The following is a 57,671-nucleotide window of genomic DNA, read 5'->3' as shown; positions in this document are numbered from 1 at the left end:
CACGGTGACGCCGTCGGCCGCACCGCCCGTCAGGACGTACACGTACAACATCTGCGGCAGCGGCGGCACGACGGGATGCCTGGTCACCGCCGCGGAGAACAAGGCCCGCGTCGACACGATCGTGGCGGAGACGGGGGGCGCCTGGAACGCCGACTACATCTTCCTCGTCGAGGTCTGCCGCTATCAGTACGACGACCTGAACGCCGCTCTCAAGCCCCGTGGCTACACGGGCCGGTACGTCCAGACCGTCGCCCAGAGCGCCCTCAAGGGCTCGAACGGCCGGCAGCTGTGCGTCGACACCGGCGGCAGCACCACGCCCAGCTACGGCATGGCCCTGTTCGTCCGGGGGTACCACGTCGAAGGGGCCGACCTCACCCTGGACACGAAGGCCGCCATCCAGGACACCGTCGACGCCGTGGCGATCGGACCCGTCGGAGCCGAGGACATCAAGGCCCCCTGCATCAAGGCCTGGGTCCAGAACCGGCTGACGTGGTCCTGCTCCGTGCACCTGTGGTGGGGCACGCCGAACGCCCCCGTCCGCCCCACGCCCCCCGCCCCGCCGGCCACCCCCGAGCAGACCGCGAAGTACAACGCCGATCTCGCGACGTACAAGGACCGGGCGGCGCGCCACCAGGTCATGGTCCGGGAGGCCAAGGTCCTCACCGACAAGGCACGGGAGTGGGAGGACGCCGGCATCCCCGTGATCCTCGGCGGTGACTTCAACTCCTCGCCGTGGGGAGACGTGCTGAACGGCTTCTACGCGGCGCCCACCGGCGACGGCGCGCACGGCGGGTTCATCGAGGCCGACGAGACCGACATCAGCCGCACCGCCGGCTTCGGCAACTGCCAGACCCCGGGGATCACGCGCTGCCGCATGGGCGCGCTCACCATGTTCGACGCGGCCCATCAGAACCGGGTGCAGAAGCTCGACTACACCTTCTTCGGTTCCCGCTTCTTCCGCGGCGCGGTCGGCGACGTGCCCGCCGAGCCCACGACCCCGACCGGTCAGTGGATCTCCGACCACCTGCCCCTGCGGGCCGCCGCCTACTGGTCGGACTGCGGCCCCTACGGTGACACCCCCGGTGCCGTCCACCGGCGGGACGCGGCCGGCGGTCTGTACCGCTACGAGGGCCGGGCGAACGGCGACAGCGCCGCTCTGGCCAAGCCCTGCAAGGTCGGCTCAGGCTGGACGGGCATGAAGCACGTCGCCCGGCACGGCACCACCCTCGCCGCCGTCGACGCCGCCGGAAACCTCTGGCACTACCCGGCCGCCGCGGTGGACGGCTCGTACTCCGGCGGCACCCGCCGCCTGGCCGGTACGGGCTTCCAGGACGACACCCTGCTCCTCGCCCCGGGCGACTTCGACGGCGACGGAACCGCCGACCTGATCACCCGGGACACCACGGGCGGCCTCTGGCTCCACCACGGCACCGGCCCGGACGGCTACGCCCCGCGTACGCCGCTCGCCGCCACCAGCGGCGACTGGGTCATGTACCCGTCGGTGATCGCCGGGGACTTCGCCCATTCCGAGGGCACGGACCCGGGCACCCCCGACCTCATCGCCATCGACGAAGTCGGCTCCCTCTGGCTCCAGGAGGGCACGGGCGACGGCACCCTCACCGAGCGCCGGCAGATCGGCCACGGCTGGGGCGTCTACGACACCCTCGCCGCCCCGGGCGACCTGAACGGCGACGGCAAGCCCGACATGGCCGCCCGCGAGGCCGGCGGCGACCTCTACTACTACAAGGGCGACGGCGCCGGCGGCTACGCGCCCCGCGTGAAGATCGGCTCCAGCTTCCCCGCTGGAGAGCTGCTCTTCTGACGCGAGCCTGAGGGAAACCCGCACGGAGAAGGCCCGGGGGAGACGCACGGATCCCCCGGGCCGTCCCCGCGCCCCCGCCGGAAGCCATCCGCGCCCCGCCCTTGGGCCGTCCCGTGACCGCCCCAGGCCACCGCCCCGCGTCTGCGACACTGGTAGAACCATGCCCAAGCCCGGAGAACTCACTTTCGTCGCCCCCCGCGGAGCCAAGCAGCCCCCGCGGCACCTCGCCGACCTCACGCCCGCCGAGCGCAAGGAAGCCGTCGCCGCGATCGGCGAGAAGCCGTTCCGCGCCAAGCAGCTATCCACGCACTACTTCGCGCGGTACGCCCACGACCCCGCCGAGTGGACCGACATCCCCGCCGGCTCCCGCGAGAAGCTGCAGGGCGAGCTGCTGCCCGACCTGATGTCCGTCGTCCGGCACATCTCCTGCGACGACGACACCACCCGTAAGACCCTGTGGCGGCTGCACGACGGCACGCTCGTCGAGTCCGTGCTCATGCGCTACCCCGACCGGGTCACCATGTGCATCTCCTCACAGGCCGGCTGCGGGATGAACTGCCCGTTCTGCGCCACCGGCCAGGCCGGTCTCGACCGGAACCTGTCGACCGCCGAGATCGTGCACCAGATCGTCGACGGCATGCGCGCCCTGCGCGACGGCGAGGTCCCCGGGGGCCCGGCGCGGCTGTCCAACATCGTCTTCATGGGCATGGGCGAGCCGCTCGCGAACTACAAGCGGGTCGTCGGTGCGATCCGCCGGCTGACCGACCCCGAGCCGGACGGTCTCGGGCTCTCCCAGCGCGGGATCACCGTCTCCACCGTCGGCCTCGTGCCCGCGATGCTGCGCTTCGCCGACGAGGGCTTCAAGTGCCGGCTCGCCGTCTCCCTGCACGCCCCTGACGACGAGCTCCGCGACACCCTCGTGCCCGTCAACACGCGCTGGAAGGTCCGCGAGGTCCTCGACGCCGCCTGGGAGTACGCGGAGAAGTCCGGCCGCCGGATCTCCATCGAGTACGCCCTCATCCGGGACATCAACGACCAGGCCTGGCGGGGCGACCTGCTCGGACGCCTCCTCAAGGGCAAGCGCGTCCACGTCAACCTGATCCCGCTCAACCCCACGCCCGGCTCCAAGTGGACCGCCTCGCGGCCCGAGGACGAGAAGGCGTTCGTCGAGGCCATCGCCGCCCACGGCGTGCCGGTCACCGTCCGTGACACCCGCGGCCAGGAGATCGACGGCGCCTGTGGACAGCTCGCGGCCACGGAGCGCTGACCTTGTAGTCTGAGCTCGAACACATCTCCATATTCCGACAGGGGAGCGCCACAGCGCTGAGAGTGCGGTCATCGGACCGCAGACCCTCTGAACCTCGCCCAGGTCATTCTGGGTAGGAAGTTCGGGCGTTACTCGAGCTGTTGCGCCCTGCCCACCCCCCGCGGGGTGGGCAGGGCCGCGTCTCTTCCTGGTCATACCCAGGAGGAATCCAGTGAGCACCAAGAAGATGGGCGCCGCCGCGCTCGTCGCCGCGCTGGGCGTCACCGCCCTCACCGCGTGCGGCACCGACGACGTCAGGGACGCGGCGGGCAAGAGCGGCGAGCCCGCGCCGAAGACCGTGACCCTCGTGAGCCACGACTCCTTCAACGCCTCCAAGGAGGTCCTGGCCCAGTTCACGAAGCAGACCGGCTTCACCGTCAAGGTCCTCAAGAGCGGCGACGCCGGCGTCGCCGTCAACAAGGAGATCCTGACCAAGGGCTCCCCGCAGGGCGACGTCTTCTTCGGCGTCGACAACACCCTCCTCTCCCGCGCGCTCGACAACGGCATCTTCGTGCCGTACGAGGCGAAGGGCCTGGACGCGGTCGCCGACGGCGCGAAGGTCGACAAGGAGCACCGGGTCACCCCGATCGACACCGGCGACATCTGCGTCAACTACGACAAGAAGTACTTCGCCGACAAGAAGCTCAGCCCCCCGCAGACCTTCGACGACCTGGCCAAGCCGGCGTACAAGGACCTGCTCGTGGTCGAGAACCCCGAGAAGTCCTCCCCGGGCCTCGGCTTCCTGCTCGGCACCGCCGCGCGGTACGGCGACGACGGCTGGCAGGACTACTGGAAGAAGCTCAAGGCGAACGGCGTGAAGACCGTCGACAGCTGGGAGCTCGCCTACAACCAGGAGTTCTCCGGCTCCGCCGGTGGCAAGAAGGCCAAGGGCGACCGGCCGCTGGTCGTCTCGTACGCCTCCAGCCCGCCCGTCGAGGTCCTCTACTCCGAGCCGCAGCCGAAGGACGCCCCCACCGGCGTCGCCACCGGCACCTGCTTCCGGCAGATCGAGTTCGCCGGACTGCTGAACGGCGCGAAGAACCCCGAGGGTGGCAAGGCGCTGATCGACTTCCTGATCTCCCAGCGCTTCCAGGAGGACATGCCGCTGCAGATGTTCGTCAACCCGGTCACCGACGGCGCCCGGCTGCCCGAGCTGTTCACGAAGCACGGGGTCGTGATCGACAAGCCGCTGACCATGGCGCCCGAGAAGATCGCCGACAAGCGCGAGCAGTGGATCCAGTCGTGGTCCTCGACCGTCCTGAGGTAGACCGCGAGCACCGCCACGGCGGTGCCGGCGGCGTACGGGGCGCAGACCCCATACGCCGCCGGCGGGACGTGCGGGGAAGCGCGGCGCGGCTCGGCCTGATGGCCGTGCCCGTCGCCTTCTTCGCGCTCTTCTTCGCCTGGCCCGTCGCCTCGATCGTCGAGCGCGGGCTGCGGGTGGACGGCGCCTGGCACCTCGGCCGCTTCGCCGAGACGCTGAGCCGGCCGGAGATCCTCGACGTCCTCTGGTTCACGCTGTGGCAGGCCCTCGCCTCCACCGCGCTGACCCTGCTGGTCGCGCTGCCCGGCGCGTACGTCTTCGCCCGCTTCGACTTCCCCGGCAAGGCGCTGCTGCGTGCCGTCGTCACCGTCCCCTTCGTGCTGCCCACCGTCATGGTCGGCACGGCCTTCCTCGCGCTCGTCGGCCGCGGCGGGCTCCTCGACGAACTGTGGGGCGTCCGCCTGGACACCACCGTCTGGGCGATCCTCCTCGCGCACGTCTTCTTCAACTACGCCGTCGTCGTGCGGACCGTCGGCGGCCTGTGGGCCCAGCTCGACCCGCGCCAGGAGGAAGCGGCCCGCGTCCTCGGCGCCTCCCGCTGGACCGCCTGGCGGACCGTGACCCTGCCCGCCCTCGGCCCGGCCGTCGCCGCCGCCGCGCTGATGGTGTTCCTCTTCACCGCCGGCTCCTTCGCGCTCGTCCAGATCCTCGGCGGACCGACGTACTCCACGCTGGAGACGGAGATCTACCGCCAGACGGTCAACCGCTTCGACCTCACGACCGCCGCCGTCCTCACGCTCACGCAGTTCGTCGCCGTCGGCGCCGTCCTCGCCGTCCACGCCCGGACCGTGCGGCGACGGGAGACGGCCCTGCGGCTCGTCGCGCCCGAGCGGACCGCGCACCGGCCCAAGGGACCCGGCCAGTGGGCGCTCCTCGGCGGGGTGCTCCTCTCGGTCGGACTGCTCCTCGTGCTGCCCCTCGCGGTCCTCGTCGAACGCTCCTTCGACACACCGCGGGGGTACGGGCTCGACTACTACCGGGCCCTGTGGACCGTGGACGCCTCCGGCACCTTCCTCGTCCCGATGGCCGACACCATCGGGAACTCCCTGCGGTACGCCCTCGTCGCCACCGCCATCGCCCTCGTCGTCGGGGGGCTCGCCGCGGCGGCGCTCACCCGGCGCGCCGGGCGGTTCGTCCGCGGCTTCGACGCCCTGCTGATGCTGCCGCTGGGCGTCTCCGCCGTCACCGTCGGCTTCGGCTTCCTCATCACCCTGGACGAACCACCACTCGACCTGCGGGCGAGCTGGATCCTCGTCCCCCTCGCGCAGGCGCTGGTCGGCGTGCCCTTCGTCGTCCGGACGATGCTGCCCGTGCTCCGGGCGGTCGACGAACGGCTCCGGGAGGCGGCCGCCGTCCTCGGCGCCTCGCCGCTGCGGGCCTGGCGCGAGGTCGACCTGCCGCTCGTGTGGCGGGCGCTGCTCATCGCCGCCGGGTTCGCCTTCGCCGTCTCGCTCGGCGAGTTCGGCGCGACCGTCTTCATCGCCCGGCCCGACAACCCGACGCTGCCGGTCGCCGTGGCGCGCCTGCTTTCCCGGCCCGGCGAGCTGAACTACGGCCAGGCCATGGCCCTTTCGACGATTCTGATGGTGGTGTGCGCGGCGGCTCTGCTGCTGCTCGAACGGCTGCGCACCGACCGGACCTCCGGGGAGTTCTGATGCTGACGCTCGAGGACGCGACCGTACGGTTCGGGGAGCGCGCCGTGCTCGACTCGGTGGACCTGGAGGTCACCGAGCACGAGATCGTCTGCGTCCTCGGTCCCAGCGGCAGCGGCAAGTCGACCCTGCTGCGGGCCGTCGCCGGGCTGCAGGCCCTGGACGGCGGGCGGGTGCTGCTCGGCGGCGCCGACCAAGCCGGGGTGCCGGTCCACCGGCGCGGGGTCGGCCTGATGTTCCAGGACCACCAGCTCTTCCCGCAGCGGGACGTGGCCGGGAACGTCGCCTTCGGGCTGCGGATGCACGGCGTCGGCCGCGCCGAACAGGCCGCCCGTGCCACGGAGCTGCTGGAGCTGGTCGGACTGCCCGGCGCGGGCCGGCGGGCCGTCGCCTCGCTCTCCGGCGGCGAGCAGCAGCGGGTCGCGCTCGCCCGGGCGCTCGCCCCGCGGCCCCGGCTGCTGATGCTGGACGAACCCCTCGGGCAGCTCGACCGGGGGTTGCGGGAGCGGCTCGTGGTCGAGCTGCGGCAGCTCTTCGGACGGCTGGGTACGACGGTCCTCGCCGTCACCCACGACCAGGGCGAGGCGTTCGCGCTGGCCGACCGGGTCGTCGTCATGCGGGACGGCCGGATCGCCCAGTCCGGCACACCGCTGGAGGTCTGGCAGCGGCCGGCCTCGGAGTTCGTGGCGCGCTTCCTCGGCTTCGACAACGTGGTGGCCGCGACGGTGAGCGGCGCCGCCGCCGACACCGCGTGGGGGAAGGTCCCCGTCCCGTACGGGACCCCGCAGGGCGCGGCGCGCCTCCTCGTCCGCCCGGCCGGCGTGCGCCTCGGCGCCCCGGCGGACGGCCTGCCCTGCGTCGTCGAGGCCCGCACCTTCCGCGGCAGCCACGTCGCCGTCCTCCTGCGCCCCGCCGACGGCCCGCCCCTGGAAGCCGAGTGCCCCCTCCGCGACGCCCCGGCCGAGGGCGCGACGGTGGGCGTGACGTTCACCCCGTCGGACGTGGTGGCGCTGGCGGGGGAGGAGCGGGGCTGACGGGGGGCGCCGATCGTTCCGGCCGCCCCGCGGTCCGGGCGGGCGCTCCGGGCGCCCCTACGGCAGGCCGGCCGGCTCCGGCTTCTCCTCGCGTACGGGAGTCTCCCGCGCGGGATCGGCGGCCGGGTCGCCCTCCGGGGCGCCGAACCAGGCCACCGCCACCGCGCCCGCGACCGCGAGGAGGAAGCCGGTGACCGCGAGCCAGCCGAAGCCGGGACGGGAGGCGTCGCCGAGCCACCAGACGCCGATCATGCCCGGGAGGACGGTCTCGCCGACCACCAGCGCCGCCGTCGCGCCGTTCACCGAGCCGATCTGGAGCGCGACCGTGTGCAGGTACATGCCGCCGACCCCGGCCACCAGGATCGCGTAGAGCGCCGGGTCCCCGAGCAGCGCGGCCGGGTCGAAGGGGTCGATGCCGTTCAAAATCCGGACGCCGACGCCGAGCGCGCCGAAGCCGAGGCCGGACAGCAGGCCCGCCAGGATCGCGGCGCGCGCGCCGAGGAGCCGTACGACGACCGTGCCGCCCACCATCAGCAGCAGCGAGATCGCGAGCAGCCACCAGTGCGTGGCGATCGGGGTGTGGCCGCTGCCCTCCGGGCCCGCCGCGCTCGCCAGCAGCACCAGCGCCGAGCAGACCACGCCGATCGACGTCCACTCCGCGCGGGTCAGCCGGATGCCGAGCAGCCGCACGCTCAGGACGGCCGTGACGACGAGATTGGCGCTGATCACCGTCTGCGACAGGAACAGCGGAAGCAGCCGCGCGGCCAGCGCGCCGAGCCCGAAGCCGACGAAGTCCAGGATCGTGCCGACCACGAACTCCCACGTCATCGCCGCCTTCGCGGTCGACGACAGGCTCGGGCCGCCCCGCTCCGTCACCATCCCGGCCGCCGCCTCGCGGCGCGCGGACTTACGGGACCCGACGGCCTGGAGCACCGAGCCCGTGCCGTAACAGATCGAGGCGACGACGGCGGTCAGCAGTCCTATGAGCACCGGGAGGCTCCGTTCGGGTTCCTGGGGATTCGTTCCGTCTGCCAGACGAGGATTCGACCGCCGAAGTTGCCTCTCCCACCCCGCGACGTTGATCAACTGCCCTACGCTGGCGCGGGTGAGCGGAATAGACGTGGGCAACGGCGTGGTCGGCGCCATCCTGGGCGTGGTGTTCGCCACCCTGTTCCAGCAGTGGACGCAGGACGTGTGGTTCCGGATCCGGCGTCGCTCGGCGGGCGTGGTCCGCAGCCTCACCTTCCGGGCGCAGGACGGCCCGGCCTGTTCCACCTTCTCCCTCGGGCCCCTGCACACCTCCGCGCTCATCGTCGAGGGCGACGGCGACCGCGCCATCGCCGCCGAGTCGATCCACGTCCAGGTCCTCGACGGCGAGGTCGCGCTGCCGGACGACATGGCGGATTGGCATGCGGAGATCGAGGCCGAGGAGGCCCGTGCCCGGGAAGAGGGCGACCGGGCGCCGGTGTGGAACGGCCCCCGCTACGCGGTGGAGAGCCTGGAGGTGTCGCGGACCGCCCTCGACGAACAGTCGGAGGTCCATCTGCGGCTGCGGCCGACCGACTACTACACCTTCCTCGCCGCCCAGCAGCTGGACCGGCGCCTCCCGGACGGCTCCACCCCGCGGACCCGCTACCTCGACCCCGAACAGCCCCTCGCCGCGCCCGCGTTCCTCCAGTGCAGCTTCGCCGTCAACGTCGCCGTCGTGACCGCCGACCACCTGCTCGTCGTGAGCCGGCGCAGCAACCGGGTCCGCATGGCGCCGGGCGTGTGGAACTCCTCCGTCAACGAGGGGCTTTCCCGGCACATCGACTCCTCCGGCCGCAACGCCCCCGACCTGCACGCGGTCGCCCGGCGGGGCATGCGGGAGGAGATGGCCCTGGAGCCGAACGAGTACACGCTCTCCCTGCTGGCCTTCGTCCTCGACGTCCACAAGCGCCACTGGAGCGCCCACTTCTACGCCCGGCTCACCGACATGACGGGCGACCGGCTGCGGGACCGGATGGGCAGAGGCGTCGCCGACCGCTGGGAGCACGACAGCATCGAGTACGTCCCCTTCCGCTCGGCCGACGTCTCCCGGTACCTCCTGCGGCCGGACCGGATCCACCGCTGGGCGCCGCTCGCGCCCGCCCTCTTCCACCTGGCGCTCGTGCACGTCCACGGCAGGGCCTCCGTGGAACGGGCGGAGGCGCAGGCCGTCCGCAGGCTGTAGCGGCCGCTCAGGGCGCGGAGGTCGCCGAACCGGGGCCGGCAGGGACCCGTGCGACTACCGCGCGGCCGTCAGGCGACGCAGCGCCTCCGGGGCCTCGTCGATGGAGTCGACCAGGGCGATCCGGGCCGCCATCGGCCGGTCCGCCGCCAGGGCGCACAGCAGCGGCCAGGCGGGCAGCCGCTCCGTCCAGTGGGCGCGGTCGACCAGCACCATCGGGGTCGGCTCGCCCCGGGACTCGTAGTAGTTCGGCGTCGCGTCGTCGAAGATCTCCTGGACCGTGCCGGCCGCGCCCGGCAGGAAGACCACCCCGCCGCCGCACCGCGCGAGCAGCCCGTCCTCGCGGGTGGCGTTCGCGAAGTACTTCGCGATGTGACCGGCGAAGGCGTTCGGCGGCTCGTGGCCGTAGAACCAGGTGGGGATGCCGACCGAGTCGCCGCCCCGCGGCCACCGGGCCCGCACCTCGAACGCGGCCCGCGCCCACTCCGTGACCGACGGCGTGAACGACGGTGCCTTCGCGAGGAGTTCGAGCGCCTCGTCGAGGACGGGGTCGGCGAGCGGCGCGGTGTACGCGCCCAGGTTCGCGGCCTCCATCGCGCCGGGGCCGCCGCCGGTCGCCACGGTGAGGCCGGTGCGGGCCAGCGCCCGCCCGAGCCGGGCGGCCCCGGCGTACGCGTCCGTGCCCCGGGCCATCGCGTGGCCGCCCATCACCCCGACGACCCGGGCGCCGGCGAGGAGCTCGTCCAGCGCGTCGGAGATCGCGTCGTCGTGGATCGCGCGCAGCATCGACGCGAAGACGTCGCCGTCCGCCTTCGTCCGCTGGAACCACGCGTACGCGAGGGCGTCGGGGGTCGCCTCGTACCCCTCCTCCTCGACGCCGGCGAAGAGACCGTCGGGGGAGTAGAGCCGCGCGCGGTACGGGTCGAACGGGAGGTCCGGTACGGGCGGGAAGACCAGGGCCCCTTCCGCGCGGACCTTGGCGGCGGCGTCGGGCCGCATCGGGCAGCCGAGGAAGACCGCGCCCGTGGCCGGGACGGACAGCAGTGCGGCCGTCTCCCCGGTCAGGTCGAGCGACTGGATCCGGTGGCCGACCAGGGAGCCGCGCGCGACGGCGTCGGCGAACTCCCGCTGGTCGTGGATCTCGAGCGAGTGGGGACGGGCCATGGCCCCACGATAGGCGGACCCACCCGGCGCTCTCCCCGGGGCCCCCGCCGCACCCGTACGGACCCCGAAACCCGCCCGTACGGGGAAACCCCGGGACCGCGCCCGTACGGGACCCCGCGCCGCGCCCCCCGGCAGGAACGATTACTCGGGTTCCCCGGACGCCGGGCGCGCCGCCGGGGTCACCGCAGCGGGACCGCCGCCAGTTCGGCGATCAGCCAGGTCAGGGGGAGGAACACCGCGAGCAGGACGCCCGCGCGGAGCAGTGCCGCCGTGCGGAGCACCGTCGGCGGGGCGCCGAGGCGCAGCAGGGCCGCGGTCGTGTGGGCGCGGCACTGCTTGGACTCGAGGGCCGCCGTCAGCAGCGTCGCCGTCGTGCAGGCGATCACGAGGCCGGCGCCCAGGCCCGTGAGCAGTCCGAAGTCGCCCGTGCCCGCGTCGTACAGCGTGGCCGCCGCGAGGCCGCCGGAGCCCACCGCGCAGACCACGCCCAGCGGTCGTCCGATCCGGCGCGACTCGTCCATCAGGACCCGGCCGGCCAGCAGCCGGACCGCGCCCGGGCGGACGGACTGGAGGAGCCGGCCGCACCAGTGGGTGATGCCCGGTCCCGCCATCGCCAGGCCGACCGCGGTGATGATCCAGCCGGCGAGCACGCCCCCGGGGCTGCCCTCGAAGCGTCCGGGCAGGGGGAACGCCCGGTCCCCGTCGCCCTGCCCGGCGTACGTCTCGACCGCGAGGCCCACGGCGAGCAGCGCCACGCCCCAGGGCAGGCCGGACGGCGCGGTCTTCGGCGCGCCCTCCGTGACGACCTCCTTCCTCGGCCGCAGGGCCAGCGCGGCCGCCGTCGAGGCGGTCACCGGCAGGATCGCGAGGAGGGTGAGCGCGGCGGCCACCGGGAGCGGCTGCCCGGCGGCCAGCAGGTCGGCGGCCGCCCCGTCGAAGGGCAGCCCGGTGATGTCGCCGCGCAGGTGCAGGAAGAACAGCAGCGCGACCGCCGAGCCGAGGGTGCAGGCGACCGCTGTCGACGCGGCGGCCACGGCCGTCAGCCGGGCGGGGCCGAGCCCGATCGCGGAGAGTCCGGGCCGGGGCCGGGTGCTGGGGTCCGTACGGGCCACCGCCACCGCGAAGTACACGGTCGCCGCCAGGGGGATCACGCACCACAGCAGGCGCAGGGTGGAGGCGGCCGAGTCGGCGGGGTGGCCGAGGGCGTACCCCAGCGTGCACAGCAGCAGGAAGCCGACGCCCGCGGACGCGGCGGCGACCAGGAGCCGCCGCAGCAGGACGACGGGGTGCGTTCCGCGGACTAGACGGAGAGCGAGCACGTGGTGACGCCCTCCGCCCCGGTCGTGGGCTCCGCGCCGTTCACCCGGCGCCCGTCGAGGAGGGCGACCGAGCGGTCGGCGAGGGCGGCCACCTCGGTGTCGTGGGTGGCGAGCAGCACGGTGATGTCGTGCGAGCGGGCCGCCGCCGTCAGGGTGCGCAGCACCTGCGACCCGTCGGCCTGGTGCAGGGCGGCGGTCGGCTCGTCGGCGAAGAGCACCGAGGGGATGGTGACCAGGGCCCGGGTGATGGCGATCCGCTGGCGCTGCGACTGGGTGAGGGCGTGCGGGCGCTTGCGCGCGCACATGCCGATGTCGAGCCGCTCCAGCCACTCCAGGGCGGTGGTCCTGGCCGTCCGGTGCGAGACGCCGCGCAGCAGCAGGGGCAGGGCGGCGTTCTCCCAGGCGGTGAGCTCGGGGACCAGGCCGGGCTCGGGTCCGATCCAGCCGAAGCGTTCCCGCCGCAGCCGCTCGCGCTGGGCCTGGTTGAGGGTGTGCACGGGGCTGCTGTTGAACCAGACCTCGCCCTGCTGGGCGACGGCCTGGCCGGAGAGGCAGTGCATGAGGGCCGTCTTGCCGCTGCCGCGCGGGCCGACCAGGGCGAGGATCTCGCCCTCGCGGACCCCGAGGGAGACGCCGCTGAGCGCGGTGGAGCCTTCCAGGGAGTAGTGCAGGGAACGCGCCCAGAGCACGTCGTTGTCCGGTGGGGCCATCGCGTACACCTCGAGGTCGATCGAAGTCGGATCTGATGTCTGGTCCCCCGTGTTCCCCCGTACGGGGGAACGAAAGGACGGCCTTCGGGTCACTGGGCACCGTAAGGATTCAGATCCGTTTGTACGGACAGCACGCGGCCCGGGCCGCCGCCATCCACTCGGATGGCGGCACGCCCGGGCCGGAGGTCACGCCGTGAGGGCGGCGTGAGGTCCCGCGGGGAGGCTCAGAGCTTGGTCCAGGCCTCGGTGAGCACCGCGCGCAGGATGCCCTCGATCTCGTCGAAGGTGCCCTGGTCGGCGATGAGCGGCGGGGCCAGCTGGATGACCGGGTCGCCGCGGTCGTCGGCCCGGCAGTACAGGCCGTTCTCGTAGAGCGCCTTGGAGAGGAAGCCGTAGAGCACGCGCTCGGTCTCCTCGTCCGTGAAGGACTCCTTGGTGGCCTTGTCCTTCACGAGCTCGATGCCGTAGAAGAAGCCGTTGCCGCGGACGTCGCCGACGATGGGCAGGTCGTGCAGCTTCTTCAGGGTGTCGAAGAAGTTGCCCTCCTGGTCCAGCACGTGCTGGTTCAGGCCTTCCTTGTCGAAGATGTCGAGGTTGGCGATCGCGACCGCCGACGACACCGGGTGGCCACCGAAGGTGTAGCCGTGCAGGAAGGTGTTGTCGCCCTTGTAGAACGGCTCCGCGAGGCGGTCCGAGACGATGCAGGCGCCGATCGGGGAGTAGCCCGAGGTCATGCCCTTGGCGCAGGTGATCATGTCCGGGACGTAGCCGAACTTGTCACAGGCGAACATCGTGCCGAGGCGGCCGAAGGCGCAGATCGTCTCGTCGGAGACGAGGAGCACGTCGTACTGGTCGCAGATCTCGCGGACCCGCTGGAAGTACCCGGGCGGCGGCGGGAAGCAGCCGCCGGCGTTCTGCACCGGCTCCAGGAAGACGGCCGCGACGGTCTCGGGGCCCTCGAAGAGGATCTGCTGCTCGATCTGGTCGGCGGCCCAGCGGCCGAAGGCCTCGGGGTCGTCGCCGTGGATCGGGGCGCGGTAGATGTTGGTGTTCGGCACCTTGTGCGCGCCGGGGACCAGCGGCTCGAAGGGGGCCTTCAGGGCCGGCAGGCCGGTGATGGACAGGGCGCCCTGCGGGGTGCCGTGGTAGGCCACCGCGCGCGAGATGACCTTGTACTTGGTGTGCTTGCCCTGCAGCTTGAAGTACTGCTTGGCGAGCTTCCAGGCGGTCTCGACGGCCTCGCCGCCACCGGTGGTGAAGAAGACCTTGTTCAGGTCGCCCGGGGCGTAGTGCGCCAGCCGCTCGGCGAGCTCGACGGCCTTGGGGTGCGCGTACGACCACACGGGGAAGAACGCGAGCTCCTGGGCCTGCTTGTACGCGACCTCGGCCAGCTCCTGGCGGCCGTGTCCGGCGTTGACCACGAAGAGGCCCGCGAGACCGTCGAGGTAGCGCTTGCCCTTGTCGTCGAAGATGTAGGTGCCCTCACCACGCACGATGGTGGGGACGGGCGAGTTCTCGTACGACGACATGCGGGTGAAGTGCATCCACAGGTGGTCGTACGCGGTCTTGGAGAGGTCCTTGCTCACGGCTATCGGGTTCCCCACATATAGGTCTGCTTCTTGAGCTTGAGGTAGACGAAGCTCTCGGTGGAGCGCACGCCGGGGAGGGTGCGGATGCGCTTGTTGATCACATCCAGCAGGTGGTCGTCGTCCTCACAGACGACCTCCACCATCAGGTCGAAGGAGCCCGCGGTCATCACCACGTACTCGCATTCGGCCATGGCAGTCAGCGCGTCGGCGACCGGATCGAGGTCGCCCTCGACGTTGATGCCGACCATCGCCTGCCGCCGGAACCCCACGGTGAGCGGGTCGGTGACGGCGACGATCTGCATGACGCCCTGGTCGAGCAGCTTCTGGACGCGCTGCCGGACGGCCGCCTCGGAGAGGCCCACGGCCTTGCCTATGGCGGCGTACGGACGGCGACCGTCCTCCTGGAGCTGCTCGATGATCGCCAGGGATACGGCATCGATCGTCGGGGACGAACCGGATGCGGTCCTGGAGTTCGTGCTTTGACTGGCCACAACCTCACTGTGCACCGAGACTCGTCTGTCTGGCAAGCCGTGAGCGATGTAATTCGTTGTTTCGACTTGCGCAAGGCACTGAATCCGAAGTTGCGAGCGGGTGGGCCTGTCGAAAGCGTCCGCCGAGCGACTACTGTGGTGGTGTCTCATCCATCGGGACAGATCGAACTCTGAACGACAGGAGGGGTGGCAAGTGACCACCGAGCTGCGCCGGCTGCGTAACTACATCAACGGGGAGTTCCGGGACGCCGCCGACGGGCGGACCATCGAGGTGGTCAACCCGGCCACGGGCGAGGCCTACGCCACGTCCCCGCTCTCCGGTCAGGCGGACGTCGACGCCGCCATGGAGGCCGCCGCGGCCGCGTTCCCGGCCTGGCGCGACACCACGCCCGCCGAGCGCCAGAAGGTCCTCCTCAAGATCGCGGACGCCTTCGAGGAGCGCGCCGAGGACCTGATCGCCGCCGAGGTCGAGAACACCGGCAAGCCGGTCGCCCTCACCGCGAGCGAGGAGATCCCGCCCATGGTGGACCAGATCCGCTTCTTCGCGGGCGCCGCCCGGCTGCTCGAAGGCCGCTCGGCCGGCGAGTACATGGAGGGTCTGACCTCCATCGTCCGCCGCGAGCCCGTGGGCGTCTGCGCCCAGGTCGCGCCGTGGAACTACCCCATGATGATGGCCGTCTGGAAGTTCGCCCCGGCGCTCGCCGCGGGCAACACGGTCGTCCTCAAGCCGTCGGACACGACCCCCGCGTCGACCGTCGTCATCGCCGAGATCATCGGCAAGATCGTCCCCAAGGGCGTCTTCAACGTCGTCTGCGGCGACCGCGAGACCGGCCGCGCGATGGTCGAGCACCCGACCCCGGCGATGGCCTCCATCACCGGTTCGGTACGCGCCGGCATGCAGGTCGCCGAGTCGGCGGCCAAGGACGTCAAGCGGGTCCACCTGGAGCTGGGCGGCAAGGCCCCGGTCGTCGTCTTCGAGGACACCGACATCGCCAAGGCCGTCGAGGACATCTCCGTGGCGGGCTTCTTCAACGCCGGCCAGGACTGTACGGCCGCGACCCGCGTCCTCGTCCACGAGTCGATCCACGACGAGTTCGTCCAGCAGCTCGCCAAGGCCGCCGCCGACACCAAGACGGGGCAGCCGGACGACGAGGACGTGCTGTACGGCCCGCTGAACAACGCCAACCAGCTGAAGCAGGTCTCCGGCTTCATCGACCGCCTCCCGGCCCACGCCAAGGTCGAGGCCGGCGGCCACCAGGTCGGCGACAAGGGCTACTTCTACGCCCCGACCGTCGTCTCCGGCCTCAAGCAGGACGACGAGATCATCCAGAACGAGGTCTTCGGCCCGGTCATCACGGTGCAGTCGTTCCGTGACGAGGAGCAGGCCCTGGAGTACGCCAACGGCGTCGAGTTCGCCCTGGCCTCCTCGGTCTGGACGAAGGACCACGCGCGCGCCATGCGCATGTCCCGCTCGCTGGACTTCGGCTGCGTCTGGATCAACACCCACATCCCGCTCGTCGCGGAGATGCCGCACGGCGGCTTCAAGAAGTCCGGCTACGGCAAGGACCTCTCGGCGTACGGCTTCGAGGACTACACGCGCGTCAAGCACGTGATGACGTCCCTGGGCTGATCGTCACGATCCCGGCCCGCGGCCCCGGCACCCCGATCGACAGGGTGTCGGGGCCGCGGTCGTTGTGTCGACGGACCGTCCATTGTTCCGCCGGGGCCCGCCCGCGATGCTGCTCGGATGAGAGCGACAGCGAGGAAGAACGTGTCCCGCCGGTCCGTGCTGCGCGGGATGGGCGGCGTCGGAGCCGGGGCCCTGCTCGCCGGCTGCGGGGTGCCGTCCGCCTACGTCGAGCCGGGGGAGCGGGCCGGCCGGGACCTGTCCGCGCGCGACCGCTCCCTGGACTTCGCCAACTGGCCGCTCTACATCGACACCGACGAGGGCACCCAGCGGCGGCCCACCCTCGACGCCTTCTCCGCGCGGACCGGGATAGCCGTCCGGTACACCGAGGAGATCAACGACAACGACGAGTTCTTCGGCAAGATCGGCCCGGCCCTGATGAACCATCAGGAGACCGGCCGGGACCTGATCGTCGTCAGCGACTGGATGGCCGCCCGCTTCGTCCGCCTCGGCTGGGCGCAGCGGATGGACCGGGCGAAGCAGCCGAACGTCTCCGCGCACCTGGACCCGCAGCTGCGTTCCCCCGCGTTCGACGAGGGCCGGCTGCACACCGTGCCCTGGCAGTCCGGGATCACCGGCATCGCGTACGACCGCAGGAGGCTCGGCCGGGAGATCCGGTCCACGAAGGACCTGTGGGCCGACGACCTGCGGGGCAAGGTCACGCTCCTCTCCGGGCTCGACGAGTCCTTCGCGCTGCTGATGCAGGGGAACGGCGTCGACGTGACCCGCTGGACCGGCGACGACTTCCACGCGCTCTGCGAACAGGTCGAGGGGCTGCTGCGCAGGAAGCACATCCGGCGCTTCACCGGCAACGACTACATCAAGGACCTCTCCAGCGGGGACGTCCTGGCCTGCCAGGCGTACTCCGGCGACGTCGTCCAGCTCCAGGCCGACAACCCCGACATCGAGTTCGTCGTCCCCGAGGAGGGTGCCGAGCTGTGGGCGGAGTCCCTGCTGGTCCCCAACCTCGCCGCGCACAAGGCCAACGCCGAGGCGCTGATCGACCACTACTACCGGCCCGAGGTCGCCGCCGAACTCGCCGCCTGGGTCAACTACGTCTGCCCGGTCCCGGCGGCCCGTGACCTCCTCGCCGACTCCGGCGACGAGGAACGGGCGGCCCTCGCCGAGGACCCGCTGATCTTCCCCGACGACGCGATGCGGGCGCGGCTCGCGATCCCCCGGGACGTCACCTCCGAGGAGCGGTCGGAGTTCGCGAAGCGGTGGAACGCGATCGTCGGCCTCTGACGGGCCGCCGTCGCGCCGGGGCGACCGGCCACCCCGTTTTTGAACGCGTTCATGGCGGGCGTAGGGTGTTGTCATGAACGAGGCCAAGGGGCCGAGAGCCCTTCTCAGGCGTATCCGTGTGTGGCTGGTCGTCTTCATCGTCTGCCTGGTGCTCAGCGGGCTCACCGCCTTCCCGCTCGTCACCGAACTCCGCCTGGCCGAGGAGGCGCTGACCTCCTGGGCGGCCCCGGTCGCGGAGCTCTTCCCCGGGCTCCTGGAGTGGATCCAGCGCGTCCGGGACGGGCTCGACGCCGCCGACGCGGCGTACCCGTTCCTGCTGTACGGCACCGACTGGCTGGCCTTCGCACACCTCGTCATCGCCGTCGCGTTCTACGGCCCCTACCGCGATCCCGTACGGAACATCTGGGTGATCGAGTTCGGGATGATCGCCTGCGCGGGGATCATCCCGCTCGCCCTGATCTGCGGCCCCGTCCGGGGCATCCCCTTCTGGTGGTCGGTCATCGACATGGCCTTCGGGGTGTTCGGTGTGATCCCGCTGCTCGCCGTACGAAGGATGATCAAGCGCCTCGAAGCGGCGCAGGCGGCGCAGGCGGGGGCGGCCGGGGCCGAAGCGCCTCAGGCCGTCGGCGCTCCGTAGGCCGCCACCAGCAGGGCCGAGGCGCTCCCCGTCCCCCCGCCCCCCTACGGCTTGCGGCCCACCGCGCCGAACTGGGCCACCTCGCTCGCCGGGGCGAAGCGCCAGCTCGCGCACGAGACGATGCCGGGCTCCAGGATCTCCAGGCCGTCGAGGAAGGAGGCGAACTCGGTGCGGGTGCGGGCGGTGATCGGCGGGGTGGCGTTCTCGTTCCAGAACTCCATCGCCGCCGCGTTGCCCTCGCCGCCCAGCTCCGGCTCCAGGGTCGGGTGGGTCAGCACGAGATGGCTGCCCGACGGCATCGCGTCCATCAGCGTCCGGACGACGCTCCGCGCCTCGTCGGTGTCCAGGACGAAGTTGAGGATGCCGAGCATCATCACCGCGACCGGCTCACCGAGGTCCAGCGTCCTCGCCGCCGCCTCCAGGATCCGCTCCGGCTGCCGGGCGTCCGCGTCGACGTACTCGGTGGCGCCCTCAGGGGAGCTGGTCAGCAGCGCCCGGGCGTGCGTGAGCACGATCGGGTCGTTGTCGACGTACACCACCCGGGCGTCCGGCGTCAGCCGCTGGGCGACCTCGTGGGTGTTGTCGGCGGTCGGCAGTCCCGTACCGATGTCGAGGAACTGGCGCACCCCCGCGTCGGTGGCCAGATGGGTCACGACCCGGCCGAGGAACGCCCGGTCGGCGCGCGCCACTTCGCCGATGCCGGGATAGAAGCCGGTGACCTGGTCGCCGACCGCGCGGTCCACCGGGTAGTTGTCCTTGCCGCCCAACCAGTAGTTCCACACCCGGGCGTTGTGGGCGATGTCCGTACGGATTCTCTCGATGCCGGTCACCTGGGGGCATCCCTTCGCAGTTCGGCGGCGAGCGCGTCCACACGGTTCGTGGTGATCGAGTCCACGCCGTGGGCGATCAGCTTACGCATGCTGCGCCGGGTGTCCGCGGTCCAGGCGGAGACGAGGTGGCCGTTCCGGTGCACCGCGTCCACCAGCTCCCGACTCACCAGGCCGAAGCGGAAGTTGAGCCAGCGCGGCGTGACCGCTTCGAGCAGGGCGGGGCGCGGCGGGGCGAGCGAGTTCCAGGTCAGCGCGATCTCGGCGGACGGGTCGGCGGCCCGCACCTGGAGCATGGCGACCCCGCCCGCGCAGTAGTAGACGCGCTCGGCGGCGCCGCACTCGCGGACCGTGCCGACGATCGTGCGGACCGAGGCCTCGTTCCCGCCGGGCAGATCGAGCATCAGCCGGTGCGGCCCGGCCGCGATCAGCGCCTCGCGCAGGGTCGGGACCCCGTCGGCGGTCAGCTCGCGCAGCTCGGCGTGGGAGAGCGCGGAGAGCGGCCGGTCGTGCCCCCACAGCCGCTTGAGGGTGTCGTCGTGCAGGAGGACGGGGACACCGTCGCCGGTGAGCCGTACATCGATCTCGACGGCGTCCGCACCGGCCTCGATCGCCGAGACGATCGAGGGCACGGTGTTCTCGCGGACGCGGTACGGGTCGCCCCGGTGGCCTACGACAGTGACGTGATCCATGGGCCCATTGTGGCGGCTGTCAGCGCCCCAGCCAGGTGGCGGTGTACGTGTCGATCTCGGCGCTGATCCGGGCCTTGCCGGCCGCGTCGAGGAAGGACGCCTCCACCGCGTTCTTGGCGAGGGCGGCCACCCCGCGCTCGTCGAGTTCGAGGAGCCGGGCGGCGACGGCGTACTCGTTGTTCAGGTCGGTGCCGAACATCGGCGGGTCGTCGCTGTTGATCGTGACGAGGACGCCGGCGGCCACCATCTCCTTGAGGGGGTGCTCGTCCAGGTGCGCGACGGCGCGGGTCGCGATGTTGGAGGTCGGGCAGACCTCCAGGGCGATCCGGTGCTCGGCCAGGTGCGCGAGCAGCGCCGGGTCCTTCACCGCGCTGGTGCCGTGGCCGATGCGCTCGGCGCGCAGGTCGTTCAGGGCGTCCCAGATCGTCTGCGGTCCGGTCGTCTCGCCCGCGTGCGGGGCGGAGTGCAGACCGGCCGCGATGGCGCGGTCGAAGTACGGCTTGAACTGCGGGCGCGGCACGCCGATCTCCGGGCCGCCGAGACCGAAGGAGACCAGGCCCTCCGGGTGCAGGTCGACGGCGAGCCGGGCGGTCTCCTCGGCGGCGGCGAGGCCGGCCTCGCCGGGGATGTCGAAGCACCAGCGCAGGACGACGCCGAGCTCGGCCTCGGCGGCCTTGCGGGCGTCCTCGATCGCGGCCATGAAGGCCTTCTCGTCGATCCCGCGGCGGGTGGAGCTGTACGGCGTGATCGTCAGCTCGGCGTACCGGATGTTCTGCCGGGCCATGTCGCGGGCGATCTCGAAGGTCAGCAGCCGGACGTCCTCGGGGGTGCGGACGAGGTCCACGACCGAGAGGTAGACCTCGACGAAGTGCGCGAAGTCGGTGAAGGTGAAGTAGTCGACGAGCGCCTCGGGGTCGGTGGGGACCTTGGAGTCGGGGTGGCGGGCGGCCAGCTCGGAGACGATCCGCGGGGAGGCGGAGCCCACGTGGTGGACGTGCAGCTCGGCCTTGGGGAGCCCGGCGATGAAAGGATGCAGGTCGGTCATCGGATCATCGTAGGCGGGCCGTTCCGCCGTGGACGCGAGGTCGTAGCATGGCGGCACCACGATGGGGGAGGCCCATGTCTGACAACAGCGACCAGCCGCAGGGCGGGTACGACCCGGCGGACCCGTGGGCTCCGCCGAACCGCGACGGTGTGGAGCTGGGCAAGCCGGCCACCCCGCCGGTGCACGACCGTCCGCCGGTCCACGACCAGCCGACGATGACGGCGATGCCGACGGGGGAGGACGGCGCCGGACAGGTGCCGCCGCCCCCGGTCGCGCCCGGCGGTCCCGCGGCCGCGCCCGGGACGTACGGCTACCCCACGGCGCCCACCCCGCCGACGGCCCCCGGCGGCACGGCCGCGTACGGCTACCCGGCCTACCCGGCGTACGGCTCCACCGGCTACGGCCAGACCGCCTACGGTCAGGCCCCGTACGGCGCTGGGCCCTACGGCGCGACCGGCTGGCAGCAGGCCCCCTCCAACGGCATGGGCACGGCGGCGCTGGTGCTCGGCATCATCTCGGTCGTCGGGATCTGTCTGTACGGCATCCAGGGCATCCTCGGCATCCTCGCGCTGATCTTCGGGATCATCGGCGTGAAGAAGGCGGGCCGGGGCGAGGCGACCAACCGGGGAATGGCGATCGCGGGCATCGTGCTCGGCTCGATCGGGATCCTGATCGCCGCGGCCTTCCTGGTCTTCTTCGTCTGGGCGATCCAGCAGGACCCCTCGACCTTCGAGGAGGACCCGTCGGACCCGTTCGCGACCAGCCTGGTGACCGACGGGCGGTAGACGCGGGGCGGGCCCGGTACGGGAGCGGCACAGGGGCGGCTCCCACCGGGGGCCGCCCCCGCCGCGTTCCCGGCCCCGTCCCCTCCCGCACCGCGGCTTCCCCCGCCCGCGGCGCGCCCCGGCCCCCTCCCGCGCCTGCCTCGGCGCGTCGGGCCCCTCAGGCCAGCCGGTCGCGCGCCTCCATCAGGGCGAAGCCCAGCAGGTTCAGCCCGCGCCAGCGGGACGGGTCCTGGGCGCGGGAGTCGTCGGCGGCCAGACCGATGCCCCAGATCCGGTCCAGCGGGCTCGCCTCGACCAGCACCCGCCCCCGCGTGCCCAGCAGGAACCACCGCAGCCGGTCGTCGGAGGAGAACTTGTGCACGCTGCCCTCCACGACGATCCCGAAGCGCTCCCGCTCCCACACCGCGTCGTCGAAGCCGCGCACCAGGCGCCCCGCCTTCTTCGCCTCGGCGGGCGTGGCGGCGGCCAGCGCGGCCCGCTCGGCGTCCGCGTCCCCGAAGAGCCTCGCCTTGGCGGCCATCATCCAGTGCTCGGCGGTGGCGTACCGCACCCCGTCGACCTCGAAGGGTGACGGCCACCACTGACTCAGACAGCTCGCCGAGAGCTCCCCGTCCGGCCTCGGCCGGTGCCCCCAGAAGTGCAGCCACTTCACCCGGTCACCACTGCTGACCTGCTGTGTCAATTCCTCGATGGTCCCCATGCATGCGAGTCTGGCAGTCGCCACGGACATTCCGTACGGGTATTCCCCGGGTCCCTCGACACATGGTCGACCGATTCCGTCGCGTAACCAAAAGGCAACAACGGAATCCCTTGTTGGCTACGTAGTCCTCTGTCAGGATCGGCACTCAATTCGAGCTGGAACAACGGAGAGCGTCATGGGCAACCGCTTCCAGGTGACGGACCGCTTCGCGGCCGGCGCACAGTACATCGGCGGGCGACTGCGGCCCGGAACCTCGGGCGAGGAGCACAGCGTCGTCGACCCGGCCACCGGCGAGAGCGTGTACACCTACGCCCTCGCCTCCACCGCGGACGTCGACGCCGCCGTCGCCGCAGCCAAGGACGCCTTCCCCGGCTGGGCGGGGGCCACCCCCGGCGAGCGCTCCGACGCGCTGCACCGCTTCGCGGGCGTCCTCGCCGAGCGGGCCGAGGAGATCGCCCACGCCGAGTCCCTCCAGTGCGGCAAGCCGATCAAGCTCTCCACCGAGTTCGACGTCCCCGGCACGATCGACAACACCGCCTTCTTCGCCGGGGCGGCCCGCCACCTCCAGGGCCAGTCCGCCGGCGAGTACAGCGGCGACCACACCTCGTACGTACGGCGCGAGCCCATCGGCGTCGTCGGCTCCATCGCCCCCTGGAACTACCCCCTCCAGATGGCCGCCTGGAAGGTCCTGCCGGCCATCGCCGCCGGCAACACGATCGTCCTCAAGCCGGCCGAACTCACCCCGCTCACCTCGCTGATGTTCGCCCAGGCGGCGAGCGAGGCCGGCATCCCCGACGGAGTCGTCAACATCGTCACCGGCGCCGGACGGACAGCGGGCGAACACCTCGTCGGCCACCCGGACGTGGCCATGACCTCCTTCACCGGCTCCACCCCGGTCGGCAAGCGGGTCGCCGAGATCGCCACCTCCACCGTGAAGCGGCTCCACCTCGAACTCGGCGGCAAGGCCCCCTTCGTCGTCTTCGACGACGCCGACCTGGAGGCCGCCGCCCACGGCGCCGTCGCCGCCTCGCTCATCAACACCGGCCAGGACTGCACCGCGGCCACCCGCGCCTACGTCCAGCGCCCCCTCTTCGACGCCTTCGTCGCCCGGGTCGCCGCCCTCATGGAGAGCGTCCGCCTCGGCGACCCCTTCGACCCCGCCACCGACCTCGGCCCGCTGATCAGCCACGCCCAGCGCGACCGGGTCGCCGGCTTCGTCGACCGCGCCCGCGGCTACGCCACCGTCGTCACCGGCGGCGAAGCCCCGGGAGGCGGGCTGAAGAACGGGGCGTACTACCGTCCGACCCTGATCACCGGCGCCGCGCAGGACAGCGAGATCGTGCAGTCGGAGATCTTCGGACCGGTCCTCGTGGTCCTGCCCTTCGACAGCGACGACGAGGGCATCCGGCTGGCCAACGACACCCCCTACGGCCTCGCCGCCTCCGCCTGGAGCCGCGACGTCTACCGGACCGGCCGCGCCACCCGCGAGATCAAGGCGGGCTGCGTCTGGGTCAACGACCACATCCCGATCCTCAGCGAGATGCCGCACGGCGGCTACAAGGCGTCCGGCTTCGGAAAGGACATGTCGGCCTACTCCTTCGAGGAGTACACGCAGGTCAAGCACGTGATGTACGACAACACCGCGGTGGCGGCGAAGGACTGGCACCGCACGATCTTCGGGGACCGATAGCAGCCTGCCGTCCGACCGGCGGCGAAACCATCCCGAAAGGGCACAGCGCATGGAGCAGTACGAGCCCGACCGCCTCTCCGCCGCCCAGGTCGCGGCGGCGCGGCGCAGCCTGACGAGCGGCCGGGGCGCCCTCAGCCGACGTTCGATGCTGCGCGCCGGAGGCGTCGGCGCGCTCACGGTCGGCGGCCTCGCCTCCCTGAGCGCCTGCGGCATCCCGCCGGCCAAGCGGGAGGGCCAGGGCCCCGCGTCCCTCGACGTCTCGGCCAAGGAGAAGCAGCTCAGCTTCTCCAACTGGACCGAGTACATGGACGTCAGCGAGGACGAGAAGTCCCGCCCCACCCTCACGGCGTTCACCGGGCGCACCGGGATCAAGGTCAAGTACACCGAGGACATCAACGACAACGTCGAGTTCTTCGGCAAGATCAAGCCGCAGCTCGCGGCCGGCCAGGACACCGGCCGCGACCTGATCTGCGTCACCGACTGGCTCGCCGCCCGGATCATCCGCCTCGGCTGGGCGCAGAAGCTCGACCCGTCGAACCTCCCGCACGCCTTCGCGAACCTCTCCGCGCAGTTCCGCACCCCCGACTGGGACCCGGGCCGCGCCTACTCCTATCCGTGGACCGGCATCTCCACCGTCATCGCCTACAACTCCAAGGCGACCGGCGGGAAGAAGGTCGACTCCGTGACCCAGCTCCTGGACGACCCCACCCTCAAGGGCCGGGTCGGCTTCCTCACCGAGATGCGCGACTCGGTCGGCATGACCCTGCTCGACATGGGCAAGGACCCGGGCGCGTTCACCGACGCCGACTACGACCAGGCCATCGGCCGGCTGCAGAAGGGCGTCGACAAGAAGCAGATCCGGCGCTTCACCGGCAACGACTACACCTCCGACCTGGACAAGGGCGACCTCGCGGCCTGCCTCGCCTGGGCCGGTGACGTCATCCAGCTGCAGGCCGACAACCCGGACATCAAGTTCGCCATCCCCTCGGCCGGTTACATCACCTCCAGCGACAACCTCCTGGTCCCGGCCGGCGCCCGGCACAAGACCAACGCCGAGAAGCTCATCGACTACTACTACGAGCTTCCGAACGCCGCCCAGCTCGCCGCGTACATCAACTACGTCTGCCCGGTCGACGGGGTGAAGGACGAGCTCGCCAAGATCGACCCGGAGCTCGCGAACAACACGCTGATCCTCCCCGACAAGGCCATGGCCGCGAAGTCGCGCGCCTTCCGCTCGCTGACGAGCCAGGAAGAGACGGCGTACGAGGAGAAGTTCGCCAAGCTCATCGGTGCGTGAGCAACCGTCGTCCACCTCTTACGAACACCGGGACCGCAACCCATGACTGACACCCACTCCGGCGGCGACGTCCGTCTCACCGGCATCAGCAAGACGTACGGCTCCTTCACCGCCGTCCAGCCGCTCGACCTGACCGTCCCCCAGGGCTCCTTCTTCGCCCTCCTCGGCGCCTCCGGCTGCGGGAAGACCACCACCCTGCGCATGATCGCCGGTCTCGAGGACCCCACCACCGGCACCGTCTTCCTCGGCGACAAGGACGTCACCGACCTCCCGCCGTACAAGCGGCCGGTCAACACCGTCTTCCAGTCCTACGCGCTCTTCCCGCACCTGGACATATTCGAGAACATCGCCTTCGGCCTGCGGCGGCGCGGCGTCAAGTCCGTGAAGAAGCAGGTCGGCGACATGCTCGACCTCGTCCAGCTCGGCGACAAGGCCAAGCACAAGCCGCACCAGCTCTCCGGCGGCCAGCAGCAGCGGGTCGCCGTGGCCCGCGCGCTCATCAACCACCCGCAGGTCCTCCTCCTCGACGAGCCGCTCGGCGCCCTCGACCTCAAGCTGCGCCGCCAGATGCAGCTGGAGCTCAAGCGGATCCAGACCGAGGTCGGCATCACCTTCGTCCACGTCACCCACGACCAGGAGGAGGCCATGACCATGGCCGACCAGGTCGCGGTGATGAACGGCGGCCGGGTCGAGCAGCTCGGCGCGCCCGCCGACCTCTACGAGAACCCGCGCACCACCTTCGTCGCCAACTTCCTCGGCACCTCCAACCTCATCGAGGCCGAGGTCGCCGAGACCGGCGCCGCCGACCTGGTCGTGACGGCCGGCGGCGGCAAGCTCCGGCTGCCCGCCGACCGGTGTACGGCGCCGGTCCGCACCGGCGGCAAGGTCCTCGTCGGCGTCCGCCCGGAGAAGATCGCCCTCACGCACGCCGACGACGCCGGCACGATCGCCGACGGCCGCAACAGGGTCACCGGCCGGATCGTCGACTCCTCCTTCATCGGCGTCTCCACCCAGTACGTGGTGGACTCGCCGGCCGGCGCGGAGCTCCAGGTGTACGAGCAGAACGTCGAGCGCGACGCGCGCCTGACGCCCGGCGCCGAGGTCGTCCTGCACTGGAATCCGGCCCACACCTTCGGCCTCGACGCGGCCCAGGCCATCGACGCCGGCGTGAAGACGCTGGAGGACGCCGGATGAGCACCCCCACCCTGACGAAGGAGGAAGCCGCACCGGCCGGGGAACCGGTCACGCGCAAGCCCTCCGCCCGCAAGCGGCTCGTCCCCTACTGGCTGCTCCTGCCCGGCATCATCTGGCTGCTCGTCTTCTTCGCGCTGCCGATGGTCTACCAGGCCTCGACCTCCGTGCAGACCGGCTCCCTGGAGAAGGGCTTCGAGGTCACCTGGCACTTCCCCACCTACTGGGACGCCTTCCAGGAGTACTGGCCGCAGTTCGTCCGCTCCCTGCTGTACGCCGGTACCGCCACGCTTCTGTGCCTGCTGCTCGGCTACCCGCTGGCCTATCTGATCGCCTTCAAGGCCGGCCGCTGGCGCAACCTGCTCCTCGTCCTGGTCATCGCGCCCTTCTTCACCAGCTTCCTCATCCGGACCCTGGCGTGGAAGACGATCCTCGCCGACGGCGGCCCGGTCGTCGACGTCCTCAACACCCTGCACGTCCTCGACGTGACCAGCTGGCTCGGCTGGACCGAGGGCGACCGGGTCCTCGCCACCCCCCTGGCGGTGGTCTGCGGCCTCACGTACAACTTCCTGCCCTTCATGATCCTGCCGCTCTACACCTCCCTGGAGCGGATCGACGGCCGGCTGCACGAGGCGGCCAGGGACCTCTACGCCTCGCCCGTCACCACCTTCCGCAAGGTGACCTTCCCGCTCTCCATGCCGGGCGTGGTCTCGGGCACCCTGCTCACCTTCATCCCGGCGAGCGGCGACTACGTCAACGCCGAACTCCTCGGCTCGACCGACACCAAGATGGTCGGCAACGTCATCCAGTCGCAGTTCCTCCGGGTGCTCGACTATCCGACGGCGGCCGCGCTGTCCTTCATCCTCATGGCGATCGTGCTGATCATGGTCACCGTCTACATCCGCCGTGCGGGAACGGAGGACCTGGTCTGATGCGCTGGATACGACGCAACCTCGTCGTCATCGCGGGCCTGCTGACGCTCGCGTACATGATCGTGCCGAACATCGTCGTGATGGTGTTCTCGTTCAACAAGCCGAACGGGCGCTTCAACTACGCCTGGCAGCGCTTCTCCCTGGACGCCTGGAAGGACCCCTGCGGCGTCGCCGACCTGTGCAGCTCGCTGACCCTCTCGCTCCAGATCGCCGCCTGGGCCACCCTGGGCGCCACGGTCCTCGGCACGATGATCGCCTTCGCGCTGGTCCGCTACCGCTTCCGCGCCCGGGGCGCCATCAACTCGCTGATCTTCCTGCCGATGGCGATGCCCGAGGTCGTCATGGCCGCCTCCCTGCTCACGCTCTTCCTCAACATGGGCGCCGAGCTGGGCTTCTGGACGGTCCTGATCGCCCACATCATGTTCTGCCTGTCGTTCGTCGTCACCGCCGTCAAGGCCCGCGTGATGTCGATGGACCCCCGCCTGGAGGAGGCCGCCCGCGACCTCTACGCGGGCCCGGTGCAGACCTTCGTACGGGTCACGCTGCCGATCGCCGCCCCCGGTATCGCCGCCGGAGCGCTGCTCGCCTTCGCGCTCTCGTTCGACGACTTCATCATCACCAACTTCAACGCGGGCTCGACCGTCACCTTCCCCATGTTCGTCTGGGGTTCGGCCCAGCGGGGAACGCCCGTGCAGATCAACGTCATCGGCACCGCGATGTTCGTCATCGCCGTCCTGGTGGTCGTCGTCGGTCAGATCGCCGCCAACCGGCGGAAGAAGACGGCGACAAGCTGAGTACGACCCTGAGCAAGCCCTGAAGGAGTTGGAAACCATGGCCCCAGTCGCCATGCGTAGTGCAGCCGCTCGATCTCTCTCCGAGGCCCGGCCCGTCCCCTTCTGGCTGGAAGACCCGGGCAAGCCGGAGGCCCTGCCCGCCCTCACCGGCACCGAGCGGTGCGACCTGCTGGTGGTGGGCGGCGGGTACAGCGGACTGTGGACCGCGCTCCTCGCCAAGGAGCGGGACCCGGACCGGGACGTCGTCCTCATCGAGGGCCACGAGGTGGGCTGGGCCGCCTCGGGCCGCAACGGCGGCTTCTGCGCCGCCTCCCTCACCCACGGCTTCGGCAACGGGCTCGCCCGCTGGCCCGGCGAACTCGCCACCCTGGAGCGGCTCGGCGCACGCAACCTCGACGCCATCGAGGAGGCGGTCGCCCGCTACTCCCTGGACTGCGACTTCGAGCGCACCGGCGAGATCGACGTGGCCACCGAGCCGCACCAGGTCGACGAACTGGCCGAGATGTACGAGGAGGCACGCGGGCTCGGCCTCGCGGACGGACTGGAACTCCTGGACCGCGAGGCGGTCCGCGCGGAGGTCGACTCGCCGACCTTCCTCGGCGGCCTCTGGGACCGCCGGGGCGTGGCCATGCTCCACCCGGCCAAGCTGGCCTGGGGCCTGAAGCGGGCCTGCCTCGACCTGGGCGTACGGATCTTCGAGAACACCCCCGGCCTGGATCTGGTCTCCCTCGCCGCCGGCATGGGGGTCCGCACCCCCTACGGCAGGATCGTCGCCCGCCGGGTCGCCCTTGGCACCAACGTCTTCCCGTCGCTGGTCAAGCGGGTCCGGCACTACACGGTCCCCGTCTACGACTACGCCCTGACGACCGAACCGCTCACCCCGGAGCAGCTGGCCGCCGTCGGCTGGAAGAACCGCCAGGGGCTCGGCGACAGCGCCAACCAGTTCCACTACTTCCGGATCACCGCCGACCACCGGATCCTGTGGGGCGGCTACGACGCGATCTACCGCTTCGGCGGCCGGGTCAGCGCCGAGATGGACCACCGCCCGGAGACGTACCTCACGCTCGCCGAACACTTCTTCCGCTGCTTCCCGCAGCTGGAGGGGGTGCGCTTCAGCCACGCGTGGGGCGGGGCGATCGACACCTGCTCCCGCTTCTCCGCCTTCTTCGGCACGGCGTACCAGGGGAAGGTCGCGTACGCGGCCGGCTTCACCGGCCTCGGCGTGGGCGCGACCCGCTTCGGCGGCGACGTGATGCTCGACCTGCTGGCGGGCGAGCGCACGGAACGCACCGAGCTGCGGATGGTCCGCTCCAAGCCCCTGCCCTTCCCGCCCGAGCCGCTGGCCTGGGCCGGCATCGGCCTGACCAAATGGTCCCTGGCCCGCGCGGACGAGAACGCCGGCCGCCGCAACCTGTGGCTGCGGACGATGGACCGCCTGGGCCTCGGCTTCGACAGCTGACGGCGGCCGGGGTCACGGAGCCTTCCGTGGCCCCGCCGTCCCGTTCCCGGCCACGTCCGCCAGCGCGCCCTCGCCCTCGGTGTCCAGGTGCGGCAGGATCCGGTCCAGCCAGCGAGGGGTCCACCAGGCCTTCGGCCCGAGCAGCGTCATCACGGCGGGCACCAGCAGCAGCCGGGCGACCGTCGCGTCGATGAGCACGCTCGCGGCCAGGCCGAGGCCCATCATCTTGATGACGATGTTGTCGCTGACGATGAAGGCCGCGAAGACGCTGACCATGATGAGCGCCGCGCAGGTGATGACGCGGGCCGTGATCTCCAGGGCGTGGGCGACGCTCGCCTTCGCGTCGCCGGTGCGCAGCCAGGCCTCGTGGACGCGGGAGAGCAGGAAGATCTCGTAGTCCATGCTCAGACCGAAGACGATGGCGAACATCATCATCGGCACGTAGCTCTCGATCGGGACGTCTCCGGAGACGCCGAGCGCCGGCCCTCCCCAGCCCCACTGGAAGACGGCGACCACCACGCCGTAGGAGGCGCCGATCGAGAGCAGGTTGAGGACGGCGGCCTTGGCGGCGACGAGCGGCCCGCGGAAGACGATCAGGATGACGAGGAACGCCAGGGCCACGACCACGGCGATGATCAGCGGCAGCCGGCTGGAGACGATGTCGAGGAAGTCGACCTGCGCGGCCGTGGTGCCGGTGACGTACGTGGAGGCCTGGGTGCCGGTCACGGCCTGGGGGAGGACGTCGTCGACGAGGTGGTTGTTCAGCTCCGTCGTCCGCTCGTCCTGCGGCGCCGCGACCGAGTAGGCGGTGGCGAGCAGGACGTCCCCGTCCGAGGTCGGCGTCAGCGGGGTGATCAGAGCGGCGTTCGGGACGCCGGTGAGCGCCTTCTGGGCCTGTGAGGCGAGAGCGGACCGGTCGGAGGCGGGCACCGAGGTCTGGTCGATCACCAGGGTCAGCGGCCCGTTGGAGCCGGGTCCGAAGGCCGAGGACATCAGGTCGTAGGCGCGCCGGTCGGTGAACGACTTCGGGTCGGCGCCGTCGCCGATGTGCCCGAGCTGCATGAAGAACATGGGAATGGCGAGCACCACGAGCACGACGACGCCCGCGGCCAGGAACCACCAGGGCCGCCGCTCGACGCGCAGCGCGTAGCGGTGCCAGGTTCCGTGCTCCTCGCCCTCCTGGACGTCGGTCTCCGCGATGGGGGCGCGTACCCGCAGGGTGTCGATCCGCCGGCCGATCAGCCCGAGCATCGCCGGGACGAGCGTCAGCGCGCCGAGGACGGCGGTGACGACGGTGGAGGTCGCGGCGAGGCCGAGCAGGCCGATGAAGGTCAGCCCGGAGACCCACAGGCCGGAGAGGGCGATGATGACCGTGCAGCCCGACACGAGGACCGCCCGGCCGCTGGTGGCGGTGGCCGCTCCGGCGGCCGTGACCGGATCGACGCCGTTCATCAGCAGCTGGCGGTGGCGGGTGATCAGGAAGAGCGCGTAGTCGATGCCGACGCCGATGCCGATCATCGTCGCCAGGGTCGGGGAGACGGTCGCGAAGGTCCACGCGGCGGCGAGCAGCCCGAGCAGGGCGAGTCCGCAGAGGGCCGCGAACAGCGCGGTGACCAGCGGCAGGGCGGCCGCGAGCACGCTTCCGAAGCCGATCAGGAGCACCACGATCGCGACCCCGAAGCCGATCGCCTCGCTGAGCCGGTCGTTCGCCTCCGGGCGGGCCAGCTCGCCCAGCGTGCCGCCGTACTCGACCTCCACCCCGGCGGCGCGCAGCGGCTCCACGGCGGTGTCGACACCGTCCAGGTAGGAGTCGCCGAACGTCGAGGGCTGGACGCTGAAACGGATCGTGATGTAGCCGGTCTTGCCGTCCGTGGAGAGCGGGCCGGGGTTCGGCGTCCCCGCCGGGACGCTCGGCGGCGTGGCGCCGGGCGCCGGGAGCGGGCTCTGGGCGCTGAGGACGTCCGGCAGCTTCCCGAGGGAGGCGACGGCTTGGGAGACCTGGTCGCTCACCTCGGTGAGCGGCTTCGCGGAGTCGTGCAGCACCACCTGGGCGCTGTAGCCGCCGGCGGCCGGCTCGTGCGCGCGGAGCACGTCGAGCCCCTCGGCGGACTGGGTGCCGGGCAGCGAATAGTTGTCCGAGTACTCGCCGCCGAACGCGTGCTCGAGGGCCAGCAGGCCGGCCAGGGCGACGATCCACCCGACGATCACGAGGACGAAGTGGCGTGCCGACCATGCGCCGAGCCGCCACAGCACGCCCTTCTTGCGGGAGCTTCCGGTCGCGTGACCCGGGGACGGCGGGATCGGCATGGGGACACTCCCGGGGTGGTGGGCGCGGTGCGGAGGCCCATACGACCATGCGGGAGACGGCGGACCACGGAAGCCGCCGACCCGGTCCCCGGCTGTCCACCCGATCGGGCGCGCCCGACGGGTACCGGTGCGCCGGGTGTGCGCCCCTCGCGCACACCACTCGCCGCCCTGTGACCCACTTCACTACCGGTCGGCGGCCCGAACCCGCGTAATGATCGTCACCGACCCCGCTCTCTGCGTGTGGACGACGTGTCCGTACATGGAAGGGAGGCCGTTGGCCATGACTGGTTCGGGGGCGGCCAAGACCGCGGTGGAGTGGCTGGCGTCGGCGGCGCCGGATCCCGGTGCCTGCCGGTGGCAGTGGGAGCGCAACCCGCTCGGCATCGCCCTGCTGCCCGCCGGGAAGCGGTGGGACGTGCTGATCCTGCCCCGGGAGCTGGGTCGCCCCACGCTCGACGTGCTGGGCCGGCTGGTGGACCGGCCGGGGCCGGTCCTCGCCGACTTCGGCGACGCCCGGACGGGCTTCTTCGTGCCACCGGGCACGGCCTCGCGCTGGCTCGGGACGGGGGTGCGCGGCGCGGGCCGCGGCACCTGGATCGTGGTGCCCCACCCGGGCCGCGCGGTCGGCGGGGTGCGCTGGCTGGTGCCGCCGGACGGCAGTGGCACGCTCAACGACGCCTCGCTCCTGGAACTGGCGATGCACGAGGCGGCGGGCCGTCTGGCGGGGAGGGAAGGGGGTCAGAGGTCTTGACCACTCGATTGGTCTGGACCATGCTGTGGCGCGCTCCCCCTCGATTCCCCCCTATCCGGAGGCAGTTGTGGCCCGCACCAGACCTCTCACGCTCCTGCTGGCGGGCGCGCTCGCCGCCTGCGGACTCGTCGCCCTCACCCCCGCGGCCCAGGCCGCCGACGCCGACCTCGCACGCAACGGCGGCTTCGAGTCCGGCCTGGACGGCTGGAGTTGTACGGCGGGCAGCGGCGCCGTCGTCTCCTCGCCCGTGCACGGCGGCAGCAAGGCGCTGCGCGCCACCCCGGCCGGCAGCGACAACGCCCGGTGCTCCCAGACCGTCGCCGTCCAGCCGAACTCCGCGTACACGCTCAGCGGTTGGGTCCGGGGCGGGTACGTCTACCTCGGCGCGTCCGGCACCGGCACCACCGACGTCTCCACCTGGACGCCGTCCGCCGCCGACTGGCAGCGGCTGACGACCACGTTCCGGACCGGCGCCGCCACGACCGCGGTGACGGTCTACACCCACGGCTGGTACGGCACCGCCGCCTACCACGCCGACGACCTGAGCCTGGTCGGCCCCGGCGGCACGCCCGTCGAACTCCCGGCCGCCCCCACCGGTCTGACGGCCGGGACGCCCACCTCGTCGAGCGTCCCGCTGACCTGGTCGCCGGTCCCGGGCGCCACCTCCTACCACGTCTACCGCGGCGGCTCCCGGATCCTCACCGTCGCGAGCCCCGCGGCCACCGCGACCGGCCTGACGCCCGCCACCTCGTACGGCTTCCAGGTCTCGGCCGTGAACAGCGCGGGCGAGTCCCCGAAGTCGGCGACGGTGACCGCGACGACCGCCACCGGCGGGGGCGGCAACCCGGGCGGCCAACTGCCCGCGCACGCCCTCGTCGGCTACCTCCACGCCAGCTTCGCCAACGGTTCGGGCTACACCCGGATGGCCGACGTCCCCGACTCCTGGGACGTCGTCAACCTCGCCTTCGGCGAGCCCACCTCGGTGACCTCGGGCGACATCCGCTTCAGCCTGTGCCCGGCGACGGAGTGCCCGAACGTCGAGTCGCCGGCCGAGTTCAAGGCGGCGATCAAGGCCAAGCAGGCGGCGGGCAAGAAGGTCCTGATCTCCATCGGCGGCCAGAACGGCCAGGTCCAACTCTCGACCACGGCCGCCCGCGACACCTTCGTCTCCTCCGTCTCGAAGATCATCGACGAGTACGGGCTCGACGGTCTGGACATCGACTTCGAGGGCCACTCCCTCTCGCTCCAGACCGGCGACACCGACTTCCGCAACCCGACCAGCCCGGTGATCGTCAACCTGATCCAGGCGGTCAGGACCCTCAAGGCGAAGTACGGCTCCGGCTTCGTCCTGACGATGGCCCCCGAGACCTTCTTCGTGCAGCTCGGCTACCAGTTCTACGGCTCCGGCCCCTGGGGCGGCCAGGACCCGCGCGCCGGCGCCTACCTCCCGGTCATCCACGCCCTGCGCGACGACCTCACCCTGCTGCACGTCCAGGACTACAACTCGGGCCCGATCATGGGTCTCGACAACCAGTACCACTCCATGGGCGGCGCGGACTTCCACATCGCGATGACCGACATGCTGCTCACCGGCTTCCCGGTCGCGGGCAACACCGACCGCGTCTTCCCGGCCCTCCGCCCCGACCAGGTCGCGATCGGCCTCCCGGCCTCGACCCAGGCGGGCAACGGCCACACGGCCCCGGCCGAAGTGGCCAAGGCCCTGGACTGCCTGACGAAGAAGACGAACTGCGGCTCGTACCAGACCCACGGCACCTGGCCGGCGCTGCGCGGCCTGATGACGTGGTCGATCAACTGGGACCGCTTCAACGCCTGGGAGTTCAGCCGGAACTTCGACGCGTACACCTGGAGCTGACGACCGGGAGAGGAACCGCGGTCAGGAGGCCGACGGGGACACGGCCGGCCGCGCGGATGCCCGCGCGGCCGGTTCCCGTGCTCCGCGCGCCGCGGTCACTCGCGTGACCGGGCGGCGTACCGCGCCGCGAGGGCGGGCCAGGTGAGCAGGGGCAGGCAGAGGGCCACCGAGGCGAGGACGTCCAGGGGCCAGTGGTAGCCGCGCAGGATCAGGGCGGTGCCGGTCAGGGCCGTGAGGAGGGCGGCGAGCGGGATCAGGCGGCGCGACACCAGGAATGCGGCGCTGACGTAGGCGACCATCGCCGTCGCCGTGTGGCCGGAGGGGTAGTAGCCGGCGGCCCAGGGTTCCAGCGGGCCCGGGCGGGCCGTCCACTCCTTCAGGGGGATGACCAGCAGCGGCACGAGGGCCATCGTGAGGCCCGCCGCCAGGGCCTGGGAGCGTCGGCCGCGCCGGAACGCGTACGCCATCGCGGCGCCGAGGACGGGGAGCGCGACCGTCATGTTGCCGAGGTCGGCACCGAGCTCGGAGAGCCGGCGGGGGACCAGGTCGACGAGGGAGCGCGAGAGGCGCTCGTCGAGGCGGGCGAGCGGGCCCGCCGCGACGACCTGCCAGGTGATGACGGCGAACAGAACGACCGCCGAGAAGACAGCCGACCTCCCCGGAACAGGGGGGGTTGTTCCGGGGAGGTCGGCCTGACCGGGCTGCCGCGCGCCCCGGGGGGTGTGGGGCGGGCGGCCATCCGATCGGTGAGGAGTTCCGGAGCGCGAGGCTCCAGCGGTGTGCGCGAGGGCACGGTCAAGGCGGGGCTGGGGAGGCTCCGCCCTGTTGTCGCCCGCAGTCTCCTGCGAGCGGGGTGTTTCTCTCATCTGCAGAAACCGTACGCCACGGAATGGGGGGCCGACAGCCGGATTCCCATCCCGCCATCGGCCCCCCACACCTTCTTCACACCAGGTGTCGAACGATCAGATTCCGGCGAACGCGTTCTCGATGATGTCGAGGCCCTCGTTCAACAGGTCGTCGCCGATGACCAGCGGCGGAAGGAAGCGGAGCACGTTGCCGTAGGTGCCACAGGTCAGCACCAGCAGGCCCTCGGCGTGGCAGGCCTTGGCCAGCGCGCCGGCGGCCTCCGGGTTCGGCTCCTTGGTGGCGCGGTCCTTGACCAGCTCGATCGCGATCATGGCGCCGCGGCCGCGGATGTCACCGATGGAGTCGAACTTCTCGGCCATCGACGACAGGCGCGCCTTCATGACCGACTCGATGTTCTTCGCCTTGGCGTTGAGGTCGAGCTCCTTCATCGTCTCGATGGAGCCGAGCGCGCCGGCGCAGGCCACCGGGTTGCCGCCGTAGGTGCCGCCCAGACCGCCGCCGTGCACGGAGTCCATGATCTCGGCGCGGCCGGTGACGGCGGCGAGCGGCAGGCCGCCCGCGATGCCCTTGGCGGTCGTGATCAGGTCGGGGACGATGCCCTCGTCCTCGCACGCGAACCACTGGCCGGTGCGGCAGAAGCCGGACTGGATCTCGTCGGCGACGAAGACGATGCCGTTGTCGTTGGCGAACTTCACGATCTCCGGCAGGAAGCCCTTGGCCGGCTCGATGAAGCCGCCCTCGCCGAGGACCGGCTCGATGATGATCGCGGCGACGTTCTCGGCGCCGATCTGCTTGCTGATCTGGTCGATCGCCTGGGCGGCGGCCTCGGGGCCGCAGTTCTCGGCACCGGTCGGCCAGCGGTAGCCGTAGGCGACCGGGACGCGGTAGACCTCGGGGGCGAACGGGCCGAAGCCGTGCTTGTACGGCATGTTCTTGGCCGTCAGCGCCATGGTGAGGTTGGTACGGCCGTGGTAGCCGTGGTCGAAGACGACGACGGCCTGGCGCTTGGTGTACGAGCGGGCGATCTTGACCGCGTTCTCGACGGCCTCGGCGCCCGAGTTGAAGAGCGCGGACTTCTTGGCGTGGTCGCCCGGGGTCAGCTCGGCCAGCGCCTCGCAGACCTCGACGTACCCCTCGTACGGCGTGACCATGAAACAGGTGTGCGTGAAGTCGGCGAGCTGCGCGGCGGCGCGGCGGACCACGGCCTCGGCGGAGGCGCCGACGGAGGTCACGGCGATGCCGGAGCCGAAGTCGATCAGCCGGTTGCCGTCGACGTCCTCGATGATGCCGCCGCCGGCCTTCGCCGTGAAGACGGGCAGCACGGAGCCCACGCCACCGGCCACGGTGTCGAGGCGGCGGGCCTGAAGCTCCTGCGACTTCGGGCCGGGGATGGCGGTGACGACGCGCCGCTCCTGCGGGACAGCGTTCATGCGGGGCTCCTGGGATGTTCTGGACGCACTTGTGGTTTCTTCGCAGGCTAGGTGCGGGGGAGGGCGGCGGGCATGCGCCGATAGGGAGTGTTGCGGGGTGTGTCGTTGTCCGTCGCGGACATAGGCGCCCGCGCACGACACCGGCGCGAGTCGCTGAACTCACTCCCGTGGGGGCACTAGATTGACCGTGCACAGGCGGGCCTGGCTGGTCAGGGGGCAGCGGTTCATGGATTCCGAAGGCACATTCGACGCACGCGGCACACGGGCGAATCCCGTGCCCCGCCCGGCGACGCCCCCGCGGATGCCGGCCGCGCCACCGGGGGCGGCCGACGGCTCCGCCGCGCACCCGTCCCCGCCGCACCCGCATCCGGACCCGAACGCCGACGCGGACGCGAACGCGGAGCCGGGCCCCCACCACCCGCACCCCCACGCGCTCGCCACGCCGCCCGCCGGCTCGCCCTCGATGCCACGGCACGCCCCGGTCACCCGCCCCGCCGTCGCCGACTGGCTCCGCGTGCCCCGGCCCGCCGCCGCCCCCGGCGTCTGGCGGCTCGGCCACCGCGAGCGCCCCGAGGAGGAGCCGGACCTCGTGCCCGGCCGGCAGCTCCTCACCGGCGCCTTCGTCGCCTACCTCTGCGGCTGGCTGCTCTGGTCGCTCCTCTTCAACGGCTATCTGGAGGGGTGGTGGATCTTCGTCGACGACTGGTGGCTGCTGCCGATGACCCTCCTCGTCCCCGACGCGTGGCAGTCGCAGCACAGCCCTCACGTCCAGTGGTTCGCCGCCGCCACCTACCTCTGGGACGCCGTCGTCCTCGCCCTCCTCGCCGTCGGCTTCGGCCGGATCGGCAATTGGCGCGAGGTCTGGCTGCGGTACGGCGTACCCCTCTGGCCGCTCTTCGTCCTCGTCCAGGGCGTCTGGAACGACATGCCCCGCGACGTCGTGACCTGGTTGACCTGGGCCTCCAACCTCTACTACGTCCTCCTCGCCGTGGCCGTCGCCGCGGCCGTCACCCGGGTCGGCACCTGGCCCGCCGTCCGCCGCCGCCTCGGCACGGCCGACCCGGCCGACGAGCCGCCGCCCCCGCCCGCCGCCGACCCCGCCGAGTGGCCCGAGCTGCGCGAGGCCGGACTCACCGAAGCCGCGAGCACCCTCGCCGACGCCACCCGCCGGGGCACCCTCGGCGATGTCGACTACGCCCGGATCCGACGCGCCTGGCAGGGCGTCCGCGCCCGGCCCGAGCGGCTCGCCGCCTTCGCCGACGCCGTACGCACCCGGGGCGCCGCCGCCTGCGCCCACCCCTCGGGCGTCCGCGACCTGCCCGTCCGTACCGCCACCCACGACCTCGCCACCGCGCAGGTCCTCATCGGCACCGCCGCCGACCACCCCCGCAACCCCTACGCCCGCCGCACCACGGGCGTCGCCCTGGAGCCGGGCCTCCTCGGCACCTCGCTGCTCGCCGTCGGCCCCGCCGGGTCCGGGAAGACCGTCCGCCTCGTACGGCCGGTGGTGGAGTCCCTCTGCCTGCAGGCCCTGGCCAACCGGGCGGCCGTCATCGCCGTCACCGCCCACGGCACCGCCGTCGGCCCCGACGACGCGTTCGACGTGGTCGTCGCCGTCGGACGCCCCGACTCCACCCACGACCTCGACCTGTACGGCGGAGCGGACGACCCCGACGAGGCGGCGCGGATCCTGAGCGAGGCGCTCGTCGGCGACCTGGCCGCCGACAGCCGCCGGGCCGCCACGGCGCTCGCCCAGCTCCTCGGCCCGTTCCACAGCGCGTACCGCCGCTTCCCCGCCGTTCCCGAGCTGCGCGAACTGCTGGCCGGTACGCCCGACGCCCTCGACGCCCTGCGCGAGGCCGTCGCGGACGACCCCGCCCAGCTGCGCGAACTCGACGCCCGCGCCCGCCAGGCCACCCGCGGCGACGACGTCGGGGTCCTGCTCGCCGAGCGGATCGCCTTCCTCGACCGGCCGGCGTTCGCCCGCTTCTTCCGTACCGACGGACAGGAGCGGCAGTTCTCCCTCCGGGCCGTCGAGCACCCGCTCCGCGTCCGCGTCGACCTGCCCGAGCGCGGCCACGCCGAGGCCTCCCGGATCGTCTCCCGGCTGCTGCTCGCCCAGTTCGCCGAGGCCGCCCTCGCCCGCCGCGACCGGTCGCTCTTCGCCTGCCTGGTCCTGGACGACGCCTCGTACACCGTCACCGGCGAGTCGGTCCGGGCGGTGCAGCGGCTGCGTTCGGCCAACGCCGGGGTCGTCCTCGCGCTGCGCAGCCTGGAGGAGGTCCCCGAGACGCTGCGCGGCGCGCTGCTCGGCGCGGTCGGCTGCCGGATGGCGTTCGCCGGGATCGCGCCGTGGGACGGCGGGCGGTTCGCCGAGACCTGGGGCACCGAATGGGTGCAGACCAGGGACGTCACCAACCGGCAGATCATCTCCGACGAGCCCCTCACCAAGGCCCTGCACTTCATGCGGCGGGTGGTGACCGGCAAGGCGGCGACGGCCGAGGCCGTGACCGTACGGGAAGTGGAACGCGAGCGGTGGTCGGCCTCCGACCTGGCCCACGCGGTCCCGGCCGGCCACGCCGTGCTCTCCCTCGCGCACGTCCGGGGGGAGCACACGCCACCCCTGCTGGTGGACCTGCGCGGCTGAGGCGGCGGCGCGCGGGCGGTACGGGAGCGGGCGGTACGGAAGGCGCGCCGGGCACTCCCGTCGTGCCTTCCGGCCGTCCGGCGGCGGGTCGGCGCCGAGCCCACGCGGGACCCGGTGGGCCCTGGCACAATCGGGAGGCGCCGCTCGGCTGAGCGGCCTCCCCTCGCTCAAAGGTCCGACGGTCCCCAATGCCGCCCACCCTCGCCTCACTCGTCCAGCACTCGGCGCTCAAGCTCACCGTCCGAGCCGGTGAGGACCGGCTCGACACCCCCGTGCGCTGGGCCCATGTCAGCGAGCTCGCCGACCCCGTCCCCTACATGGAGGGCGGCGAACTGCTGCTCACCACCGCGCTCACCCTCGACGCCGAGGACCCCGAGGCGATGCACCGCTATGTGCGGAGGCTGCTCGCCGCCGGGGTCGTGGGGCTCGGCTTCGCCATCGGGGTCAACTACGACGACATTCCCGAGGCGCTCCTCGACGCGGCCCGCGCGGAGGGGCTGCCGCTCCTGGAGGTGCCCCGGCGGACCCCGTTCCTGGCGATCAGCAAGGCGGTGTCGGCGGCGATCGCGGCGGACCAGTACCGGGCCGTGACCGCCGGCTTCGAGGCGCAGCGCGAGCTCACCCGGGCGGCGCTCGCGGAGGGCCCGGACGCGGTCGTGGCGCGGCTGGCGGCGCACGTGGACGGATGGGTGGCGATGTACGACACCTCGGGCACCGTCCTCGCCGCGTCCCCCGAGTGGGCGGCCCGCCGGGCCGCCCGGCTGACACCCGACGTCGAGCGGCTGCGGGACCGGCCGGCGCCCGCGAGCGCGGTGGTCGGGGGCACCGACGACCGGGTCGAACTGCAGTCGCTCGGCACCGGACGGCGGGTGAGGGGCGCGCTGGCGGTCGGCACGGGGGCGCCGCTCGGGACGGCGGAACGGTACGCCGTGCACTCCGCCATCGCTCTGCTCACGCTCACGACGGAGCGCTCGCGCTCCCTGCAGGCGGCGGAGGGGCGGCTCGGCGCCGCCGTGCTGCGGATGATGCTGTCGGGGCAGCCGGACCACGCGCGGGCCGTCGCGGGCGACCTGTACGGCGGACTGCTCGACGCCCCCTTCCGGCTGCTGATCGCGGAGGTGTCCAGCGGGTCGGGCGGGTCCGGTGGTTCCGGCGGATCGGCCTCGACCAAGGCGACCCGGTCGACCAGGGCGACCGGATCCACGAAGGCGACGGGATCGGCCGGGGAGCCGGAGAAGGAGCCGCCGCTTCCGGCGCTCGCCGACGCGCTGGAATCGGCGGCGGCCCGGGCGGGCGAAACGGTTCTGGCGGTACCGGAGAGCGAGGGCCGGCTGGTCGTCCTCGCGGGGGACGGCGGAGCGGTCGTGATCGCCTGCGCGGCGTACGCGGAACGGGAGGCGGAGGACGCGGGCGTCGTCGTCGGCCTCTCGGCCCCGACGGGGCCGATCGCCGCGGGCGCCGCGTACAAGCAGGCCGAGCAGGCGCTCTCGGTGGCCCGGCGGCGCGGACGGGCGCTGGTCGAGCACGAGGACCTGGCGGCGGGCTCGGTCCTGCCGCTGCTCGCGGACGACGCCGTCCGCGCCTTCGCGGACGGCATGCTCCGCGCCCTGCACGAACACGACGCCACCGGCCGCGGCGATCTGGTCGCCTCCCTCCGCGCCTGGCTCTCCCGCCACGGCCAGTGGGATGCGGCGGCCGCGGACCTGGGCGTCCACCGCCACACGCTCCGCTACCGCATGCGCCGGGTCGAGGAGATCCTGGGCCGCTCCTTGGACGACCCCGACGTCCGGATGGAGCTCTGGCTGGCCCTGAAGGCGACGGGCGCCGACGCGCCGGAGACGCGCTGAGGGGAGGGACGGCCGTTCACGGCGGGCCGGCGCCGTCGGCGCCGTCGGCGCCGTCCACCTCCGCCCGCCCCAGGGCCGCCCGGGCCCCTCGCCCCCGTCGGGGCTCTCAGCGGCCGTCCACCTCCGGCCCCGCCTCAGGGCCCCCCGGCCCCCTCGCCTCCATCGGCGCCCTCAGCGCCCGTCCACCTCCGCCCCCGCCTCTGGGCCCCCGGCCCCGTCGACACCCCGCTCCCCTGCCCGATGCCGGGCAGAATTCCTGGCACTCGGGGCGGGAAGTGCCTAATCTCCTGCTCATGACAAGCCCCGCCGTCGATCCGGCCTCCGAGGTCCAGACGTCCGCCTCCGGCGCCCCCCACGCCCCCGCCCCCCGTCCGCCCCGCCGGATCTCCGGTGGCGTGTGGGTCGCGCTCGGGATCGTCTACGTCGTCTGGGGCTCCACGTACCTCGGGATCCGGATCGTCGTCGAGACGATGCCGCCGTTCCTCTCCGCGGGCGCCCGGTTCGTCACCGCCGGGCTGATCCTCGCCGCGCTCATCGCCTGGCGGCAGGGGCCCAGGGCCCTCAAGGTCACCCGGCGGGAACTCGCCTCCGCGGTCGTCGTCGGTCTGCTGCTCATCCTCGGCGGCAACGGCCTCGTCGTGCTCGCCGAGACCACCGTCCCCTCCGGCCTCGCCGCCCTCCTCATCGCCGTCGTGCCCGCCTGGGTCGTCGTCCTGCGGGCCGCGTACGGCGAGCGCCCCGGGGCCGGTGCCGTCACCGGCGTACTCCTCGGTCTCGTCGGCCTCGCCGTCCTCACCCTCCCCGGCCTCAGCGGCGACGTCCGGATCAGCGGCGTCCTCCTGGTCATCGTCGCCACGGTCATGTGGTCCGTCGGGTCCTTCTCCTCCGCCCGGATCCCCATGCCCGCCAACCCCTTCACCGCCAGCGCGTACGAGATGGTGGCGGGCGGTCTCGGGGGCCTCGCCCTCGGGCTGGTCCGCGGCGAACAGCAGGGCCTCGACCTCGCCGCCGTCTCCACCCGCTCGTGGACCGCGCTCGCCTACCTGATCGTCTTCGGCTCCCTGATCGCGTTCACGGCGTACGCCTGGCTCCTCCAGTCGGCCCCGCTCTCGCTCGTCGCCACCTACGCGTACGTCAACCCCGTCGTCGCCGTCCTCCTCGGCGCCCTCGTCCTGGACGAGGCACTGACCTGGCCGATCGCCCTCGGCGGCGCCGTCGTCGTCGCGGGCGTCTGCCTCATCGTCACCACCGAGCGACGGTCGTAGCGGAGGCCGTGGCGAGGGGTGCGGCGCGAGCCCGGCCGGAGCCCCGGCCCCGCCGCACGACGCCCCGCGCCACGACCCGCCGGCGCCCCTTCCTCCAAACCGTCGACCCCCCGCCCCCCACCACTCCACCACGGACAAACGACGCCTCGGCTCCTCGGCCCTAACGTGGCACGCAGACACGTCAGCGACACCCACTGGCGGACCAACCGATACGAAAGGGCCGGGACGCAATGACTGCCACCCACGCCTTCTGGCTCGCCGGCCGCGAGGCCACCGGCGAGGCCACCTTCGACGTCACCTCCCCCTGGGACGGCCGTGTCGTCGGCACGGTGAGCGTTCCCACCGAGGCCCAGGTCGAGGAGGCCGTCGCCGCCGCGCACGCCGTCGTCGACGAGTTCGCCGCCACCCCGGCGCACGTGCGGGCCGCCGCCCTGGACCACGTATCGAAGCGTCTCGTCGAGCGCACCGAGGAGATCGCCCAGCTGATCTCCGCCGAGAACGGCAAGCCCATCAAGTGGGCCCGAGGCGAGGTCGGCCGCGCCGTCTCCGTCTTCCGCTTCGCCGCCGAGGAGGCCCGCCGCTTCAACGGCGGCGAGGCCCAGCGCCTCGACACCGACGCCGGTGGCGTCGGCCGGCTCGCGATCACCCGCCGCATGCCCAAGGGCGTCGTGCTCGGCATCGCGCCGTTCAACTTCCCGCTGAACCTCAGCGCCCACAAGGTCGCCCCGGCCATCGCCGTCGGCGCCCCGATCATCCTCAAGCCGGCCCCGGCCACCCCCATCTCGTCGCTCGTCCTCGGCGAGCTGCTGGCCGAGACCGACCTCCCGGCCGGCTCCTGGTCCGTCCTGACCGTGCCGAACGACCGGATGCCCGCCCTCGTCCAGGACGAGCGCCTCCCCGTCATCTCCTTCACCGGCTCCGACAAGGTCGGCTACGCCATCCAGGAGTCCGTGCCCCACAAGCACTGCACCCTGGAGCTCGGCGGCAACGCCGCGGCCGTCGTCCTCGGCGACTGGGCCTCCGAGGCCGACCTGGACTGGGCGGCGACCCGCATCGCCACCTTCTCCAACTACCAGGGCGGCCAGTCCTGCATCTCCGTGCAGCGGGTCATCGCCGACGCGTCGGTCTACGACCGGCTCGTCCCGAAGGTCGTCGCCGCCGTCGAGGCGCAGGGCACCGGCGACCCGTCGGACGACACCACCGACGTCGGCCCTCTCGTCAGCGAGGACGCCGCCAAGCGCGTCGAGGCCTGGGTCGACGAGGCCGTGAAGGACGGCGCCGCCCTCCTCACCGGCGGCAAGCGCGAGGGCGCGACCTACGCCCCCACCGTGCTCGCCGACCTGCCCGCCGGCACCACCCTGGCCTGCGAGGAGGTCTTCGGACCGGTCCTCACCCTCACGAAGGTCGACGGCGAGGCCGAGGCCTTCGCCGCGGTCAACGACTCGAAGTTCGGCCTCCAGGCCGGCGTCTTCACCCACGACCTGCAGACCGCCTTCCGCGCCCACCGCGCGCTGGAGGTCGGCGGCGTGATCGTCGGCGACGTCCCGTCCTACCGCGCCGACCAGATGCCGTACGGCGGCGTCAAGCAGTCCGGCGTCGGCCGCGAGGGCGTCAAGTACGCCATGGACGACTACACCTACGAGCGCGTCCTGGTCCTCACCGGCCTCGCGCTGTAGCAACCACCCCACCCGCGGCCGTACGCGTCCCACACCTACGTCCGCCCGCAGCCGTACGACCGTCACACCCGTACGGCCCAAGACCGACGGCCGGAGCCCACTGTGCGGGGGCTCCGGCCGTCTTCGCGTCCCCGCGGCCGCCCGCGCCCGGGCACCCGGCCCCCGGCGGCCCGGGTACGGGCGCCGGCCGGCGGTCCGCGCCGGGTCCCGGGCGGGGGCCCGGGCCGGCGCTCGTGTTTCCTGCCGCCGCGAAATCGGGTACGACGGACGGGTAGCCACAAGCCCCACGAGCCCCCGATGAGCGGCGAGGTGAGCTCCGCATGTCCGCACCCACCCAGCGGCCCAAGGTCACGGAACGAGAAGCGCGTCAGGTCGCCGAGGCCGCGCGCGAGCAGGACTGGCGCAAACCCAGCTTCGCCAAGGAACTCTTCCTCGGACGCTTCCGCCTGGACCTGATCCACCCCCACCCCATGCCCGCGCAGGAGGACGTACGGCGCGGCGAGGCCTTCCTCGCCAAGCTGAAGGACTTCTGCGAGACCCGGATCGACGGCCGGCTGATCGAACGCGAGGCCCGCATCCCCGACGAGGTCGTCGCCGGCCTCAAGGAGCTGGGCGCCCTCGGTATGAAGATCGACCCGAAGTACGGCGGGCTCGGTCTCACCCAGGTGTACTACAACCGCGCCCTCGCCCTCGTCGGCACCGCGAGCCCCGCCCTCGGCGCCCTGCTCTCCGCCCACCAGTCGATCGGTGTGCCGCAGCCGCTGAAGATCTTCGGCACGCAGGAGCAGAAGGCGACGTTCCTGCCGCGCCTCGCCCGCACCGACATCTCCGCCTTCCTGCTCACCGAGCCGGACGTGGGCTCCGACCCCGCCCGGCTCGCCACGACCGCGGTCCCGGACGGCGACGACGCCTACGTCCTGGACGGCGTCAAGCTCTGGACCACCAACGGCGTCGTCGCCGACCTGCTCGTCGTCATGGCCCGCGTGCCGAAGTCCGAGGGCCACAAGGGCGGCATCACCGCCTTCGTCGTCGAGGCCGACTCGCCGGGCGTCACCGTCGAGCACCGCAACGCCTTCATGGGCCTGCGCGGCCTGGAGAACGGCGTCACCCGCTTCCACAGTGTCCGGGTCCCCGCCGCGAACCGGATCGGCCCCGAGGGCGCCGGTCTCAAGATCGCGCTCACCACCCTGAACACCGGCCGGCTCTCCCTCCCCGCCATGTGCGTCGGCGCGGGCAAGTGGTCGCTGAAGATCGCCCGCGAGTGGGCGTCCGTACGCGAGCAGTGGGGCAAGCCGGTCGCCCGCCACGAGGCGGTGGGCACGAAGATCTCGTTCATCGCGGCCACCACGTTCGCGCTGGAGGCCGTCGTCGACCTGGCCTCGCAGATGGCCGACGAGGACCGCAACGACATCCGCATCGAAGCGGCCCTGGCCAAGCTCTTCGGCTCCGAGATGGGCTGTCTCATGGCCGACGAGCTGGTCCAGATCCGCGGCGGCCGCGGCTACGAGACGGCGGACTCCCTCGCGGCGCGCGGCGAGCGGGCCGTCCCGGCCGAGCAGCTCCTGCGCGACCTGCGGATCAACCGGATCTTCGAGGGCTCGACCGAGATCATGCACCTGCTCATCGCCCGTGAGGCGGTGGACGCCCACCTCTCCGTGGCCGGCGACATCATCGACCCCGACAAGTCCCTCTCCGACAAGGCCCGCGCGGGCGCCCGGGCCGGCGGCTTCTACGCCCGCTGGCTGCCCCAGCTCGTCACCGGGCAGGGCCAGGTGCCCGGCGCGTACCGCGAGTTCGGCGAGCTGGCCACCCATCTGCGGTACGTCGAACGGACATCGCGGAAGCTGGCCCGGTCGACGTTCTACGCGATGTCGCGGTGGCAGGGCCGGATGGAGCTGAAGCAGGCCTTCCTCGGCCGGATCGTGGACATCGGCGCGGAGCTCTTCGCGATGAGCGCGGCGTGCGTACGGGCCGAGTCCCTGCGGGCGACGGGCGACCACGGCCGCGAGGCACACCAGCTCGCCGACGTGTTCTGCCGGCAGTCGCGGCTGCGCGTGGAGGAGCTGTTCGGCCGCCTGTGGTCCAACACGGACGACATCGACCGCAAGGTGGTCGAGAGCGTCCTCGCGGGAGCATACGGATGGCTGGAGGACGGCATCGTCGACCCCAGCGACGACGGCCCCTGGATCGCCGACACCCCGCCGGGCCCGTCCACCCACGAGAACGTCCACCGCAAGATCCCCTGAGCGGCCGGGGCCGGGCCCCGACCCGCACGGCGTGCCCGCGGCGGCGGGGGGGGGGGGCCCCCCCCCCGCCCCCCCCCCCCCCCCCCCCCCGTCCGCCCGGCACCATGGGCCCGTGACCGTCATCGACATCCCCGGCTCCAAGTCCGTCACCGCGCGCGCCCTCTTCCTCGCGGCCGCCGCGCGCGGGACGACGACCCTCCTCAGGCCCCTCGTCTCCGACGACACCGAGGGCTTCGCCGAAGGGCTGAAGACCCTCGGTTACGCGGTCCGCCAGGAAGCCGGGGCGTGGCACATCGAGGGGCGGCCCGAGGGCCCCGCCCGGGAGAGCGCCGAGGTGTACTGCCGCGACGGCGCCACCACCGCCCGCTTCCTGCCCACCCTCGCCGCCGCCGGGCACGGCACCTTCCGCTTCGACGCCTCGCCCCAGATGCGCCGCCGCCCCCTCGGCCCCCTCTCCACCGCCCTGCGCACCCTCGGCGTCGACCTGCGGCACGAGGAGAAGGAGGGCCACCACCCCCTCACCGTCGCCGCCCGCGGCATCAAGGGCGGGGCGCTCACCCTCGACGCCGGCCAGTCCTCCCAGTACCTCACCGCGCTGCTGATGCTCGGCCCGCTCACCGCCGAGGGCCTCACCGTCACCGTCACCGACCTGGTCTCGGAGCCGTACGTCGAGATCACCCTCGCGATGATGCGCGCCTTCGGCGCACGGGTCACCCGGGAGGGCCGTACGTACACCGTCGAGCCCACCGGCTACCGCGCCGTGCGCTACCCCGTCGAGCCCGACGCCTCCACCTCCTCGTACTTCTTCGCCGCCGCCGCGCTCGAACCCGGCCGGACCGTCACCGTCCCCGGCCTCGGCACCGGCGCCCTCCAGGGCGACCTCGCCTTCGTCGACGTCCTGCGCCGGATGGGCGCCGAGGTGGAGATCACCGACACGGCCACCACCGTCCGCGGCACCGGCACCCTGCGCGGCCTCACCGTGAACATGCGGGACATCTCGGACACCATGCCGACCCTCGCCGCGCTCGCCCCCTTCGCCGACGGGCCGGTCCGCATCGAGGACGTCGCCAACACCCGGGTCAAGGAGTGCGACCGGCTCGACGCCTGCGCGGAGAACCTCCGCCGCCTCGGCGTCACCGTCACCACCGGCCCCGACTGGATCGAGATCCGGCCCGGCACCCCGGCCGGCACCGGCGTCGAGATCGCCACCCACGGCGACCACCGCATCGTCATGTCCTTCGCCGTCACCGGCCTGCGGACCCCCGGCATCACCTTCGACGACCCCGGCTGCGTCCGGAAGACGTTCCCCGACTTCCACCGGGTCTTCGGAGCGTTCACCCGTACCCCGTGAAGGGCGCGCGGTCTTTGCGGCAAGAATGGGGGGCATGAGCGACCGCCCCTCTCCTCTCGCCGATCCGCACATCGCCTTCGACCCAGCCGAAGGCCGCCGGGACATCGTCGTCCTCGGCTCCACCGGATCCATCGGCACCCAGGCCATCGACCTGGTCCTGCGCAACCCCGACCGCTTCCGGGTCACTGCCCTCGCCGCGTCCGGCGGCCGGGTCGAGCTGCTCGCCGAGCAGGCGTACAAGCTGAAGGCGGCGACGGTCGCCGTCGCCCGCGAGGACGTGGTGCCCGCGCTCCGCGAGGCGCTGCGGCGGTGGTACGGCTCCGAGACCCTCCCCGAGGTCCTCGCCGGCCCCGACGCCGCCACCACGCTGGCCGCCTCCCCGTGCCACACCGTGCTCAACGGCATCACCGGCTCCATCGGCCTCGCGCCCACGCTCGCCGCCCTCGAAGCCGGCCGCACCCTCGCCCTGGCCAACAAGGAGTCGCTGATCGTCGGCGGCCCGCTGGTCAAGGCCCTCGCCGAGCCCGGCCAGATCATCCCGGTCGACTCCGAGCACGCCGCGCTCTTCCAGGCGCTCGCCGCCGGCACCCGCGCCGACGTCCGCAAGCTGGTCGTCACCGCCTCCGGCGGCCCCTTCCGCGGCCGTACGCGCGAGGAGCTGGCGCACGTCACCCGCGAGGACGCCCTCGCCCACCCCACCTGGGCCATGGGCCCGGTGATCACGGTGAACAGCGCCACCCTGGTGAACAAGGGTCTTGAGGTCATCGAGGCGCACCTCCTCTACGACATCCCCTTCGACCGCATCGAGGTCGTCGTCCACCCCCAGTCGTACGTCCACTCGATGGTCGAGTTCACCGACGGCTCCACCCTCGCCCAAGCCACCCCGCCGGACATGGGCGGCCCCATCGCCGTCGGCATCGGCTGGCCCCGGCGCGTCCCGGACGCCGCTCCCGCCTTCGACTGGACCAAGGCCTCCACCTGGGAGTTCTTCCCCCTCGACACCGAGGCCTTCCCGTCCGTCGGCCTGGCCCGCCACGTCGGCGAACTCGGCGGCACCGCCCCCGCCGTCTTCAACGCCGCGAACGAGGAGTGCGTCGAGGCGTTCCTCGCCGGAAGGCTGCCGTTCAACGGAATCATGGATACGGTCACGGCAGTCGTCACCGAACACGGCACCCCCGCCCGGGGAACCTCACTGACGGTGTCGGACGTCCTCGAAGCGGAGACCTGGGCCCGCGCCCGGGCCCGCGAACTGGCAGTAGTCGCAGCGAAGGCAACCGCGGAGGCGCGCGCATGACCGTACTTCTCACCCTCCTCGGCATCGCGCTGTTCGCGCTCGGCCTGCTCGTCTCCATCGCCTGGCACGAGCTGGGCCACCTCTCCACCGCCAAGCTCTTCGGCATCCGCGTGCCGCAGTACATGGTCGGCTTCGGCCCCACGATCTGGTCGAAGCGGAAGGGCGAGACGGAGTACGGCATCAAGGCCATCCCGGCCGGCGGCTACATCCGCATGATCGGCATGTTCCCGCCCGGCAAGGACGGCCGCATCGAGGCCCGCTCCACCTCGCCCTGGCGCGCCATGATCGAGGACGCCCGGGAGGCGTCCTTCGAGGAGCTCCAGCCCGGCGACGAGAAGCGGCTCTTCTACACGCGCAAGCCGTGGAAGCGCGTCATCGTGATGTTCGCCGGCCCGTTCATGAACCTGATCCTCGCCGTCCTGCTCTTCTTCGGCAGCGCGATGGCCGTCGGCTTCGAGACCCAGACCACCAAGGTCGCCGGCGTCACCAACTGCGTCATCGACCAGAGCGAGAAGCGCGACTCCTGTGTGCCGGGCGACCGCCCCTCGCCCGCCAAGGCCGCCGGGCTGCTCAAGGGCGACCGGATCGTCGCCTTCAACGGCGAACGCGTCACGGACTGGAACACCCTCTCCGACCGCATCCGCGCCACCACCGGGCCCGCCACCGTCACCGTCCAGCGCGGCGGCGAGGAGCTGGAGCTCCGGGCGACGCTCCTGGAGAACAAGGTCCTGAAGAAGGACGCCGACGGCAACGTCGTCCAGCCCGCGCAGTACGTCTCCGCCGGCTACCTCGGCTTCGAGTCCGGCCGCGAGGTCGTCCCGCTCACCTTCGGCGAGTCCGCCTCCCGGATGACCGACCAGCTCCAGGCCGGCTTCGAGTCCGTCCTCGCCCTGCCCGGCAAGATCCCGGACCTCTGGGACGCCACCTTCGGCGACGGCGAACGCAAGCAGGACTCACCCGTAGGCGTCGTCGGCGCCGCCCGCATCAGCGGCGAGCTGATGAACATCGACGCACCCCCGCAGACCATCCTGGTCTTCTTCCTGCAGCTGGTCGTCATGTTCAACGTCTCGCTGTTCCTGTTCAACATGCTGCCGCTGCTCCCGCTCGACGGCGGACACATCGCGGGCGCCCTGTGGGAGTCCGTACGCCGCCACACCGCGCGGATCTTCCGGCGTCCCGACCCCGGCCCGTTCGACGTGGCCAAGCTGATGCCGGCCGCCTATGTCGTCGCGGGCGTGTTCGTCTGCTTCACGCTCCTCGTCCTCGCCGCCGACATCGTCAACCCGGTGAAGCTGACGTGACCGTTCGGCGGCCGGAGCCCCGGGGTGTCCGGCCGCCCGCCGCCGGGGCGGTAATCTCGAAGACCTGAGCCCGATGAACCACACCTTGGGGTTGTACAGCTGATGACCGCGATTTCTCTCGGTATCCCGTCCGTTCCGACCCGGCTCGCCGAGCGGCGCAAGAGCCGCCAGATCCAGGTCGGATCGGTCGCGGTGGGCGGGGACGCGCCCGTCTCGGTGCAGTCGATGACGACGACCCGCACGTCCGACATCGGCGCCACGCTGCAGCAGATCGCCGAGCTGACGGCCTCCGGCTGCCAGATCGTGCGCGTGGCCTGCCCGACGCAGGACGACGCCGACGCGCTCGCCGTCATCGCGAAGAAGTCGCAGATCCCGGTCATCGCCGACATCCACTTCCAGCCGAAGTACGTCTTCGCCGCGATCGACGCCGGCTGCGCCGCCGTCCGCGTCAACCCCGGCAACATCAAGCAGTTCGACGACAAGGTCAAGGAGATCGCGCACGCCGCCAAGGCCGCGGGCACCCCGATCCGGATCGGCGTCAACGCGGGCTCGCTCGACGCCCGGCTACTGAAGAAGTACGGCAAGGCCACCCCCGAGGCGCTGGTCGAGTCCGCGCTGTGGGAGGCCTCCCTCTTCGAGGAGCACGGCTTCGGCGACATCAAGATCTCGGTCAAGCACAACGACCCGGTCGTCATGGTCAACGCCTACCGCCAGCTCGCCGCCCAGTGCGACTACCCCCTGCACCTCGGCGTCACCGAGGCCGGCCCCGCCTTCCAGGGCACCATCAAGTCCGCCGTCGCCTTCGGCGCGCTGCTCTCCGAGGGCATCGGCGACACCATCCGCGTCTCGCTCTCCGCGCCGCCGGTCGAGGAGGTCAAGGTCGGCAACCAGATCCTGGAGTCGCTGAACCTCAAGCCGCGCCGCCTGGAGATCGTCTCCTGCCCGTCCTGCGGGCGCGCCCAGGTCGACGTCTACAAGCTGGCCGAGGAGGTCACCGCGGGCCTGGAGGGCATGGAGGTCCCGCTGCGCGTCGCCGTCATGGGCTGCGTCGTCAACGGCCCCGGCGAGGCCCGCGAGGCCGACCTCGGCGTCGCCTCCGGCAACGGCAAGGGCCAGATCTTCGTCAAGGGCGAGGTCATCAAGACCGTCCCCGAGTCGAAGATCGTCGAGACCCTCATCGAAGAGGCGCTGAAGATCGCCGAGCAGATGAAGAAGGACGGCGTGACGAGCGGCGAGCCCGAGGTCCTCACCGTCGCCTGACCCCCGGCCCCGCCACCCCCGGCCCGGTCCGTACGTCACGAAGCCCCGCCGCACCCGTGCCGCGGGGCTTCGCCGTACCCTTCCGGCCGCACGCCGGACACCTCGCCGACGCGCCAGGTACAGTGCGGAGATCAGCAGACCGCATGGTGAGGCCCCCTCGTGTTGACGCAGACCACCACCCGGGTCCTCGAACCCGCCGACCTCGGCGCCGCGCTCGCCGTCCTGGAGAGCGCCCCCGTCGAGAACGCCTTCGTCACCGCCCGCGTCCAGGCGGCCGGACTCGACCCCTGGCGCCTCGGCGGCGAGATGTGGGGCTGGTACACCGACGGACGGCTGCGCTCCCTCTGCTACTCCGGCGCCAACCTCGTCCCCATCTGCGCCACCCCCGAGGCCGTCCGCGCCTTCGCCGACCGCGCCCGCAGGACCGGCCGCCGCTGCTCCTCCATCGTCGGCCCCGCCGAGGCCACCGCACGGCTCTGGCAACTCCTCGAACCAGGCTGGGGCCCCGCCCGCGACATCCGCCCCCACCAGCCCCTGATGGTCACCGACCGGCCCTCCGCGGACGTCGCGCCCGACCCTCTGGTCCGCCGGATCCGCAAGGACGAGATGGAGGTGATCATGCCCGCGTGCGTGGCCATGTTCACCGAGGAGGTCGGCATCTCGCCGATGGCCGGCGACGGCGGCCTGCTCTACCAGGCCCGCGTCGCCGAACTCGTCGGCTCCGGACGCTCCTTCGCCCGTATCGAGGACGGCAAGGTCGTCTTCAAGGCGGAGATCGGCGCCGCCACCCCCCAGGCCTGCCAGATCCAGGGCGTCTGGGTCGCCCCGGAACACCGCGGCAAGGGCCTCTCCGCGACCGGCATGGCCGCCGTCCTGCGCTACGCCCTCGCCGACGTCGCCCCCGTCGTCAGCCTCTACGTCAACGACTACAACACCCCCGCCAGGGCCGCCTACCGCCGCGTCGGCTTCCGCGAGGTCGGGGCCTTCATGAGCGTGCTCTTCTAGGGTCTGTCGTTCGGATCATGCCGGGCTCGCGGGCCCTGGCACCGCACCTCGCCGCGTTGTCGTCGGTCGCCGACGCTCCGCGTCGACTCCCTCCTCCGCCTTGCGATGCACAGCACCAGACCCCGCTCCCTGATCCGGCATGATCCGAACGACAGACCCTCGCGCGCTTGTAGGGTGCGCGCATGGATGACGACGCCCCGGTCACGATCGGACCGGTCGACCTCGCCGCGCGCGTGGACGACGCCCTCGCCGTACAGGCCCTCGCCTTCGGGCTGAGCGAGGACGAGATCGTCGTACGACGCCATATCGTCCTGCGCCACCTGCTCGACCCCGGCGCCCGCGCCTACGGCGCCACCACACCCGACGGCCGGCTCGTCGGCTTCGTGTACGGGATGCCCAACGACCGCGTCCACTGGTGGTCGAGCGTCGTGGAGCCCTACCTCCGCGCCAACGGCACCGAGGAGTGGCTCGACGACTCCTTCGTCATCACCGAACTCCACGTCCACCCCGCCCACCAGGGCCGCGGCGTGGGCCGGACGCTCATCACCACCATCACCGACCAGGCCGAGCAGCCCCGCTCCATCCTCTCCGCCATCGACACCGAGAGCCCGGCCCGCGCCCTCTACCGCGCCCTCGGCTACACCGACCTCGCCCGGCAGGTCCACTTCCCCAGCGCACCCCGCCCGTACGCCGTCATGGGCGCCCCGCTGCCGCTGCTGCGCAAGCCCTCCCGACGGAACTGATTTCCGCCCGCACGGGCCCCAGGGCTAACCTCCTAGCCATCACACTTTTCACCGCAGGAGAGATCCCCATGGCCCAGGTCCAGCGCATGTCCCGGTTGATGGTCAAGACACTGCGCGACGACCCGGCGGACGCCGAGACGCTCAGCCACAAACTGCTCGTCCGCGCCGGTTACGTCCGCCGCAACGCCGCGGGCATCTGGTCCTGGCTGCCGCTCGGCATGAAGGTCCTGGAGAACGTCTCCCGCGTCGTCCGCGAGGAGATGGACGGCATCGGCGCGCAGGAGGTCCTGCTGCCCGCGCTGCTGCCCAAGGAGCCCTACGAGGCCTCCGGCCGCTGGGAGGAGTACGGCGCCGAGCTGTTCCGCCTCCAGGACCGCAAGGGCGGCGACTACCTCCTCGGGCCCACGCACGAGGAGATCTTCACCCTGCTGGTCAAGGACCAGTGCACGTCCTACAAGGACCTGCCGGTGATCCTCTACCAGATCCAGTCGAAGTACCGCGACGAGGCGCGCCCCCGCTCGGGCATCCTGCGCGGCCGCGAGTTCCAGATGAAGGACTCGTACTCCTTCGACACCACCGACGAGGGCCTGGCCGAGGCGTACGCGCTGCACCGCGCCGCCTACATCCGGATCTTCGACCGGCTCGGCCTCGACCACAAGATCGTCTCGGCGGTCTCCGGCGCCATGGGCGGCTCCGCCTCCGAGGAGTTCCTGGCCCCGGCCGCGGCGGGCGAGGACACCTTCGTCCACTGCTCGAACTGCGCGTACGCCGCCAACACGGAGGCCGTCACCTTCCGCACCGAGCCCGAGGACGCGAGCGCCCACGGCCCGGCCGAGGACGTCGAGACCCCCGACACCCCGACCATCGAGGCGCTCGCCGCGTACCTGGACGTGCCGGCCTCCCGCACGTTGAAGAGCCTGCTGGTCAAGGTCGACGGCGAGATCGTCGGCGTCGGCGTGCCCGGCGACCGCGAGGTCGACCTCGGCAAGCTGGAGGACCACCTGGCCCCGGCCGTCGTCGAGCTGGTCACCGCCGAGGACTTCGAGGGCCGCCCCGACCTCGTCCGCGGCTACGTCGGCCCGCAGGGCCTGGAGAAGGTCCGCTTCATCGCCGACCCGCGCATCGCCCCCGGCACCGCCTGGATCACCGGCGCCAACAAGCCCGCCACGCACACGCGGAACGTCGTCGCCGGCCGCGACTTCCAGGTCGACGACTACCTCGACGTGGTCGTCGTCGAGGACGGCGACCCGTGCCCGAACTGCGGCACCGGCCTGACGATGGACCGCGCGATCGAGATCGGCCACATCTTCCAGCTCGGCCGCAAGTACGCCGACGCCTTCCAGCTCGACGTCCTCGGCCAGAACGGCAAGCCCGTCCGGGTCACCATGGGCTCGTACGGCATCGGCGTCTCGCGCGCCGTCGCCGCCCTCGCCGAGCAGCACGCCGACGACAAGGGCCTGTGCTGGCCGGCCGAGGTCGCCCCGGCCGACGTCCACGTCGTCGCCGCGGGCAAGGCGCTCCAGACCGAGCTGGCGCTCGAGGTGTCCGAGAAGCTGAAGGACGCCGGCCTGCGGGTCCTCGTCGACGACCGCGCGGGTGTCTCCCCGGGCGTGAAGTTCACCGACGCGGAGCTGATCGGCGTCCCGAAGATCCTGGTCGCCGGGCGCCGCTCGGCCGAGGGCGTCGTGGAGCTGAAGGACCGCCGCACGGGCGAGCGCGAGGAGCTCACCGTCGCCGAGGCGATCGCCCGCCTCGGCGCGTAAGGCCCTACGACGACGTCCGCCGCGAACGCCCGCTCCGGCGGGTCGTGCACGGCGGACGTCGTCGTATCGGGAACCTGCGGGGCCGGGAGGCGTGGCCGCAAGCGACCGGAGCCCGGCGGCCGCGACCGTCCGGGCGCCCCGCGCGGCTCCGCCCGTACGGTGTCGGCGCCCGGGGTCAGACCACCGTGCCGTCCCGGGGCTCCGGGTCGACCGGAGGGCCGGTCAGGGTGTCGTCCACCGGCTCCCGGAGCACGGGCTGCGGGACCGTCCGGGAGCGCCCCTCGTCCGGCAGCGGCGGCGGCGGCTCCTCGAACGTCTCGGTCGGGGCGACCGGCGGATCCGCGACCAGCGGGGACACCGGGGCGGCCGGCGCCACCGGCGCCGGCGGCTTCGCGGCGGGCTCGGTCCGCCCGGCCTGAGCCGGGTCCGGCTGGTTCTGGGCCGCGCGCTCCAGGAACCGCAGCAGCTCCACCGGGAACGGCAGCACCAGCGTCGAGTTCTTCTCCGCCGCCACCGCCACCACCGTCTGCAACAGCCGCAGCTGCAGGGCGGCCGGCTGGTCCGACATCACCCCGGCCGCCTCGGCCAGCTTCTTCGACGCCTGGAGCTCCGCGTCCGCGTTGATCACCCGCGCCCGCCGCTCACGGTCCGCCTCCGCCTGCCGGGCCATCGACCGCTTCATCGTCTCGGGCAGCGACACGTCCTTGATCTCGACCCGGTCGATCTGCACCCCCCAGCCGATCGCGGGGGAGTCCAGCATCAGCTCCAGCCCCTGGTTGAGCTTCTCCCGGTTCGACAGCAGGTCGTCGAGGTCGCTCTTGCCGATGATCGACCGCAGCGAGGTCTGCGCCATCTGCGAGACCGCGAAGCGGTAGTCCTCCACGCGCACCAGCGCCTCGGCCGCGTCGACCACCTTGAAGTACACGACCGCGTCCACCCGCACCGTCACGTTGTCCCGGGTGATGCCCTCCTGGGCGGGCACCGGCATCGTCACGATCTGCAGGTTCACCTTGTGGAGCCGGTCGACCACCGGAACGATCATCGTGAATCCGGGGCCGCGCACACCCTCGCGCAGCCGCCCGAAGCGGAAGACGACACCCCGCTCGTACTGTTTCACCACGCGCGCGGCGGTGGCGGCGTAGACCGCGGTGGCCACGCCCACCCCGGCGGCGGCCGAGAGCAGTTCCTCGATCATGACGGCCCCCTGCGGTTCGAGCCGGTCAGAACGTTACGAAAAGGGTATTCCCCTACAGCCAGTCCGCGAACTCCAGCAGCAGCTCCGCGTCCTGCCGCCGCCCCGCCGCCAGCGCGCGCGTGCCCGACTCCACGGCCCGGAACAGCGTCCAGCCGCGCAACCGCTCCCGGTCGAGCTCCAGCGAGTCCGCCAGCTTGTTGACCCGGCGGCGCGCCGCCGAGGCCCCCGCCGAGGCCGCGACCAGGTCCTCGACCCGGTCCCTCACCAGCCGCGCCAGGTCGAAGGCGCGCTCGCCCACCAGCGGCTCGGGCCCGACGGCCAGCCACGGCGCCCGGTCCCCGCCGAGGACCTTCCCCTGGCGGAAGCAGCCGTGCAGCAGCAGCGTCTCCGGCGGGTCGGCGACCAGCTCCTCGCGCGCCTCCAGCGCCGCCGCCGTCAGCGCGCCGGCCACCGCGTCGCCCCGGTAGGGCTCCATGACCGCCGCCTGCCGGGCGGTGCGCTCCGCGACCGACTCGAATCCGTGCCCCGCGGGGGGCTCGACCCACAGCCGCCGCACGGTGCCGGCCGCCTCCAGCAACGCCTTCGCCTCCGGCAGCGAGCGCAGCGACACCTCCGGGTGCAGCCTCTCCAGGACCAGTGCCCCGTCGCCGGCGTCCCCGAGCAGCCGCACCGCGCCCCAGCCGTTCCAGTGCGCCAGGGCGTCCCGCTCCAGCTCGGGGCGGGCGAACGCCGGGCCGACCTTCAGCGCCGCAGGGGAGCCGTCCGGCTGCCGTACGAGCACGACCAGGCTGCTCCGGCCGCCCGGCGCCATCGTCCGTTCGGCGTCCAGGGAGGCGCGGTCCAGCGCGTCGCGGGTCAGCTCGGGGAGCCGGGCGAGCCACTCGGCCGCGACCGCGTCCCCGTACGTCTCGCCCAGCGTCCGCACCAGTCGCTGCGGCGGTTCGAAACCCATGCGTGCGTTGTTCCTTCTGCCGTTCGGAGCCTCGTCAGGGCCGGGCGGGTGCGCGCTCGGCGAGCCCAGGAAAGGTTACGTCCCCACCGCGCCAGCGGGCGGCCCGTACCGCCGCCTCGCGCAACGCGGCGGCCGCGTCCCGCCGCAGCGGGCCGCGCGCCGCCCGGACCAGGTCGGAGTACACCCCGGCCACCCGGTCCTCCAGGAAGGCCGCCAGGCGCACCGCCGCGGCGCTGTCCGGCACGGTGAAGGGCAGCTCGTACGCCGCCGCCGCGACCGCCGGTTCGCCGCCCAGGT

General features: G+C 72.4%; 46 protein-coding genes and 1 riboswitch (2 of these 47 cut by a window edge). Of the genes, 30 read left to right on the top strand and 16 right to left on the bottom strand.

Translation table 11 applies throughout. From position 1 onward, the window contains the following. From ACFZBD_RS10605 to ACFZBD_RS10585, 5 genes are all read left to right on the top strand, one after another. A protein-coding gene (locus tag ACFZBD_RS10605) for an FG-GAP-like repeat-containing protein (RefSeq protein ID WP_391138784.1) crosses the window boundary here: on the top strand, positions 1-1,822 show its 3' portion. It extends 92 nt beyond the left edge of the window; 1,822 of the gene's 1,914 nt are visible here — the last part of the coding sequence; its start codon lies beyond the left edge, outside the window; it ends in the stop codon at positions 1,820-1,822. Positions 1,823-1,982: 160 nt separating this feature from the next. Continuing rightward, positions 1,983-3,089, top strand: coding sequence for a 23S rRNA (adenine(2503)-C(2))-methyltransferase RlmN (gene rlmN / locus ACFZBD_RS10600; protein ID WP_391138782.1), 1,107 nt, complete (start codon positions 1,983-1,985; stop codon positions 3,087-3,089). A 29-nt stretch (positions 3,090-3,118) separates the two neighbouring features. Continuing rightward, a riboswitch (TPP riboswitch) is annotated at positions 3,119-3,226 on the top strand. An 89-nt stretch (positions 3,227-3,315) separates the two neighbouring features. Next, a complete protein-coding gene (locus ACFZBD_RS10595; RefSeq protein WP_391139645.1) occupies positions 3,316-4,395 on the top strand; it encodes a thiamine ABC transporter substrate-binding protein in 1,080 nt (359 codons plus the stop codon). A 98-nt stretch (positions 4,396-4,493) separates the two neighbouring features. After that, on the top strand, positions 4,494-6,107 hold the full coding sequence (locus tag ACFZBD_RS10590; RefSeq protein ID WP_391139644.1) for an ABC transporter permease subunit: 1,614 nt from the start codon (positions 4,494-4,496) through the stop codon (positions 6,105-6,107). Next, a complete protein-coding gene (locus tag ACFZBD_RS10585) occupies positions 6,107-7,138 on the top strand; it encodes an ATP-binding cassette domain-containing protein (protein ID WP_391138780.1) in 1,032 nt (343 codons plus the stop codon). Before ACFZBD_RS10590 ends, ACFZBD_RS10585 begins: the two co-directional genes overlap by 1 nt. Before the next feature lie 57 nt (positions 7,139-7,195). Here ACFZBD_RS10585 and ACFZBD_RS10580 read toward each other — a convergent pair whose 3' ends face one another. Beyond that, on the bottom strand, positions 7,196-8,128 hold the full coding sequence (locus tag ACFZBD_RS10580) for a hypothetical protein (RefSeq protein WP_391138778.1): 933 nt from the start codon (positions 8,126-8,128) through the stop codon (positions 7,196-7,198). A 115-nt stretch (positions 8,129-8,243) separates the two neighbouring features. Between ACFZBD_RS10580 and ACFZBD_RS10575 the strand changes: the two genes are divergently transcribed. Next, on the top strand, positions 8,244-9,350 hold the full coding sequence (locus ACFZBD_RS10575) for a hypothetical protein (protein ID WP_391138776.1): 1,107 nt from the start codon (positions 8,244-8,246) through the stop codon (positions 9,348-9,350). Positions 9,351-9,404: 54 nt separating this feature from the next. On the opposite strand, the gene ACFZBD_RS10570 is transcribed toward ACFZBD_RS10575, so the two are convergent. The 5 genes from ACFZBD_RS10570 to ACFZBD_RS10550 all read right to left on the bottom strand — a co-directional run bounded on the left by ACFZBD_RS10570 (position 9,405) and on the right by ACFZBD_RS10550 (position 14,635). Then, complete coding sequence (locus ACFZBD_RS10570; protein ID WP_391138774.1) at positions 9,405-10,511, bottom strand: LOG family protein; 1,107 nt, start codon at positions 10,509-10,511, stop codon at positions 9,405-9,407. A 179-nt stretch (positions 10,512-10,690) separates the two neighbouring features. Next, positions 10,691-11,830, bottom strand: a complete 1,140-nt coding sequence (locus tag ACFZBD_RS10565) for a hypothetical protein (RefSeq protein ID WP_391138772.1) — start codon at positions 11,828-11,830, stop codon at positions 10,691-10,693. Beyond that, entirely contained in the window at positions 11,812-12,540 is a 729-nt protein-coding gene (locus tag ACFZBD_RS10560) for an ATP-binding cassette domain-containing protein (protein WP_391138770.1), read from the bottom strand. The genes ACFZBD_RS10565 and ACFZBD_RS10560 overlap by 19 nt, the downstream gene beginning before the upstream one ends. Before the next feature lie 224 nt (positions 12,541-12,764). Continuing rightward, positions 12,765-14,144 carry an aspartate aminotransferase family protein gene (locus ACFZBD_RS10555; RefSeq protein WP_391138768.1) on the bottom strand — a complete coding sequence of 460 codons (1,380 nt, stop codon included), beginning with the start codon at positions 14,142-14,144 and terminating at the stop codon, positions 12,765-12,767. Next, on the bottom strand, positions 14,129-14,635 hold the full coding sequence (locus ACFZBD_RS10550; RefSeq protein WP_365720598.1) for an Lrp/AsnC family transcriptional regulator: 507 nt from the start codon (positions 14,633-14,635) through the stop codon (positions 14,129-14,131). Before ACFZBD_RS10550 ends, ACFZBD_RS10555 begins: the two co-directional genes overlap by 16 nt. Positions 14,636-14,813: 178 nt before the next feature. On the opposite strand from ACFZBD_RS10550, the gene ACFZBD_RS10545 reads away from it, so the two are divergent. The 3 genes from ACFZBD_RS10545 to ACFZBD_RS10535 all read left to right on the top strand — a co-directional run bounded on the left by ACFZBD_RS10545 (position 14,814) and on the right by ACFZBD_RS10535 (position 18,189). Continuing rightward, the gene (locus ACFZBD_RS10545) at positions 14,814-16,250 is read left to right on the top strand and encodes an aminobutyraldehyde dehydrogenase (protein ID WP_391138765.1); all 1,437 of its coding nucleotides are present in this window, start codon (positions 14,814-14,816) and stop codon (positions 16,248-16,250) included. 117 nt (positions 16,251-16,367) lie between these two features. Beyond that, positions 16,368-17,552 (top strand): extracellular solute-binding protein, encoded by a 1,185-nt coding sequence (locus tag ACFZBD_RS10540; protein WP_391138763.1) that lies wholly within the window; start codon positions 16,368-16,370, stop codon positions 17,550-17,552. Between the two features lie 73 nt (positions 17,553-17,625). Beyond that, the gene (locus ACFZBD_RS10535) at positions 17,626-18,189 is read left to right on the top strand and encodes a hypothetical protein (protein WP_391138760.1); all 564 of its coding nucleotides are present in this window, start codon (positions 17,626-17,628) and stop codon (positions 18,187-18,189) included. A gap of 44 nt (positions 18,190-18,233) precedes the next feature. Here ACFZBD_RS10535 and ACFZBD_RS10530 read toward each other — a convergent pair whose 3' ends face one another. Genes ACFZBD_RS10530 through ACFZBD_RS10520 form a run of 3 tightly spaced genes read right to left on the bottom strand, consistent with a single transcriptional unit; the run spans position 18,234 to position 20,753 of the window. Continuing rightward, positions 18,234-19,019, bottom strand: coding sequence for an SAM-dependent methyltransferase (locus ACFZBD_RS10530; protein ID WP_391138758.1), 786 nt, complete (start codon positions 19,017-19,019; stop codon positions 18,234-18,236). Further along, the gene (locus ACFZBD_RS10525) at positions 19,016-19,708 is read right to left on the bottom strand and encodes a glycerophosphodiester phosphodiesterase family protein (protein WP_391138756.1); all 693 of its coding nucleotides are present in this window, start codon (positions 19,706-19,708) and stop codon (positions 19,016-19,018) included. The genes ACFZBD_RS10530 and ACFZBD_RS10525 overlap by 4 nt, the downstream gene beginning before the upstream one ends. Positions 19,709-19,727: 19 nt before the next feature. Then, a complete protein-coding gene (locus ACFZBD_RS10520) occupies positions 19,728-20,753 on the bottom strand; it encodes an adenosine deaminase (protein ID WP_391138754.1) in 1,026 nt (341 codons plus the stop codon). A gap of 74 nt (positions 20,754-20,827) precedes the next feature. Between ACFZBD_RS10520 and ACFZBD_RS10515 the strand changes: the two genes are divergently transcribed. Next, entirely contained in the window at positions 20,828-21,538 is a 711-nt protein-coding gene (locus ACFZBD_RS10515; RefSeq protein ID WP_391138752.1) for a DUF4190 domain-containing protein, read from the top strand. 157 nt (positions 21,539-21,695) lie between these two features. On the opposite strand, the gene ACFZBD_RS10510 is transcribed toward ACFZBD_RS10515, so the two are convergent. Beyond that, positions 21,696-22,238, bottom strand: a complete 543-nt coding sequence (locus ACFZBD_RS10510; RefSeq protein WP_391138750.1) for an NADAR domain-containing protein — start codon at positions 22,236-22,238, stop codon at positions 21,696-21,698. A gap of 175 nt (positions 22,239-22,413) precedes the next feature. Here ACFZBD_RS10510 and ACFZBD_RS10505 point away from each other — a divergent pair, with 175 nt between their 5' ends. Genes ACFZBD_RS10505 through ACFZBD_RS10480 form a run of 6 tightly spaced genes read left to right on the top strand, consistent with a single transcriptional unit; the run spans position 22,414 to position 29,601 of the window. Then, entirely contained in the window at positions 22,414-23,928 is a 1,515-nt protein-coding gene (locus ACFZBD_RS10505) for an aminobutyraldehyde dehydrogenase (protein WP_391138748.1), read from the top strand. A gap of 49 nt (positions 23,929-23,977) precedes the next feature. Next, complete coding sequence (locus tag ACFZBD_RS10500; RefSeq protein ID WP_391138746.1) at positions 23,978-25,225, top strand: extracellular solute-binding protein; 1,248 nt, start codon at positions 23,978-23,980, stop codon at positions 25,223-25,225. Between the two features lie 42 nt (positions 25,226-25,267). After that, complete coding sequence (locus ACFZBD_RS10495) at positions 25,268-26,419, top strand: polyamine ABC transporter ATP-binding protein (RefSeq protein WP_391138744.1); 1,152 nt, start codon at positions 25,268-25,270, stop codon at positions 26,417-26,419. After that, positions 26,416-27,348: an ABC transporter permease subunit gene (locus ACFZBD_RS10490; RefSeq protein ID WP_391138742.1), complete on the top strand. Its 933-nt coding sequence runs from the start codon at positions 26,416-26,418 to the stop codon at positions 27,346-27,348. Before ACFZBD_RS10495 ends, ACFZBD_RS10490 begins: the two co-directional genes overlap by 4 nt. Continuing rightward, complete coding sequence (locus tag ACFZBD_RS10485) at positions 27,348-28,142, top strand: ABC transporter permease subunit (protein ID WP_391138740.1); 795 nt, start codon at positions 27,348-27,350, stop codon at positions 28,140-28,142. The genes ACFZBD_RS10490 and ACFZBD_RS10485 overlap by 1 nt, the downstream gene beginning before the upstream one ends. Positions 28,143-28,179: 37 nt before the next feature. Next, the gene (locus tag ACFZBD_RS10480; protein ID WP_391138738.1) at positions 28,180-29,601 is read left to right on the top strand and encodes an FAD-dependent oxidoreductase; all 1,422 of its coding nucleotides are present in this window, start codon (positions 28,180-28,182) and stop codon (positions 29,599-29,601) included. A 12-nt stretch (positions 29,602-29,613) separates the two neighbouring features. On the opposite strand, the gene ACFZBD_RS10475 is transcribed toward ACFZBD_RS10480, so the two are convergent. Beyond that, positions 29,614-31,908, bottom strand: a complete 2,295-nt coding sequence (locus ACFZBD_RS10475; RefSeq protein ID WP_391138736.1) for an MMPL family transporter — start codon at positions 31,906-31,908, stop codon at positions 29,614-29,616. 280 nt (positions 31,909-32,188) lie between these two features. On the opposite strand from ACFZBD_RS10475, the gene ACFZBD_RS10470 reads away from it, so the two are divergent. Together ACFZBD_RS10470 and ACFZBD_RS10465 are read left to right on the top strand one after the other, a co-directional pair. Beyond that, a complete protein-coding gene (locus tag ACFZBD_RS10470) occupies positions 32,189-32,659 on the top strand; it encodes a hypothetical protein (RefSeq protein ID WP_391138734.1) in 471 nt (156 codons plus the stop codon). Positions 32,660-32,726: 67 nt separating this feature from the next. Continuing rightward, complete coding sequence (locus ACFZBD_RS10465) at positions 32,727-34,532, top strand: carbohydrate binding domain-containing protein (protein WP_391138732.1); 1,806 nt, start codon at positions 32,727-32,729, stop codon at positions 34,530-34,532. A 95-nt stretch (positions 34,533-34,627) separates the two neighbouring features. Here ACFZBD_RS10465 and ACFZBD_RS10460 read toward each other — a convergent pair whose 3' ends face one another. Together ACFZBD_RS10460 and gabT are read right to left on the bottom strand one after the other, a co-directional pair. After that, positions 34,628-35,398, bottom strand: coding sequence for a phosphatase PAP2 family protein (locus ACFZBD_RS10460; protein ID WP_391138730.1), 771 nt, complete (start codon positions 35,396-35,398; stop codon positions 34,628-34,630). A 96-nt stretch (positions 35,399-35,494) separates the two neighbouring features. Then, positions 35,495-36,829 (bottom strand): 4-aminobutyrate--2-oxoglutarate transaminase, encoded by a 1,335-nt coding sequence (gene gabT / locus ACFZBD_RS10455; RefSeq protein WP_391138728.1) that lies wholly within the window; start codon positions 36,827-36,829, stop codon positions 35,495-35,497. A gap of 301 nt (positions 36,830-37,130) precedes the next feature. Between gabT and ACFZBD_RS10450 the strand changes: the two genes are divergently transcribed. The 12 genes from ACFZBD_RS10450 (at position 37,131) to ACFZBD_RS10395 (ending at position 55,227) form a co-directional block, all read left to right on the top strand. Beyond that, positions 37,131-39,476, top strand: coding sequence for an ATP/GTP-binding protein (locus tag ACFZBD_RS10450; RefSeq protein ID WP_391138726.1), 2,346 nt, complete (start codon positions 37,131-37,133; stop codon positions 39,474-39,476). A gap of 188 nt (positions 39,477-39,664) precedes the next feature. After that, positions 39,665-41,323 (top strand): PucR family transcriptional regulator ligand-binding domain-containing protein, encoded by a 1,659-nt coding sequence (locus ACFZBD_RS10445; RefSeq protein WP_391138724.1) that lies wholly within the window; start codon positions 39,665-39,667, stop codon positions 41,321-41,323. Between the two features lie 293 nt (positions 41,324-41,616). After that, positions 41,617-42,588 carry an EamA family transporter gene (locus tag ACFZBD_RS10440; protein ID WP_391138722.1) on the top strand — a complete coding sequence of 324 codons (972 nt, stop codon included), beginning with the start codon at positions 41,617-41,619 and terminating at the stop codon, positions 42,586-42,588. Positions 42,589-42,818: 230 nt separating this feature from the next. Further along, a complete protein-coding gene (locus tag ACFZBD_RS10435) occupies positions 42,819-44,264 on the top strand; it encodes an aldehyde dehydrogenase family protein (RefSeq protein ID WP_391138720.1) in 1,446 nt (481 codons plus the stop codon). Between the two features lie 320 nt (positions 44,265-44,584). Continuing rightward, positions 44,585-46,510 (top strand): acyl-CoA dehydrogenase family protein, encoded by a 1,926-nt coding sequence (locus ACFZBD_RS10430; protein ID WP_391138718.1) that lies wholly within the window; start codon positions 44,585-44,587, stop codon positions 46,508-46,510. Positions 46,511-46,622: 112 nt separating this feature from the next. Beyond that, entirely contained in the window at positions 46,623-47,861 is a 1,239-nt protein-coding gene (aroA, locus tag ACFZBD_RS10425) for a 3-phosphoshikimate 1-carboxyvinyltransferase (protein WP_391138716.1), read from the top strand. Between the two features lie 34 nt (positions 47,862-47,895). Continuing rightward, positions 47,896-49,155: a 1-deoxy-D-xylulose-5-phosphate reductoisomerase gene (gene dxr / locus ACFZBD_RS10420; RefSeq protein ID WP_391138714.1), complete on the top strand. Its 1,260-nt coding sequence runs from the start codon at positions 47,896-47,898 to the stop codon at positions 49,153-49,155. Beyond that, positions 49,152-50,456 (top strand): site-2 protease family protein, encoded by a 1,305-nt coding sequence (locus tag ACFZBD_RS10415; RefSeq protein WP_391138712.1) that lies wholly within the window; start codon positions 49,152-49,154, stop codon positions 50,454-50,456. The genes dxr and ACFZBD_RS10415 overlap by 4 nt, the downstream gene beginning before the upstream one ends. Before the next feature lie 102 nt (positions 50,457-50,558). Beyond that, positions 50,559-51,716: a flavodoxin-dependent (E)-4-hydroxy-3-methylbut-2-enyl-diphosphate synthase gene (gene ispG / locus ACFZBD_RS10410; RefSeq protein ID WP_391138710.1), complete on the top strand. Its 1,158-nt coding sequence runs from the start codon at positions 50,559-50,561 to the stop codon at positions 51,714-51,716. A gap of 159 nt (positions 51,717-51,875) precedes the next feature. Beyond that, positions 51,876-52,721, top strand: a complete 846-nt coding sequence (locus ACFZBD_RS10405; protein WP_391138707.1) for a GNAT family N-acetyltransferase — start codon at positions 51,876-51,878, stop codon at positions 52,719-52,721. A gap of 182 nt (positions 52,722-52,903) precedes the next feature. Continuing rightward, positions 52,904-53,464 carry a GNAT family N-acetyltransferase gene (locus tag ACFZBD_RS10400; RefSeq protein ID WP_391138705.1) on the top strand — a complete coding sequence of 187 codons (561 nt, stop codon included), beginning with the start codon at positions 52,904-52,906 and terminating at the stop codon, positions 53,462-53,464. Positions 53,465-53,532: 68 nt separating this feature from the next. Continuing rightward, a complete protein-coding gene (locus ACFZBD_RS10395; protein ID WP_391138703.1) occupies positions 53,533-55,227 on the top strand; it encodes a proline--tRNA ligase in 1,695 nt (564 codons plus the stop codon). Between the two features lie 175 nt (positions 55,228-55,402). Here the strand turns inward: ACFZBD_RS10395 and ACFZBD_RS10390 are convergent, their stop codons facing one another. The 3 genes in view from ACFZBD_RS10390 to ACFZBD_RS10380 are tightly spaced (at most 52 nt apart) and all read right to left on the bottom strand, a layout consistent with a single transcriptional unit that may run on beyond the window. Further along, positions 55,403-56,422: an SPFH domain-containing protein gene (locus tag ACFZBD_RS10390; protein WP_391138701.1), complete on the bottom strand. Its 1,020-nt coding sequence runs from the start codon at positions 56,420-56,422 to the stop codon at positions 55,403-55,405. 52 nt (positions 56,423-56,474) lie between these two features. After that, positions 56,475-57,374: an aminoglycoside phosphotransferase family protein gene (locus ACFZBD_RS10385; protein ID WP_391138699.1), complete on the bottom strand. Its 900-nt coding sequence runs from the start codon at positions 57,372-57,374 to the stop codon at positions 56,475-56,477. A gap of 34 nt (positions 57,375-57,408) precedes the next feature. Next, positions 57,409-57,671 carry the 3' portion of a DUF4439 domain-containing protein gene (locus ACFZBD_RS10380; RefSeq protein ID WP_391138696.1) on the bottom strand. 166 nt of this gene lie beyond the right edge of the window, so 263 of the gene's 429 nt are visible here — the last part of the coding sequence; its start codon lies off the right edge, out of view; it ends in the stop codon at positions 57,409-57,411.

It is taken from the genome of Streptomyces sp. NPDC008121 (assembly GCF_042957155.1).
In the GTDB taxonomy this organism is placed as follows: domain Bacteria; phylum Actinomycetota; class Actinomycetes; order Streptomycetales; family Streptomycetaceae; genus Streptomyces.
The sequence above is the reverse complement of the archived record's forward strand: the minus strand, read 5'-3'. Positions and strand labels throughout refer to the sequence as shown.

Excerpts from the sequence above, each read along its gene's own strand:
- rlmN (WP_391138782.1), top strand. The coding sequence starts at position 1,983 with ATGCCCAAGCCCGGAGAACTCACTTTCGTCGCCCCCCGCGGAGCCAAG.
- ACFZBD_RS10595 (WP_391139645.1), top strand. The coding sequence starts at position 3,316 with ATGGGCGCCGCCGCGCTCGTCGCCGCGCTGGGCGTCACCGCCCTCACC.
- ACFZBD_RS10590 (WP_391139644.1), top strand. The coding sequence starts at position 4,494 with ATGGCCGTGCCCGTCGCCTTCTTCGCGCTCTTCTTCGCCTGGCCCGTC.
- ACFZBD_RS10585 (WP_391138780.1), top strand. The coding sequence starts at position 6,107 with ATGCTGACGCTCGAGGACGCGACCGTACGGTTCGGGGAGCGCGCCGTG.
- ACFZBD_RS10570 (WP_391138774.1), bottom strand. The coding sequence starts at position 10,511 with ATGGCCCGTCCCCACTCGCTCGAGATCCACGACCAGCGGGAGTTCGCC.
- ACFZBD_RS10560 (WP_391138770.1), bottom strand. The coding sequence starts at position 12,540 with ATGGCCCCACCGGACAACGACGTGCTCTGGGCGCGTTCCCTGCACTAC.
- ACFZBD_RS10540 (WP_391138763.1), top strand. The coding sequence starts at position 16,368 with ATGAGAGCGACAGCGAGGAAGAACGTGTCCCGCCGGTCCGTGCTGCGC.
- ACFZBD_RS10535 (WP_391138760.1), top strand. The coding sequence starts at position 17,626 with ATGAACGAGGCCAAGGGGCCGAGAGCCCTTCTCAGGCGTATCCGTGTG.
- ACFZBD_RS10525 (WP_391138756.1), bottom strand. The coding sequence starts at position 19,708 with ATGGATCACGTCACTGTCGTAGGCCACCGGGGCGACCCGTACCGCGTC.
- ACFZBD_RS10520 (WP_391138754.1), bottom strand. The coding sequence starts at position 20,753 with ATGACCGACCTGCATCCTTTCATCGCCGGGCTCCCCAAGGCCGAGCTG.
- ACFZBD_RS10515 (WP_391138752.1), top strand. The coding sequence starts at position 20,828 with ATGTCTGACAACAGCGACCAGCCGCAGGGCGGGTACGACCCGGCGGAC.
- ACFZBD_RS10510 (WP_391138750.1), bottom strand. The coding sequence starts at position 22,238 with ATGGGGACCATCGAGGAATTGACACAGCAGGTCAGCAGTGGTGACCGG.
- ACFZBD_RS10505 (WP_391138748.1), top strand. The coding sequence starts at position 22,414 with ATGGGCAACCGCTTCCAGGTGACGGACCGCTTCGCGGCCGGCGCACAG.
- ACFZBD_RS10500 (WP_391138746.1), top strand. The coding sequence starts at position 23,978 with ATGGAGCAGTACGAGCCCGACCGCCTCTCCGCCGCCCAGGTCGCGGCG.
- ACFZBD_RS10495 (WP_391138744.1), top strand. The coding sequence starts at position 25,268 with ATGACTGACACCCACTCCGGCGGCGACGTCCGTCTCACCGGCATCAGC.
- ACFZBD_RS10490 (WP_391138742.1), top strand. The coding sequence starts at position 26,416 with ATGAGCACCCCCACCCTGACGAAGGAGGAAGCCGCACCGGCCGGGGAA.
- ACFZBD_RS10485 (WP_391138740.1), top strand. The coding sequence starts at position 27,348 with ATGCGCTGGATACGACGCAACCTCGTCGTCATCGCGGGCCTGCTGACG.
- ACFZBD_RS10480 (WP_391138738.1), top strand. The coding sequence starts at position 28,180 with ATGGCCCCAGTCGCCATGCGTAGTGCAGCCGCTCGATCTCTCTCCGAG.
- ACFZBD_RS10475 (WP_391138736.1), bottom strand. The coding sequence starts at position 31,908 with ATGCCGATCCCGCCGTCCCCGGGTCACGCGACCGGAAGCTCCCGCAAG.
- ACFZBD_RS10470 (WP_391138734.1), top strand. The coding sequence starts at position 32,189 with ATGACTGGTTCGGGGGCGGCCAAGACCGCGGTGGAGTGGCTGGCGTCG.
- ACFZBD_RS10460 (WP_391138730.1), bottom strand. The coding sequence starts at position 35,398 with ATGAGAGAAACACCCCGCTCGCAGGAGACTGCGGGCGACAACAGGGCG.
- gabT (WP_391138728.1), bottom strand. The coding sequence starts at position 36,829 with ATGAACGCTGTCCCGCAGGAGCGGCGCGTCGTCACCGCCATCCCCGGC.
- ACFZBD_RS10450 (WP_391138726.1), top strand. The coding sequence starts at position 37,131 with ATGCCGGCCGCGCCACCGGGGGCGGCCGACGGCTCCGCCGCGCACCCG.
- ACFZBD_RS10445 (WP_391138724.1), top strand. The coding sequence starts at position 39,665 with ATGCCGCCCACCCTCGCCTCACTCGTCCAGCACTCGGCGCTCAAGCTC.
- ACFZBD_RS10440 (WP_391138722.1), top strand. The coding sequence starts at position 41,617 with ATGACAAGCCCCGCCGTCGATCCGGCCTCCGAGGTCCAGACGTCCGCC.
- ACFZBD_RS10435 (WP_391138720.1), top strand. The coding sequence starts at position 42,819 with ATGACTGCCACCCACGCCTTCTGGCTCGCCGGCCGCGAGGCCACCGGC.
- ACFZBD_RS10430 (WP_391138718.1), top strand. The coding sequence starts at position 44,585 with ATGTCCGCACCCACCCAGCGGCCCAAGGTCACGGAACGAGAAGCGCGT.
- dxr (WP_391138714.1), top strand. The coding sequence starts at position 47,896 with ATGAGCGACCGCCCCTCTCCTCTCGCCGATCCGCACATCGCCTTCGAC.
- ACFZBD_RS10415 (WP_391138712.1), top strand. The coding sequence starts at position 49,152 with ATGACCGTACTTCTCACCCTCCTCGGCATCGCGCTGTTCGCGCTCGGC.
- ispG (WP_391138710.1), top strand. The coding sequence starts at position 50,559 with ATGACCGCGATTTCTCTCGGTATCCCGTCCGTTCCGACCCGGCTCGCC.
- ACFZBD_RS10400 (WP_391138705.1), top strand. The coding sequence starts at position 52,904 with ATGGATGACGACGCCCCGGTCACGATCGGACCGGTCGACCTCGCCGCG.
- ACFZBD_RS10395 (WP_391138703.1), top strand. The coding sequence starts at position 53,533 with ATGGCCCAGGTCCAGCGCATGTCCCGGTTGATGGTCAAGACACTGCGC.
- ACFZBD_RS10390 (WP_391138701.1), bottom strand. The coding sequence starts at position 56,422 with ATGATCGAGGAACTGCTCTCGGCCGCCGCCGGGGTGGGCGTGGCCACC.
- ACFZBD_RS10385 (WP_391138699.1), bottom strand. The coding sequence starts at position 57,374 with ATGGGTTTCGAACCGCCGCAGCGACTGGTGCGGACGCTGGGCGAGACG.